Source organism: Streptomyces sp. NPDC005151 (genome assembly GCF_053599875.1).
Genome location: NZ_JBSFYR010000069.1, coordinates 1 through 41570, shown reverse-complemented (window position 1 = coordinate 41570; position 41570 = coordinate 1). Strand labels below are relative to the sequence as shown.

The 41570-nt window shown below is 69.7% G+C and carries 37 protein-coding genes and 4 pseudogenes; 27 read left to right on the top strand and 14 right to left on the bottom strand.

All coding sequences use genetic code 11. The annotated features are described in order from the left end of the window. Nucleotides 1-160 precede the first annotated feature (160 nt). Entirely contained in the window at nucleotides 161-463 is a 303-nt protein-coding gene (locus ACWD6R_RS29130) for a hypothetical protein (RefSeq protein WP_451821419.1), read from the top strand. A 625-nt stretch (nucleotides 464-1088) separates the two neighbouring features. Here the strand turns inward: ACWD6R_RS29130 and ACWD6R_RS29125 are convergent. From ACWD6R_RS29125 to ACWD6R_RS29110, 4 genes are all read right to left on the bottom strand, one after another. Further along, nucleotides 1089-1988 carry a hypothetical protein gene (locus ACWD6R_RS29125; protein ID WP_451821418.1) on the bottom strand — a complete coding sequence of 300 codons (900 nt, stop codon included), beginning with the start codon at nucleotides 1986-1988 and terminating at the stop codon, nucleotides 1089-1091. After that, nucleotides 1985-2998, bottom strand: coding sequence for an SPFH domain-containing protein (locus ACWD6R_RS29120; RefSeq protein WP_451821417.1), 1014 nt, complete (start codon nucleotides 2996-2998; stop codon nucleotides 1985-1987). Before ACWD6R_RS29120 ends, ACWD6R_RS29125 begins: the two co-directional genes overlap by 4 nt. Before the next feature lie 301 nt (nucleotides 2999-3299). Then, entirely contained in the window at nucleotides 3300-4076 is a 777-nt protein-coding gene (locus ACWD6R_RS29115) for an SDR family oxidoreductase (RefSeq protein ID WP_451821416.1), read from the bottom strand. A 195-nt stretch (nucleotides 4077-4271) separates the two neighbouring features. Beyond that, on the bottom strand, nucleotides 4272-4901 hold the full coding sequence (locus tag ACWD6R_RS29110; RefSeq protein WP_451821415.1) for a TetR/AcrR family transcriptional regulator: 630 nt from the start codon (nucleotides 4899-4901) through the stop codon (nucleotides 4272-4274). A gap of 162 nt (nucleotides 4902-5063) precedes the next feature. Between ACWD6R_RS29110 and ACWD6R_RS29105 the strand changes: the two genes are divergently transcribed. Together ACWD6R_RS29105 and ACWD6R_RS29100 are read left to right on the top strand one after the other, a co-directional pair. Then, a complete protein-coding gene (locus ACWD6R_RS29105; RefSeq protein ID WP_451821414.1) occupies nucleotides 5064-5930 on the top strand; it encodes a phosphatase PAP2 family protein in 867 nt (288 codons plus the stop codon). Further along, a complete protein-coding gene (locus ACWD6R_RS29100; protein ID WP_451821413.1) occupies nucleotides 5927-6892 on the top strand; it encodes a hypothetical protein in 966 nt (321 codons plus the stop codon). Before ACWD6R_RS29105 ends, ACWD6R_RS29100 begins: the two co-directional genes overlap by 4 nt. A gap of 40 nt (nucleotides 6893-6932) precedes the next feature. On the opposite strand, the gene ACWD6R_RS29095 is transcribed toward ACWD6R_RS29100, so the two are convergent. Both ACWD6R_RS29095 and ACWD6R_RS29090 read right to left on the bottom strand, forming a co-directional pair. After that, nucleotides 6933-7487 carry a PadR family transcriptional regulator gene (locus ACWD6R_RS29095; RefSeq protein ID WP_451821412.1) on the bottom strand — a complete coding sequence of 185 codons (555 nt, stop codon included), beginning with the start codon at nucleotides 7485-7487 and terminating at the stop codon, nucleotides 6933-6935. Nucleotides 7488-7515: 28 nt separating this feature from the next. After that, nucleotides 7516-9531 carry an FAD-dependent oxidoreductase gene (locus tag ACWD6R_RS29090; RefSeq protein WP_451821411.1) on the bottom strand — a complete coding sequence of 672 codons (2016 nt, stop codon included), beginning with the start codon at nucleotides 9529-9531 and terminating at the stop codon, nucleotides 7516-7518. Nucleotides 9532-9737: 206 nt separating this feature from the next. Between ACWD6R_RS29090 and ACWD6R_RS29085 the strand changes: the two genes are divergently transcribed. From ACWD6R_RS29085 to ACWD6R_RS29005, 17 genes are all read left to right on the top strand, one after another. Continuing rightward, nucleotides 9738-10262 carry a DoxX family protein gene (locus ACWD6R_RS29085; RefSeq protein WP_451821410.1) on the top strand — a complete coding sequence of 175 codons (525 nt, stop codon included), beginning with the start codon at nucleotides 9738-9740 and terminating at the stop codon, nucleotides 10260-10262. 402 nt (nucleotides 10263-10664) lie between these two features. Further along, a complete protein-coding gene (locus ACWD6R_RS29080; protein WP_451821409.1) occupies nucleotides 10665-12449 on the top strand; it encodes an enoyl-CoA hydratase-related protein in 1785 nt (594 codons plus the stop codon). A 59-nt stretch (nucleotides 12450-12508) separates the two neighbouring features. Next, on the top strand, nucleotides 12509-13594 hold the full coding sequence (locus ACWD6R_RS29075) for an NADH-quinone oxidoreductase subunit B family protein (RefSeq protein WP_451821408.1): 1086 nt from the start codon (nucleotides 12509-12511) through the stop codon (nucleotides 13592-13594). Nucleotides 13595-13705: 111 nt separating this feature from the next. Next, nucleotides 13706-15490 carry a nickel-dependent hydrogenase large subunit gene (locus ACWD6R_RS29070; protein ID WP_451821407.1) on the top strand — a complete coding sequence of 595 codons (1785 nt, stop codon included), beginning with the start codon at nucleotides 13706-13708 and terminating at the stop codon, nucleotides 15488-15490. Further along, complete coding sequence (locus ACWD6R_RS29065) at nucleotides 15487-16101, top strand: hypothetical protein (protein WP_451821406.1); 615 nt, start codon at nucleotides 15487-15489, stop codon at nucleotides 16099-16101. The genes ACWD6R_RS29070 and ACWD6R_RS29065 overlap by 4 nt, the downstream gene beginning before the upstream one ends. After that, nucleotides 16098-16769 (top strand): DUF5947 family protein, encoded by a 672-nt coding sequence (locus ACWD6R_RS29060; protein WP_451821405.1) that lies wholly within the window; start codon nucleotides 16098-16100, stop codon nucleotides 16767-16769. Before ACWD6R_RS29065 ends, ACWD6R_RS29060 begins: the two co-directional genes overlap by 4 nt. Then, nucleotides 16766-17476, top strand: a complete 711-nt coding sequence (locus ACWD6R_RS29055; RefSeq protein WP_451821404.1) for a DUF6084 family protein — start codon at nucleotides 16766-16768, stop codon at nucleotides 17474-17476. The genes ACWD6R_RS29060 and ACWD6R_RS29055 overlap by 4 nt, the downstream gene beginning before the upstream one ends. Beyond that, nucleotides 17473-18921 carry a hypothetical protein gene (locus ACWD6R_RS29050; RefSeq protein ID WP_451821403.1) on the top strand — a complete coding sequence of 483 codons (1449 nt, stop codon included), beginning with the start codon at nucleotides 17473-17475 and terminating at the stop codon, nucleotides 18919-18921. The genes ACWD6R_RS29055 and ACWD6R_RS29050 overlap by 4 nt, the downstream gene beginning before the upstream one ends. After that, a complete protein-coding gene (locus tag ACWD6R_RS29045; RefSeq protein ID WP_451821402.1) occupies nucleotides 18918-19466 on the top strand; it encodes a hydrogenase maturation protease in 549 nt (182 codons plus the stop codon). Before ACWD6R_RS29050 ends, ACWD6R_RS29045 begins: the two co-directional genes overlap by 4 nt. A 19-nt stretch (nucleotides 19467-19485) precedes the next feature. Further along, entirely contained in the window at nucleotides 19486-19590 is a 105-nt protein-coding gene (locus tag ACWD6R_RS29040) for a DUF6893 family small protein (RefSeq protein ID WP_393308664.1), read from the top strand. 129 nt (nucleotides 19591-19719) lie between these two features. Continuing rightward, nucleotides 19720-20112 (top strand): hydrogenase maturation nickel metallochaperone HypA, encoded by a 393-nt coding sequence (gene hypA, locus ACWD6R_RS29035; protein WP_451821401.1) that lies wholly within the window; start codon nucleotides 19720-19722, stop codon nucleotides 20110-20112. Nucleotides 20113-20115: 3 nt separating this feature from the next. Continuing rightward, on the top strand, nucleotides 20116-21054 hold the full coding sequence (hypB, locus tag ACWD6R_RS29030; protein ID WP_451821400.1) for a hydrogenase nickel incorporation protein HypB: 939 nt from the start codon (nucleotides 20116-20118) through the stop codon (nucleotides 21052-21054). Next, nucleotides 21051-23456 (top strand): carbamoyltransferase HypF, encoded by a 2406-nt coding sequence (gene hypF / locus ACWD6R_RS29025; RefSeq protein WP_451821399.1) that lies wholly within the window; start codon nucleotides 21051-21053, stop codon nucleotides 23454-23456. The genes hypB and hypF overlap by 4 nt, the downstream gene beginning before the upstream one ends. 48 nt (nucleotides 23457-23504) lie before the next feature. Further along, nucleotides 23505-23825 carry a HypC/HybG/HupF family hydrogenase formation chaperone gene (locus ACWD6R_RS29020; protein WP_451821398.1) on the top strand — a complete coding sequence of 107 codons (321 nt, stop codon included), beginning with the start codon at nucleotides 23505-23507 and terminating at the stop codon, nucleotides 23823-23825. After that, nucleotides 23822-24946 (top strand): hydrogenase formation protein HypD, encoded by a 1125-nt coding sequence (gene hypD / locus ACWD6R_RS29015; protein WP_451821397.1) that lies wholly within the window; start codon nucleotides 23822-23824, stop codon nucleotides 24944-24946. Before ACWD6R_RS29020 ends, hypD begins: the two co-directional genes overlap by 4 nt. Before the next feature lie 55 nt (nucleotides 24947-25001). Beyond that, nucleotides 25002-26057 carry a hydrogenase expression/formation protein HypE gene (gene hypE, locus ACWD6R_RS29010; RefSeq protein ID WP_451821421.1) on the top strand — a complete coding sequence of 352 codons (1056 nt, stop codon included), beginning with the start codon at nucleotides 25002-25004 and terminating at the stop codon, nucleotides 26055-26057. 91 nt (nucleotides 26058-26148) lie between these two features. Further along, on the top strand, nucleotides 26149-26343 hold the full coding sequence (locus tag ACWD6R_RS29005; protein ID WP_451821396.1) for an antitoxin: 195 nt from the start codon (nucleotides 26149-26151) through the stop codon (nucleotides 26341-26343). Between the two features lie 165 nt (nucleotides 26344-26508). On the opposite strand, the gene ACWD6R_RS29000 is transcribed toward ACWD6R_RS29005, so the two are convergent. Further along, nucleotides 26509-27324, bottom strand: coding sequence for a DUF427 domain-containing protein (locus ACWD6R_RS29000; RefSeq protein WP_451821395.1), 816 nt, complete (start codon nucleotides 27322-27324; stop codon nucleotides 26509-26511). A gap of 462 nt (nucleotides 27325-27786) precedes the next feature. Here ACWD6R_RS29000 and ACWD6R_RS28995 point away from each other — a divergent pair, with 462 nt between their 5' ends. From ACWD6R_RS28995 to ACWD6R_RS28980, 4 genes and pseudogenes are all read left to right on the top strand, one after another. After that, nucleotides 27787-28878 carry a PP2C family protein-serine/threonine phosphatase gene (locus tag ACWD6R_RS28995; RefSeq protein WP_451821394.1) on the top strand — a complete coding sequence of 364 codons (1092 nt, stop codon included), beginning with the start codon at nucleotides 27787-27789 and terminating at the stop codon, nucleotides 28876-28878. A gap of 323 nt (nucleotides 28879-29201) precedes the next feature. Continuing rightward, nucleotides 29202-29408: a DUF5988 family protein gene (locus ACWD6R_RS28990; protein ID WP_393308678.1), complete on the top strand. Its 207-nt coding sequence runs from the start codon at nucleotides 29202-29204 to the stop codon at nucleotides 29406-29408. Nucleotides 29409-29573: 165 nt separating this feature from the next. Then, a pseudogene (locus ACWD6R_RS28985) lies at nucleotides 29574-29885 on the top strand (hypothetical protein); the annotation flags it as partial. Nucleotides 29886-30784: 899 nt separating this feature from the next. Continuing rightward, the gene (locus ACWD6R_RS28980; RefSeq protein ID WP_451821393.1) at nucleotides 30785-31309 is read left to right on the top strand and encodes a hypothetical protein; all 525 of its coding nucleotides are present in this window, start codon (nucleotides 30785-30787) and stop codon (nucleotides 31307-31309) included. On the opposite strand, the gene ACWD6R_RS28975 is transcribed toward ACWD6R_RS28980, so the two are convergent. Continuing rightward, on the bottom strand, nucleotides 31251-31898 hold the full coding sequence (locus ACWD6R_RS28975) for an alcohol dehydrogenase catalytic domain-containing protein (RefSeq protein ID WP_451821392.1): 648 nt from the start codon (nucleotides 31896-31898) through the stop codon (nucleotides 31251-31253). The genes ACWD6R_RS28980 and ACWD6R_RS28975 overlap by 59 nt on opposite strands. Before the next feature lie 210 nt (nucleotides 31899-32108). Beyond that, nucleotides 32109-32285, bottom strand: a complete 177-nt coding sequence (locus ACWD6R_RS28970; RefSeq protein WP_451821391.1) for a hypothetical protein — start codon at nucleotides 32283-32285, stop codon at nucleotides 32109-32111. 799 nt (nucleotides 32286-33084) lie between these two features. On the opposite strand from ACWD6R_RS28970, the gene ACWD6R_RS28965 reads away from it, so the two are divergent. Beyond that, nucleotides 33085-33447: a DUF1330 domain-containing protein gene (locus tag ACWD6R_RS28965; RefSeq protein WP_451821390.1), complete on the top strand. Its 363-nt coding sequence runs from the start codon at nucleotides 33085-33087 to the stop codon at nucleotides 33445-33447. Between the two features lie 168 nt (nucleotides 33448-33615). On the opposite strand, the gene ACWD6R_RS28960 is transcribed toward ACWD6R_RS28965, so the two are convergent. Next, on the bottom strand, nucleotides 33616-33936 hold the full coding sequence (locus tag ACWD6R_RS28960) for a glyoxalase (RefSeq protein WP_451821389.1): 321 nt from the start codon (nucleotides 33934-33936) through the stop codon (nucleotides 33616-33618). Nucleotides 33937-33952: 16 nt separating this feature from the next. Between ACWD6R_RS28960 and ACWD6R_RS28955 the strand changes: the two are divergent. Both ACWD6R_RS28955 and ACWD6R_RS28950 read left to right on the top strand, forming a co-directional pair. After that, nucleotides 33953-34141 (top strand): annotated as a pseudogene (locus tag ACWD6R_RS28955) (short-chain dehydrogenase); the annotation flags it as partial. 918 nt (nucleotides 34142-35059) lie between these two features. Continuing rightward, a pseudogene (locus ACWD6R_RS28950) lies at nucleotides 35060-35435 on the top strand (IS701 family transposase); the annotation flags it as partial. 57 nt (nucleotides 35436-35492) lie between these two features. On the opposite strand, the pseudogene ACWD6R_RS28945 reads toward ACWD6R_RS28950, so the two are convergent. From ACWD6R_RS28945 to ACWD6R_RS28930, 4 genes and pseudogenes are all read right to left on the bottom strand, one after another. Further along, nucleotides 35493-35688: pseudogene (locus ACWD6R_RS28945) on the bottom strand (VOC family protein); the annotation flags it as partial. A gap of 93 nt (nucleotides 35689-35781) precedes the next feature. Next, nucleotides 35782-38166: an ATP-binding cassette domain-containing protein gene (locus ACWD6R_RS28940; protein WP_451821388.1), complete on the bottom strand. Its 2385-nt coding sequence runs from the start codon at nucleotides 38164-38166 to the stop codon at nucleotides 35782-35784. Nucleotides 38167-38270: 104 nt separating this feature from the next. Beyond that, nucleotides 38271-40043 carry a group II intron reverse transcriptase/maturase gene (gene ltrA, locus ACWD6R_RS28935; RefSeq protein ID WP_451821387.1) on the bottom strand — a complete coding sequence of 591 codons (1773 nt, stop codon included), beginning with the start codon at nucleotides 40041-40043 and terminating at the stop codon, nucleotides 38271-38273. A 1023-nt stretch (nucleotides 40044-41066) separates the two neighbouring features. Further along, complete coding sequence (locus ACWD6R_RS28930) at nucleotides 41067-41456, bottom strand: VOC family protein (RefSeq protein WP_451821420.1); 390 nt, start codon at nucleotides 41454-41456, stop codon at nucleotides 41067-41069. Nucleotides 41457-41570: the final 114 nt, after the last annotated feature.

Here is a 41570-nt window from a genome sequence, read left to right as displayed (position 1 = left end):
ACGGCCCGTTCACGGACTTCCTTCGGGTATGGCTTCGACATAACGATCCCGATCCTTCCAAGAGATCGAGCCTCGGTCAAACCCGGAACGATTCACCGCGGCTTGACCACAAGCCCCCCGCCGGGGGAGGGCCGCTGATCGGCTGCCATATGCTTCTGCCATGGCGAACCGGCGGCGGTCTCTGGGCGATGCCTTCTGGACCTGGGATCGAGCCCTGGGTGGGCAGCGGCGGCCGACTCGAATCCAGAAATGGGTGGCCCGACACCCGATCGGCACCGGTCTCTGCGTGGCCGTTCCCTTCACGGTCTTCTTCTTGATGCTGTCGCGTGAGGAGGAACCCGACGACCCTCTGTTCGCTGTGATCTTCGGGCTGGCTCTGGGCCTTGTCTTCGCCCTCACGGCGGTGTCAGAGCGCCTCCGGCAGCGCCGACTCAAGCGTCTGGGGATATGGGACGGATCCTGAGTAGGGCCAGGAGTGGCGCGGGCGGAGACTTGGGAGAGTAGGAGGGGGGTGGGGATGTCACGAAATCCGAGGGACGAGTTCTTCGATGGCCCGGGTGGGATGTGCTTGAGCATCGTGTTCTATGGGTGGACAGCAGCCAGTAGCGGCACTGCCCCCTGGTTGAGGGTTGTCGCGGCGCTCCTTCTGGTGGTCTGGGTGATGTTGCTGGCGAGGCACCTCTTGCGACGGGCCCGTGGCCGCACGTCATCTGAGCACCCGGATGAATCGGTATCTTGAAGAGGGCGTGGCACACGCATCCCGTCCGGGCTGGATCCTGGTCGCCGCCTGCGGACTGTTCCTGTTCCTCGTGGCCCACGCATCGCGGCTGCCACCACGCTCGTGACCCGGCGCCTCACCCGGCGAACGACCCGCCTGCCATCAGTGGTTCTCTGGCCGACCGCCGACCGCCGACCGCCGACCGCCGACCGCCGACCGCCGACCGCCGACCGCCGACCACCGACCGCCGACCGCCGACCGCCGAGCACCGGGAGGAGTTCGAAGGAGCCTCAGCGGGGGCCGCTACTGAACGTAGTCACTGTCAACGGCTCGCGGCGCCATGGGCGGGTGCCGAGTGGATGGTGCGTGCTCAGACCGTCAGCCGCAGCGAGGTCGCCGCGATGCCGAGCCGCACCGTCTGACCGCACGTCAATTCAAGTGCGTCGGACTCCATTCCGTCACCGAAGACCACCATCCGGTCCGACTCGACCGTGAGCCGCAGCCGCTGTTCCCGCCTCAGTTCGCCCGCCACCAGCGAGGTGCCGGTCGTGGGCGAAGGCCACGCTTCACGTACGAACCAAACCAGCCGGGGGTCGGTCGGACGCGGCAGCGACAGTGCGCTCCTGCGCTCCTGCCACAGCGAGCGCAGCCAGCCCGTGGAGCCGGTGCCGGTGCCGACCAGGACCCCGGAGGATGCCTGTGGTTCGGCGGGGGAGTCCGGGGCGTCGGGGCCGAGACGGTATCGCGCCGTCTGGTGGCCGGGCGGGCCCAGGTAGATCTCATTGAGGGCGAGGAGGCGCTGGGTGTCGTCGGCCACGGCCTCGACCATGGTGAGATCGTCCGTTGACCTGCCGGGCGATGCGGCCGCCCGGAACTGGGCGGCCACATCGCCCGGGCGGTGGCGCACCAGTACCCCCGGGTTGCGTCCGGGATCGGTGTCGATGCCCACGACGGGCTGGCCGGAGAGATATTTGGCGACGTTGGCGACCAGCCCGTCCTGTCCGACCACGACCACCACGTCCTCCGGACCGAAGAGGAAGCGGTCGAGATCCGCGCGCTCGACCCGCGACTGGCGCCACTGGAGCGGTACGGCCGCCGCCACATCGGCGAGAGCCTGCTGCGTCCGCTCGTGCCGCCGCGCCACCTCCTCGATGGAGCGGCCGCGGGTGGACAGGAAGAACGCGGCCTGGCCGTGTGTGCCGTGCCGGGCGAGCAACTCCTCGTACTCGGTGGTGCGGTGCACGAGCACCGCGCGCGGGGCGAGGCTCACGCGCGTGTCTCCGGGCCGGGCCGGCCGAGCTTGGCGAGCAGGTCGGTGAGGACATCGGGGGAGAGCGTGAGGCTGTCGATGCGCGGCAGGTTCTCGGCGAGCCGGGTGGCGGCCAGGGCGTGCAGCGTCGAGGCGTTCACTTCGCCGTGCACCCGCAGCCAGGCCGCCTGCGACTCGGCGCGCGCGGCACCGACCTCGCGTGCGGCCTCTGCCTCGGCGCGGGCGAGCCGCACCTTGCGCGCCGCCTCGGCCTCTGCGCGTACCCCGTCGGCTGCCGCGTTCTCCTCCGCCTCGCGCCGGCTGTTGGTACCGCGCTGCTTGACCAACTGCTCCTCACGGCGCACGAGTTCGATCTGGCTGGCCAGTTCGTTCTCCGCGATGGTCCGCTCGCGCTCGACGGCCACCGCCCGGCGTTCGTACGTCGCCCGGTCGGCCTCCTGCTGGATCTGCTCCCGGGCCGGGGTGCGCAGCGCGCGCTCCACCTCTGCCTCGGGGCGGATCGCGACCACGCGCACCGCCACCACATCGATGCCGGTGGCGGGCAGCCGGGGCTCGGCGGCCAGCCCCTCGGCGACCCGTTCCCGTACCGCCGCGACCCCGTCGACCAGCGCGCCGGCCAGCGGGGTGCGGGCCAGCACGTCGAGGGTGTGCTGCTGCGCGGTCTCGGTGAGGAGGGTGGCGATCTGCTCCAACGGCGCACCGCGCCAGACGCCGGTGTCGGGGTCGACGGAGAAGTCGAGCCGGGCGGCAGCATCGGCGGGGTCGCTGATCCGGTACGTCACGGTGGCCTGCACGGTGACGTCCTGGAAGTCGGACGTGCGTGCGTGGAAAGCCATCGCCAACTCGCGGTCGTTGACCGGTACTTCGGAGAGTGCGGCGTGCAGCGACCGGTACCAGAAGCTCAGTCCCGGTCCGTCGTGCGTGAGCCGGCCGCGGTCATGGTGGCGGATGTGGGCGGTGGGTGCGGAGCGCAGATGGCGCCAGCCGAACCGTTTGGTGATGTCGGCCATGTCGAAACCCCCTCATTGTCGTCATGGAGACGATAAGGGGTTCGGTTAATATCGTCAAGGGGACGAGAACGCTCGCCCGCCGGTGGTCGGTGCCGCGCCGCAGTCGTATCGATCTCCTGACGTTCCGTCATCAATGTTGCGTCCGCGTCGTATACACCGTCCGCCTCTGGGGGCTCAGCCACGGCGGCCGCCCGGCGGCTGTCGACGAGCCCCTCTTGAAAGCAGGCGGGATGGAGATCGGGCAACGCGCAGGACGGAGGAGGGGGCGGCCCGGTCGGGGCCACCCCCTGAGCCCCTCCCGCTACCGGCCCTTCGCGGCGAGGAACCGGGCCGGCACCTCGCCGCCGCCGTGCACCGCCAGATCGGCGCCGTTGACATACGCCGCGAGATCGCCGGCCAGGTACAGACAGGCGCGCGCGACATCGTCCGGCACCGCCATCCGCCGCATCGGAATGACATCCGCCACCGCCGCACCCCCGTCCTCGCCGTACGCCGACGCCGCGCTCTCGGTGCGGATCAGTCCGGTCGTGATGTGGTTGACGCGCACCTTCGGTGCCCATTCCAGGGCCAGTGCCCGGGTCAGTGCCAGCAGCCCCGCCTTCGCCGCCGAGTAGGCGGCGGTGCCCGGCTGCGGGGTGTGTGCGGAGACACTGCCGATGTTGATCACCGAGCCGCCGCCGTCCTGTCGCTGCATGACCCGGTTCGCCGCCTGCGCCACATAGAACGGCGCCAGCAGATTCAGCGCGACGACCTTCTCGACGAACCGCGGCGACGCGGTCGCCGCGTCGGCGTCGGGGGAGCCGCCCGCATTGTTGACGAGCACATCCAGCCGTCCGTACCGCTCCACCGCGGCGTCGACGAGTGCGGCGGACGCCGCCGGGTCGCGGACATCGACCGACCGGAAGCGAGCGGTCCGCCCACCGGCAGCCGGCAGCTCCGACGGTTCATTGCGCCCGCAGACCAGCACCTCCGCGCCTGCGGAGAGGAATGCCTCGGCGATCGCGGCGCCGATGCCCTTCGTGCCACCGGTGACGATTGCCGTTCGCCCGGTGAAGTCGATGGGACTGCCGATGTCCATGGTCCGCCTCCGCTGGTGCCGAACTCGTCGCCGAAATGAATCTACCAATCGTTTGTTTTGTGGACTAGCCGGTGAGCGCGGGCGGCCGGTGACTCCCGGAGAAGCCACCGGCCGGCCGGACGGTGCGCCGCCCCCGTCCCCACGGTGCGGCGCAGGCGGGCCCTCGTCATCCGCTCGGACGACGGCCCACGTTCATCAGGACCCGGTGTCGGCCGGATCCAGTCCCAGTGCGGGGAAAATGGCGCTCTCCACGAAGCGGGTGAGATATGCCTCATCCGCGATCTTCGCCTCCAGCAGGGGCCTGGCCCGCACCACGCCCAGCAGCTGCGCGGAGACGAACTCCGCCGCGGGGTTGTCCATGGGGATCTCGCCACGCTCCATGGCCCGCCGGACCATGACGTCGATCGCTGCGATCTCCGGCAGGACCAGTGCCTCGCGCAGCGCGCAGAGCAGCTCCGGGCTCTGCAGTGCGGCATGGCTGAGTGCGTGCAGCAGTGGGGTGTCCCGTCCGGAACCCGCGCTGATGGCCTGGGCCGCCAAACGCAGGTCACCGGCGAGCGAGCCCGTGTCGATGTGCGAGAGCAGCATTCGCTGGGTGCTGTGCAGCGCCGCGACGACCAGCTCCGGCTTGGAGCCCCACTGCCGGTAGAGCGTGGACTTCCCGCACCGGGTGCGGGAGGCGACCCCCTCCATGGTGAGCGATTCGTATCCGCTCTCCCTGAGCATCTCGAGCACGGCCGTGTAGAACTCTTGCGCCCGCTCCGGCGTGATCTTCGAGCGACGCGAGGTGCGGGCCTGTTCCTGCACGGAATCGTGCGACGACATGTGCTTTCCCTCTCTGCGGCTGTGCGACGAGGTCTTCCGATACGCCAGTGTACCGAAACGCGCGTGTACCGATACGCCAACGTATCGGTACACTGGCGTATCGATGCGGCATGGACTGGACCATGCCGCGGTAACACTGCTTCGTCAGCAAAGGGGCACCGGGTGACGTACGCCCGTAGCGAGCCCGCAGATGGGGAGCCGGACACTTCTGCCCGACCGCCTCTCGTCCGCGAGCTCCTTCTCGTCGTAGGGCTCTTCGTGGTCTACAAGTTCGGCCGGCAGGCCGCGAACGGTCACGTCGAGGAGGCGTACCGCAACGCCGGACACGTCTGGGACTTCGAACGCGCGGTGCATCTGCCGAGCGAGGGCGCCGTGCAGGGCGCGCTGCTGCACAGCGAGACGCTGATCCGCGTCGCGAACACCTACTACGCGACCGTGCACTTCCCGGCCACGCTGCTCTTCCTGGCCTGGCTGTACTGGCGCCGCCCGCGCCACTACGTATGGTCGCGCCGGATCCTCGCCGTGCTCACCGGTGCCGCTCTCGCACTCCACCTGCTGTTCCCGCTCGCCCCGCCGCGGATGCTGGACGCCGCCGGACTCGTCGACACCGGCCAGGTGTACGGGCCGACGGTGTACGGAGACACTCCGGCGACCGACTCGATGGCGAACCAGTTCGCCGCGATGCCCTCGCTGCACTTCGGCTGGGCGCTGATGGTCGCCGTCGGACTGATCGTCGCGACGCGTTCGCGGTGGCGCTGGCTGTGGCTGCTGCACCCGCTCGTCACCCTGCTGGTGATAGTCGGCACCGCCAACCACTACTGGCTCGACTCGATCGTCGTCAGCGCGCTGCTCGCCGTAGCGCTCGCGACGCTGCGGCTCCAGCGGACGGAGCCGGTCCGAGGGCATCTGCCGTGGCCTTCCGGTGCAGGGGGCGAGCCCGCGCCCGCCCGTACCGCGCTGCCGGTGTCCCGTGTTCCCGACCCGGCCGCCTCCCAGGCGTACGCCTCGTCGTCCGGGGGCCGGCCATGAACGCCACGCTGATCGCCGTCGCCCTCTCCCTGGTCTCCGCCGCCGCGTACGCCTCGGCGGCGGTGGCTCAGGCCCGGCTCGCCGGACGCACCGATCCGGGCACCGGAGTGCTCCGGATGCTCGGGCGCGGGGCGTGGTGGTCGGCGGTCGGACTCAACGCCGGTGGCGCGCTGCTGCATGTCGTGGCGCTGAAGTACGGGCCCCTCACCCTCGTCCAGCCGCTCGGCGCGCTGACGCTGGTCGCCGCCGTACCGCTGGGTGCGCGCGCCGCCGGGCGCCGGGTGACCGGGACCGAATGGCGCGGCACGGTCCTCACCCTGCTCGGCCTGGGCGCCCTGCTGCTGACGGCGGGCGGCTCCGCACCGCACGAGACGCTGAGCCTGGTCGAGGCGCTTGCGGTCGGTGCGGCGACCATGGCGGTCGTTGCCGGACTCAGCCGGCCGGGGGCCCGCCCCGGACTGAGGCACGCTGCGGCATCCGGCATCACGTCGGGCGTCGCCTCGGCGCTCACCCAGACACTGACGGTGGCGGTCACGGACCACACGGGCCCGCTCTTCAGCTGGCGCCTGGTGACAGTGGCGCTGCTCGTCTCGGCCTTCGCGATGGGGGGCCTGCTGCTCTCGCAGACCGCTTACCAGGGTGGTCTCGGCGCGCCGCTCGCGGTCGTGACCCTCGCCAATCCCGTTGCCGCCGCGGCGATAGGTCTGGCGCTGCTCGGCGAACGCCTCCAGGGTGGGACGATCGCGCTGGTCCCTGCGCTGCTGGGGTCGGCGGCGGCGGTGCGGGGAGTCATTCTGCTCAGCCGGGCGCAGGACGGGACGACGCCGTCGGCGTACCGGGCCAGGATCGAGGCGGAGCCGGCGCCGAGTGTGCCGTCTCGGGTCGTGATCGGCAGCCCCCGCACGACGGACCAGCTGACGCTGCGACCGGAACTCGGCAGGACGCCGGTCGGCGGGCCATAACGGCCTCCCCCATGACCCCAAGGACATGGGCGGAGATCCCCTACCCCGCCGACGGGCCCGACCCGGTGGCCGGGATCCCGTCCAGAGCGCGTGTAAGCCAGCCGATCCAGAAGTTCTCCAGATCGATGCCGCCGCGGAGTACGAGATGCCGCAGCCGGTCCTCCTCCGAGTTCCGCTCCGGCGGGAAGTCCCGCTCCTCGATCGCCAGATACTCGGCCAGCTGCTTCCGGTGCAGCTCCAGGTGGCGGCGTAGTTCCGCGTCCAGGCCCGGTGCGCCGACCACCGCCGCCGCGCGCATCCGCAGCAGCAGCGGATCGCGGATCTGCTTCGGGTCCTCGCGGAGCGCCACCCACGCGGACAGTGCCGCGCGGCCGGAGGGCAGGACCTCGTACTCCTTCTTCTGCCCACGGGCCGGCTGTACCGACGGCAGGGCCCGGATCTGCCCGGCCTGCTCCAGCTTTCCCAGCTCGCGATAGATCTGCTGGTGCGTGGACGACCAGAAGTAGCCGATCGACCGGTCGAACCTGCGGGTCAGCTCCAGCCCCGACGACGGCTTTTCGAGCAGGGCGGTGAGGATCGCGTGCGGGAGTGACATGGAGAGCATCCTAGGGACGGCCCGGGCGTCACAGGGCTGCCGCGAGCTCCGTTCCCTGGCGGATGGCCCGCTTGGCGTCCAGTTCGGCGGCGACGTCGGCGCCGCCGATCAGGTGCGGCGTACGGCCCGCGGCGATCAGCTCCTCGTACAGTTCGCGCCGTGGCTCCTGACCTGCGCAGAGCACCACCGTGTCCACCGGCAGGAGGTGCTGCTCGCCGTCGACCGTCAGGTGCAGACCGTCGTCGTCGATGCGGTCGTACGTGGCGCCCGCGATCATCGTGACGCCTCGGTGCCGCAGTTCCGTGCGGTGGATCCAGCCGGTCGTCCTGCCCAGCCCCGCGCCCACCTTGCTCGTCCTGCGCTGCAGGAGATGTACGGTGCGCGGCGGCTTCGGGCGCTCGGGGAGACGCAGGCCGCCACGCTCCTGGTACGCGGTGTCGACCCCCCAGTGCCGGAAGAACACCGCCGGGTCGAGGCTCGCCGCATCGCCGCCGTCCGTCAGGAATTCGGCGACGTCGAAGCCGATCCCGCCCGCACCGATGATCGCGACCCGCTGTCCGACGGGCGCCCCGTCGCGCAGGACGTCGAGGTAGCTGACCACGCTGGGGTGGTCCAGGCCCGGGATCGCGGGGGAGCGGGGTGTGACGCCGGTGGCGAGGACGATCTCGTCGAAGCCGTCGAGCGTGTCCGGCGTCGCCTTCGTACCGAGCCGGAGCTCGACCTGCTGCTCCGCGAGCCGGGTGCGGAAGTAGCGCAGCGTCTCGTCGAACTCCTCCTTGCCGGGGATCCGGCGCGCCACATTCAGCTGGCCGCCGATCTCGTCGGCCGCGTCGAAGAGCGTCACCTCGTGCCCGCGCTCGGACGCCGATACGGCGCACGCGAGCCCGGCGGGACCCGCGCCGACGACCACGACGCGCTTACGGGTCCGGGTCGGCGACAACGTGAGTTCGGTCTCGTGGCAGGCGCGCGGATTGACCAGACAGGAGGTGATCTTTCCGCTGAACGTGTGGTCGAGGCACGCCTGGTTGCAGCCGATGCAGGTGTTGATCGCGTCGGCACGCCCCGCGCTCGCCTTGGCGACGAAGTCCGGGTCGGCGAGGAACGGCCGGGCCATGGACACCATGTCCGCCCGCCCCGAAGCGAGGATCTCCTCGGCGACCTCGGGGGTGTTGATGCGGTTGCTGGTCACCAGCGGTACGGAGACGGCCCCGCGCACCTTCTCGGTGACCCAGGTGTACGCACCGCGCGGCACGGACGTCGCGATGGTGGGGATGCGGGCCTCGTGCCAGCCGATTCCGGTGTTGATGATCGTGGCCCCGGCCGCCTCGATCTCCCGGGCGAGCTGCACGACCTCCTGCAGCGAGGAGCCGCCAGGCACCAGGTCCAGCATCGAGAGCCGGTAGATCAGGATGAAGTCGCTGCCGACCCGCTCGCGGACCCGTCGCACGATCTCCACGGGGAACCGGATGCGGTTCTCGTACGAGCCGCCCCAGCGGTCGGTGCGGTGGTTGGTCCCGGTGGCTATGAACTCATTGATCAGATAGCCCTCGGAGCCCATGATCTCGACACCGTCGTAGCCTGCCTGCCGTGCCAGCTCGGCGGTCCGCACGAAGTCCTCGATGGTTTCCTCGACCTCGTCGTCCGTCAGGGCGTGCGGGGTGAAGGGGCTGATCGGGGCCTGGATCGCGCTCGGCGCCACCAGATCCGGATGGTGCGCGTACCGGCCGAAGTGGAGGATCTGCATCGCGATCCGGCCGCCCGCCGCATGCACGGCGGCGGTGACCTGGGCGTGCTGCTCGGCCTCCGCCTCGGTGGTCAGCTTGGCGCCGCCGGGATAGGGACGGGCTCGGTCGTTCGGCGCGATGCCCCCGGTGACCATGAGCCCGACTCCGCCGCGGGCGCGGGCGGCGTAGAACGCCGCCATCCGCTCGAAGCCGCGCTCGGCCTCTTCCAGGCCGACATGCATCGACCCCATCAGCACCCGGTTGGGAAGGGTGGTGAACCCGAGGTCGAGCGGGCTCAGCAGATTCGGGTACGGGGTCATCCGGCGGCTCCTCGCGCAGTGTCGTTGCGCCAGTTGTAGACCACCGGAACGCCATTGTGCAACAAGTTGCATAATGGCGTTCGTCGCACCGGGCCGACCACCCGACACCATCCCCCGGACGGAGTAGTACCGGGGTACGTCCACCTGCCGGGGCGCGGAGAGTGGATCCGTAACCCGGATCACACCCACTACCCCGCGGAGCCCCCATGACCTGCGCCAACCGGCGTGACCTCGGCCTTCTTGTCCTGCGCGTCGGCACCGGCGCGGTCCTGGCCGCGCACGGCACCCAGAAGCTGTTCGGCTGGTTCGGCGGCAAGGGCATCGAAGGAACCACCGCGAGCATGGAGGCCATGGGCTTCCACCCGCCCAAGCACAGCGCCGTCGCCGCCGGACTCGGCGAGGCGGGCGGCGGTGCCCTGCTGGCCCTCGGCCTCGCCACCCCCGCCGCCGGTGCGGCGGCGGCGGGCGCCATGGCGGGCGCCGTCGCCGTGCACGCGCCCGCGGGCTTCTTCGCGTATCGCGGCGGGTACGAGTACCCGGCGTTCCTCGGTTTCACTGCCGCAGCGATCGGACTGGCCGGCCCCGGCCGTTACTCCCTCGACCATGTCACCTGGTATGTGTTCAACCAGCCGTGGATGGTCGCGCTCGCCTTCGCGGGCAGCGCCTCCGCGGCCGCCGCAGTGGTCGGAAAGCGGGCCAGGCGGCAGAGCAGGGGCGCTGGCGAGACCTGAGAGCCTGTCGGGTGACCTCTGATCGGGCGGCCACGCCCTGGCACGCACGCTTCCCGCGTTGCCGAAATACCCTAGTAGCTCCTTCCCCAAGCTCTCAGCTTCGTTCGAGCAGGGGAGACCCCATCCGAGGGCCTTCCGGCGCCTTGGAATCGCACGCACCAGACCGCGTCCGCTTTCCGATCGAAGGTCACCCGACAGGCTCTGAGTCGACGGGCCGAGCGGGCCGGCCCCGATGCGCTGTCGCTCCCATGGCCCGTGTTCCGGCCGTCGAGTGGCCGCAGGACGTTCCCTTTCGAGTGACTCCGCCGCCCCGGCGCCCGCGGAGCCCGTTCCGCGTGTCCGAGGCTTGCAGCCGGCCGGACCTGCTCCGGCCGGGAGCCGCAGAACCGCTGGGAGTCCGCCGTGCACATCCTGCTCGTCGCGAGTGCGTTCAACAGCCTCACTCAGCGCGTCCACGCCGAGCTGCGGGACCGCGGCCACAGCGTGGCGGTCGAACTCGCGCTCTCCGACGGCCATCTGCGGGACGCGGTCCGACGGTTCGCACCCGAACTGATGGTGGCTCCGATGCTCAGGACGGCCATCCCGCGGGACGTGTGGTCGGCGCACACGTGCCTCATCGTCCATCCGGGACCTGTCGGCGACCGCGGTCCGTCCTCGCTCGACTGGGCGATCCATGAGGGCGTCACCCGTTGGGGAGTGACGGTTCTGCAGGCCGACGAGGAGATGGACGCCGGAGACGTCTGGGCGTCGGTCGGGTTCTCCGTACCACGCGTCGGCAAGAGCGACCTGTACCGCAACGAGGTCTCCGACGCGGCGCTGGCGGCCGTGCTGCTCGCCGTCGACCGGTTCGCCTCGGGGACGTACAGACCCCGGCCCCAGGACTGCACACGGGCCACGGGCGGCACCCGGCCGTACTTCCGCCAGGAACTCCGGCGGATCGACTGGCGGTCCGACTCCACGGAGACCGTGCTGCGCAAGCTGCGGGCAGCCGACTCGTACCCCGGTGTACTGGACGAACTGCTCGGCGGCGAGTGGTTCCTGCACGGGGGACACCCCGAGGACCGGCTGCGCGGCCGCCCCGGAGAGCTGCTCGCCACGCGGGTCGGCGCGGTCTGCCGGGCGACCCCGGACGGCGCCGTATGGATCCCGGAGCTGCGGGCCAGGCGGCGGCCGGGAGAGCCCGCCCCGCTCAAACTCCCCGCCGTCCTGGCGCTCGGCGACCGATTGCCTCCGCTGCCCGAGGACCCGCTCCCGCCGGGCGCACCCGAGCGCCGCGGAACCTGGACCGACATCCGCTACGGGGAGACCGGCGCCGTCGGACATCTCATGTTCTCGTTCCCCGGCGGGGCGATGAGCACCACGCACTGCACGCGCCTCCTGGACGCCTACCGGACCGCCTGCTCCCGGCCCACCTCGGTCCTGGTGCTGGGCGGCGGCCGGGACTTCTTCTCCAACGGCATCCACCTGGGCGTCATCGAGGCGGCGGCCGACCCCGCCGAGGAGTCCTGGGCCAACATCAACGCCATGAACGACCTGGTGCAGGCCGTGCTGACCACCACCGACCGGCTGGTGATCGCCGCCGTGGGCGGCAACGCCGCCGCCGGAGGAGCAATGCTCGCCCTGGCTGCCGACGAGGTCTGGTGCCGCAAGGGATCGGTCCTCAACCCGCACTACCGGCTGATGGGACTGTCCGGCTCGGAGTACTGGACCCGCACTCTGCCGCGCCGAGTGGGCCCCGACGTCGCCGAACGGCTCGTCCACGAAGCGCTGCCGCTCGGCGCCGAAGCCGCCGAACGGCTCGGCCTGGTGGACCGGACGGTCGCCTGCCCGCCCCAGGACTTCCCGGGCGAGGCCCTCCGACTGGCCGTCCGACTGGCCTCGTCGACCGACGTACAGGCCCGGATCGCCCGGAAGAAGCCGGCGCTGGAGCGCCACGAGACGGTCAAGCCGCTGGCCGTCCACCGGCAGGAGGAACTGGCCGCGATGCGGTCCATCTTCTTCGACCCGGACGCGCCCTACCACTCGCTGCGCCGCGCCTTCGTACGCAAGGAACCCCCGGCCCGGACTCCGCACCACCTCGGCACCGGCGTTCCCGGCACGCGCACGGCGGATCCTTCCGCCGGCCGGGACCGCCATGTCACCGCAACGGCCGCGCTCGCCGTCGCACCCGGACCGGCTGACTGTTAGCTGGACATGAACGCCGAAATGCGGGCATTCATCGCAGAGCTCTCCAAGGAGGCATCCCCATGGGTGCAGCAACAGCGAACACGGTCGGCGCCCAGGCAGACGGTGCGGCCGCCGACGAGGAGTCCCCGATCCACATCCTCTGGATCAATGCGGGGCTGAGCTGTGACGGCGACTCGGTGTCGTTGACCGCGGCGATGCAGCCCAGCATCGAGGAGATCGTGCTCGGTGTGCTGCCCGGGCTGCCCAAGATCCAGGTCCACTGGCCCCTGATCGACTTCGAAAGCGGTCCGGTAGGCGGTGCGGACACCTTCATCGAGTGGTTCTTCAAGGGCGAACGTGGCGAGATCGATCCCTTCGTGCTGGTCGTCGAGGGGTCCGTCCCCAACGAATCGATCAAGCAGGAGGGGTACTGGTGCGGCTTCGGCGACAACCCCGAGACCGGCCAGCCGATCACCACGAGTGAGTGGATCGACCGGCTGGCGCCCAAGGCCCTGGCGGTCGTCGCCATCGGCACCTGCGCCACCTACGGCGGCATCCATGCGATGGCCGGCAACCCGACCGGTGCCATGGGCGTACCCGACTACCTGGGCTGGGACTGGACCTCGAAGGCCGGCATCCCGATCGTGTGCGTGCCCGGCTGCCCGATCCAGCCGGACAACTTCTCGGAGACCCTCACCTACCTGCTCTACCAGGCGGTGGGATCCGCGCCGATGATTCCGCTGGACGACAAGCTGCGCCCGGCCTGGCTCTTCGGAGCCACCGTGCACGAGGGGTGCGACCGGGCCGGCTACTACGAGCAGGGCCAGTTCGCCACCACGTACGACTCGCCCAAATGCCTGGTCAAGCTCGGCTGCTGGGGTCCCGTCGTCAAGTGCAACGTACCCAAGCGCGGCTGGATGAACGGCATCGGCGGCTGCCCGAACGTCGGCGGTATCTGTATCGCCTGCACCATGCCCGGATTCCCCGACAAGTTCATGCCGTTCATGGACGAACCGCCCGGAGGCAAGGTCTCCAGCGCCGCCAGCGGAGCATACGGGGCGGTGATCCGCAGGCTCCGGTCGATCACGGCGAAGACCGTGGACAAGGAACCGAAGTGGCGTCACAAGGGCTCCAAGCTGACCACCGGGTACCGATCGCCCCGGTGACAGGCGCGGCGTCCGCCGGGTGCCCGCACCCCGCGATCGGTGACCGTCCCGTTTCCGCCCCGCTCCCTCCTCCATCAACTCCCACTCCCCAGAAGGGTCATGGCACACACAATGGCACCCACGACGAAGGCGGCCGGCGACGGCAGTGGCCTCGTCGAGATGGCCTGGGATCCGATCACCCGGATCGTAGGCAGTCTCGGCATTCACACGAAGATCGACTTCAAGCAGAAGCGGGTCGCGGAGTGCTACAGCACCTCGTCGGTCTTCCGTGGCTACAGCGTCTTCATGCGGGGCAAGGACCCCCGGGACGCCCACTTCATCACCAGCCGCATCTGCGGGATCTGCGGCGACAACCACGCCACATGTTCCGTGTACACGCAGAACATGGCCTACGGGGTGAAGCCGCCGAACCTCGGTGAGTGGATCATCAACCTGGGCGAGTCGGCGGAGTACATGTTCGACCACAACATCTTCCAGGAGAACCTGGTCGGGGTCGACTACTGCGAGAAGATGGTCCGCGAGACCAACCCCGGAGTCCTGGAGCTCGCCGAGCGCACCGAGGCGCCGCACGCCGGGGAGCACGGCTACCGCACGATCGCCGACATCATGCGCTCCCTCAACCCCATCGAGGGAGAGTTCTACCGCGAGGCTCTTCAAGTGAGCCGCTACACGCGGGAGATGTTCTGCCTGATGGAAGGGCGCCATGTGCACCCCTCCACGCTCTACCCGGGCGGTGTGGGAACGGTCGCGTCCGTCCAGCTCTTCACGGACTACCTCAGCCGTCTCATGCGGTACGTGGAGTTCATGAAGCGGGTCGTTCCCCTGCACGACGACCTGTTCGACTTCTTCTACGAGGCGCTGCCCGGGTACGAGGAGGTCGGCCGCCGACGGGTGCTGCTCGGCTGCTGGGGAGCGCTCAACGACCCCGAACACTGCGACTTCACGTACGCCAACATGACCGACTGGGGACGGAAGATGTTCGTCACCCCCGGCGTGATCGTGGACGGCAAACTGGTCACCAACGACCTCACCGAGATCAACCTCGGCATCCGGATCCTGCTCGGCAGTTCGTACTACGACGACTGGGAGGGCAAGGAACAGTTCGTCACCCACGACCCGCTGGGCAACCCGGTGGACCCCCGCCACCCGTGGAACCAGCACACGATCCCCGCCCCGCAGAAGCGGAACTTCGACGACAAGTACAGCTGGGTGATGTCGCCCCGCTGGTTCGACGGCAAGGACCACCTGGCACTGGACACCGGTGGCGGCCCCATCGCCCGCCTCTGGTCCACCGCGCTGTCCGGGCTCGTCGACGTCGGTTATGTGAAGGCGACCGGTCACAGCGTCGTCATCAACCTGCCGCGCACGATGACCAAGCCCGAGACCACCTTCGAGTGGAAGATCCCGAAGTGGAGCAACGCGCTGGAACGCAACCGCGCCCGCACCTACTTCCAGGCGTACGCCGCCGCGATCGCGCTGCACTGTGCCGAGAAGGGGCTTGAGGAGGTCCGCGCCGGACGCACCCAGACCTGGGAGAAGTTCGACGTGCCGGACGAGAGCATCGGCGTCGGCTTCACGGAGGCCGTACGCGGCGTGCTCTCCCATCACATGGTGATCAGGGACGGCAAGATCGCCAACTACCACCCCTACCCGCCCACCCCGTGGAACGCCAGCACCCGGGACACGTTCGGCACCCCCGGCCCCTACGAGGACGCGGTGCAGAACACACCGATCTTCGAGGAGAACACCCCGGAGAACTTCAAGGGCATCGACATCATGCGGACCGTCCGCAGCTTCGACCCCTGCCTGCCGTGCGGCGTCCACATGTACGTGGGCGGCGGCAAGACCGTCAAGCAGATGCATGTGCCCACCGGGCTGAGCGGACTGGCCGGATGAGCGCCGCAGCGACGGTCGTCGCACCGCCGAGGGCCCTCGACGCCGTGGAGGCCGGGCAGCGGGTCGAGGACCTGATCGATCGCCTGAGCATCATCGGCGACCAGGAAGTGTGCGCCGCAGCAGAGGAGTTGGTGCGGGTCCTGATGGACTTCTACGGCGCCGGCCTGGCCCGGATCGTCGGCCGCCTCGGCGCCCCCGCAGACCGCGGAACCGGCGACGGACCGCTCGCCGCGCTGCTCGACGACGAACTCGTGTCGAGCCTGCTGGCCCTGCACGACCTGCACCCGGACGACATCGGCACGCGTATCGCGCGCGCCCTGGACTCCGTACGCGACCCCGTCGAGGTCGTCGGCTTCGACGAGGAGACCGGCATCCTGCGGCTGCGCTCCTCGGCCGGGGCAAGTGACGGCGGTGGCTGCGGCTGCCCGAGCACGGGCGCGGCGACGCAGCGCAGCGTCGAGGACGCGCTGGCCTGCTTCGTACCGGAAGTGGAGCAGGTGGTGATGGAGTCGGTGACCATCGACCGGGAGCCACCCCTGCTCCAGATCGCCACCCGCCCGCCGGCCGGAACTGCCGGAGCCGGGGCGGCCGTTGCCGCGAAGGCACCGTGAACGCCCCCCCGACCAGGGCCGAGCGTCGCCCGGCGACCGTTGCCCGCGCCCGAGGCCTGCGCAGATTCGCCGCGCCGCCGGAACCCCGGCAGGAGCGGTGCGAGCTGTGCGGCGTGCCCGTGACCGAGGGCGGTCATCGGCATCTCGTGGACACCGAGAACCGTGCGCTGGCCTGTGCGTGCACCCCGTGCGCCCTGCTGTTCGAGCGGCCCGGCGCAGCCCACGGACGCTTCAGAACGGTCCCGGACCGCTATCTGTCCGATGCGGACCACCGTCTCGACGACGGTGCGTGGGAGCTGCTGCAGATCCCGGTCGGCGTCGCGTTCTTCTTCCGCAACGCGGCGCTGGACCGGCTGGTCGCGCTCTACCCGAGTCCGGCCGGAGCGACCGAGAGCGAACTCGACCCGGAGACCTGGCAGACCGTGCTCGGCGCCAGTCGCCTCGCCGCCCTCCTCGAACCCGACGTCGAGGCACTGCTGATGCGTCGCACGGAGGGCCGGGCCGAGTGCTACCTCGTACCGATCGACATCTGTTACGAGCTGGTGGGACGCATGCGCCTGCTGTGGCAGGGCTTCGACGGCGGCGCCGAGGCGAGAGCCGACCTCCAGGCGTTCTTCACACACGTCGAGGCACGCGCCCGGACCCAGGAGAAGGGGCACCCGCGGTGACGGAATTCGCCTTCACCTGCACCGGAGTCCGCGCCGACCCGTACACGGCGGGCCCCACGCTGGTCTTCCGGCTGCGCATCACCGCGTCCGGAGAAGCCCGGGTGCACGCCCTCGCGCTGCGTTGCCAGATCCGTATCGAACCGGCCCGGCGGGGCTACGAGCAGGGCGAGGCGGACGGACTGCACGACCTCTTCGGCGACCGCTCACGCTGGGGAAACACGCTCCAGCCCCTGCAGTTCGCCCAGATCTCCCTCATGGTGCCGTCCTTCACCACGGAGACCGAGGTGGACCTCGTCGTGCCCTGCACCTACGACCTGGACATCGCCGCGACCCGGTACTTCGACGCACTCCAGGACGGCGAGGCGCCACTCCTCCTGCTCTTCTCCGGCACCGCCTTCACCGGGGACGGCGGCTTCCACGTCGAGCCGATTCCCTGGGACCGCGAGGCGCCCTTCCGGATGCCGGTGGCGGTCTGGAAGGACATGATCGAGCAGCACTTCCCGGGCTGCGGCTGGATCCGGCTGCCGCGCGACACCATGAACGCGCTGCTCGCCTTCCGCTCGCGGCAGGCCCTGCCGTCCTGGGAGGCGACCCTCCGGGCCCTGATCGACCTGGCCGGAGCCGCAGGTACTCCACCCGGGCAGTCCCCTGAGCGCCCGGTGCACCGGGCCGTACTGCCCCGCGTCACCGAGAGGACGGCGCCGTGACCTCATCCCTCCTCACGCCCGCACTCGAGTCCCGGTTCGCCACCGCACGGCAGGTGGCCGACACCGTCCTCTTCGAGGGCTATGTGCTCTACCCGTACCGGGCCTCCGCGGCCAAGAACCGGCTCCGCTGGCAGTTCGGGGTGCTCGTGCCGTCCAGCTGGGGCGCCGACCGCGAGGAGCACGACTTCCAGCACACCGAGTGCCTGATGGAGCCCAAGCCCGGCGCGACGCTCGCCGTCGAAGCACGGTTTCTGCACGCCCGGCGGCGCACGGTGCAACAGGCCCGCGACGACGGCACGTTCGAGGACGTGGCTGAACTCGACCTCGCCGACCGGGTGCTGGTCCCCTGGGACGAGGGCGCCGAGGAACGCGTCGAAGTGGTCGTGGACGTCGCCGAACTGGCCGGGGACGGTGTCACCGTCCCCTTCACCAGGCCCGCCCGCGAGGAGACCGAACCCGTCCTGGACGCGGACGGGCGGACGGTGGGACGCCTGGTCCGCCGCTGCGAGGAGATCAGCGGTGTGGTGCGGCTGTCCGCCCGCGAACTCGACGGCCCCTACCGGGTCGTGCGGCTCACCGCCGTGGTCGAGAACACCAGCACCTGGACGCCCGCCTCCGCCGAGGCCGACCGGGACGCCGCGCTCCCACGGTCGCTGGTCGCCGCCCACCTCCTGATGGGGCTCAGCGCGGGCTCGTTCCTGTCGATGACGGACCCGCCCGAGTGGGCGAAGGGCGCGGTCGCGGCCTGCCGCAACCTGCACACCTGGCCGGTGCTCGCAGGGGAACCCGGGCGCGCGGACCTGATGCTGTCGTCCCCGATCATCCTGGAGGACCATCCGGCCATCGCCCCCGAGAGCCCCGGAGCGCTGTACGACGCCACCGAGATCGACGAGATCCTCGCCCTGCGCACGGCAGCCCTGACCGACCAGGAGAAGCGCGAGGCCCGCGGCACCGACGCCCGGGCGGCCGCGGTCGTCGACCTGGCCGAATCGATGCCCCCTGAGGTCCTGGAGCGGCTGCACGGCGCGGTGCGGGCCCTGCGCGAGATCACCGGACCCGACCCGTCCCCGCCCGCCACCCAGGACCCCCTCCCGGACGGCGCCGACCTCATCGACGCCCGCGGCGTGCTCCGCCCCGACACCCCGTGGTGGGACCCCGCGGGCGACGACACCGCCGACCCGGCCCGAGACCGGATCCTGGTGGACGGCCGGTCCGTGGGCGTGGGCAGCCGCGTCCTTCTGCGACCGGGACTGCGGCGCACAGACGCCCAGGACCTGTTCCTCAAGGGCCGCAGCGCACAGGTCGAAGCAGTGCTCCACGACGTCGACGGCGGCGTGCACCTCGCGGTCACCGTCGAAGGCGACCCGGGCGCGGACATCCGCCGTGAGCAGGGGCGCTTCCTGTACTTCCAGCCGGACGAGATCGCCCCCCTGGAGGATGCGTGAACGCCCCCGCGCAGGAACGTCCGAGAACCCTGGTCGCCGGGATCGGGAACATCTTCCTCGGCGACGACGGCTTCGGCGTCGAGGCGGTGCACGCACTGTCCTCGCACCGTCTCCCGGGCCACCTCGAGGTGGTCGACATCGGCGTACGGGGCGTCCACCTCGCCTACCAGCTCCTCGACGGATACGACACGCTCGTCCTGATCGACGCCACCGAGCGCGGCGGCGTCCCCGGAACCCTGTACCTGATCGAGGCCGACGAACCCGGCGCCGTCGAGCCGCAGAACGCACTGCTCGACGGCCACCGGATGTCCCCCGACGCCGTCCTGGCACTGCTCGGCACCCTGTGCGCGGGCACCGGAGCCGTACCGCCGAGGCGCACGCTCGTCGTCGGCTGCGAACCCGACAACGTCGACGAAGGGATCGGGCTGAGCGCTCCCGTGGCCGCAGCAGTGCCACAGGCCGTACGGATGGTCCTGGACCTCGTACAGGAAGAAGACCACGGGGCCGCCGCCCAGCGGACGGCGGCCGGTCCCGCCATGAACTGAGCAGAAGGAACCCACCCCCATGAAGAAGACCCTCATCTGCGGCCTGACCGCCGCCGCTCTCGTCGCCCTCGCCGCGCAGATCCTGCCCGACGTCAAGCGCTATCTGCGGATGCGCTGCATGTGACGGCGCCCGCCGACCGGTCCCGGCCCCTGGCTGCACCGAATGGTGTATGTGCCGTACGGGTACCGGCGAGCCGGTCCGCCGGCCCCCGTCACCCGCCGCTGTAATGACGCACGGCAGGACGGAGATGCAATGCACGAGATGTCGATCGCCATGGCCGTCGTCGACCAGGTGGAGGAGGCGGCTCAGGCAGGCGGAGCCGCCTCGGTCGGGACCGTCCGGCTCCAGGTCGGCGAACTGGCCGGAGTCGTTCCCGACGCCCTGTCCTTCTGCTTCGGACTCGCCTGCGCCGGGACCGTTCTGGAAGGCGCCGAACTCGTCGTCGAACCCGTGGCGGCCCGCGCGCGGTGCGAGCCCTGCGCGGACGAATGGGCGGTCGGCATGCCACCCCGGCTGTGCTGTCCGGCCTGCGGCGAGCCGACCGCCGAACTCCTGTCGGGGCGCGAGCTGCAGATCGTCAGCGTGCACTGGCAGGACGGACCCGAACACGAACACACCCGCGAACCGATCTCTCAGGAGCGCTGAACGATGTGCCGTGAAGTCGACCTGCAGCAGGCGGTACTCGCCAAGAACGACGCGACGGCGCACAGCCTGCGAGCCGGGCTCACGGCGCGCGGCACCACCGTCGTCAACCTGCTCTCCAGCCCCGGCAGCGGCAAGACCGAACTGCTGGAACGCGAACTCGGCCGGGCCCGGGAGAGGGGAGTGCCGGTCGCCGCGCTCACCGCCGACCTCGCCACCGAGAACGACGCGGTCCGCCTGGCCCGGTCCGGAGCCCCGGTCAAACAGGTGCTGACCGACGGACTCTGCCATCTGGAGGCCGGGATGCTGGCCCGTCACATCGACGACTGGCTGCCCGACGGGACCCGGATCCTCTTCGTCGAGAACGTCGGCAACCTGGTCTGCCCCGCCTCGTACGACCTCGGGGAGACGCTCAGGGTCGTCCTCGCCTCCGTGACGGAAGGCGAGGACAAGCCGCTGAAGTACCCCACCGCGTTCGGACTGGCCCAGCTCGTCGTGGTCACCAAGACCGACATCGCGCAGGCCGTCGGATTCGACGAGGCTGCATTCCGTGCCCATGTCCAGCAGGTCAACCCCGGTGTGGACGTGGTGCTCACCGCCGCCCGCCGCGGTGAGGGGGTGGGCACGCTGCTCGACCGGGCCCTGGCCGCCGGGGAAGGCGCCCCGGTCCACACACCGGTGATGGCCCGGCAGCACCCGTACCAACCGCACACGCACACCCACGACGGCGGGCACACCCACGACGGCGGGCACACCCACCACGACCACGGTACGCACGACGGCCAGCACACCCACACCCACACCCATACCGGCGTGCATACGCACACGCATCCGGACCTCGGAACCCACGATCACCCGCACACCGGCCCGCACGCCCACGCGCACCCCGACGAGCCGCTCGTGGTGACGACAGCACCCGCCTCCGCGGCGCAGCAGCGCCCGTGACGACCCCACAGCCCGGGACCGCCGTCGCCGGAGCCGTGCAACGGAGGCGGGTCGTGGTCCGCGGCGTCGTGCAGGGCGTGGGCTTCCGGCCCTACCTGTACGCCCGCGCCACCGGGCTCGGGCTGGCCGGACACGTCACCAACACCACCGAAGGCGTCGTCGCCGAGGTCGAGGGCGCCCCCGCCGCCGTGGCCCTGTTCTGCGACCGGATCGCGGCGGACGCCCCACCGCTCGCCCTGGTGGACTCCGTCGACCACAGGGAAGTCCCCGCCGCCGGCGGATCCCGCTTCAGCATCGAGGACTCCAGGACCGGCGGACCGGCCCGCACACTGGTCTCCCCGGACGTGGCCACCTGCGCCGACTGCCTCACCGAACTGGCCGATCCGGCCGACCGGCGCCACCGCCACCCCTTCATCACCTGTACGCACTGTGGGCCCCGCTTCACCATCGTCACCGGAGTGCCGTACGACCGCGCGCACACGACCATGGCCCGCTTCCCGATGTGCGCCGACTGCGCCCGCGAGTACGCCGACCCCGCTGACCGGCGCTTCCACGCACAGCCGGTCGCCTGCCCCGACTGCGGCCCCCGGCTGCGACTGCTCGTCGGGCAGCCGGACCGCGCACTGCCCGCACAGCCCGCAACCGGACGCGACCCGGTCGCGGAGGCCCGCCGCCTGCTGTCCGACGGCGCTGTCCTCGCGATCAAGGGGCTCGGCGGCTACCACCTCGCGTGCGATGCCGAGAATTCCGCCGCGGTGTGCCTGCTGCGCCGCCGCAAGGCCCGCGGCGACAAGCCGTTCGCCATGATGGCCCGCGGTATCGACGACATCGCGCACCTCGTGCAGGTGGGCGGCGAGGAGCGGGCCCTGCTCATCGGCGCTGTCCGGCCCGTCGTCCTGCTGCGACGCCGCACCGACGCCCGCCCGGGCCCCGGCACCCCGTGGCCTTCCGACGCGGTTGCCCCGGGCAGCCCCGACCTCGGGGTCATGCTCCCGTACACCCCGCTGAACCACCTCCTGCTGGGCCTGCCCGGTGACCCGCCGGGACCGCGCCTTCTGGTCATGACCAGCGGCAACGTGGCCGGTGAACCGATCGTCACGGACGACGACGAGGCGCTGGAGCGACTGGCCCACCTCGCCGACGCCTGGCTCACGCACGACCGCCCGATCCATGTGCCGTGCGACGACTCCGTCGTGCGTGTCTGCGACGGGGAGCGGCTGATCGTACGGCGCTCACGTGGCTACGCCCCGCTGCCGCTCGCCCTGCCGCACCCGGTACCGGCGACCCTCGCCACCGGCGGCGACCTGAAGAACACCTTCTGCCTCGCCGAGGAACACAGGGCCTGGCTGTCCGCCCATGTCGGCGACATGGACGACCTCGCCACCCAGCACGCCTTCGAACGCGCCGAACAGCACGTGGAGACCATCACCGGAGTGCGGCCCGGCATCCTGGCCACCGACCGGCATCCCCGCTATCGCACCGGCCAGTGGGCCCTGCGCCGGGCCGACGGCCGGCCGGTCGTCCGCGTACAGCACCACCACGCGCATATCGCGGCCGCGATGGCCGAGCACGGAAGGGACGGCAGCCGCCGAGTGATCGGCGTCGCGTTCGACGGCACCGGTTACGGGGACGACGGCGCGGTGTGGGGCGGCGAGATCATGCTGGCCGACTACGAGACGTACCACCGCTTCGCGCACCTCGCGTACGTTCCGCTGCCCGGCGGCGACGCTGCCGTGCACCGGCCCTACCGGATGGCGCTCGCTCATCTGTACGCGGCAGGCATCGGCCCGACGGACGACCTGCCCTGCACGGCAGCCTGCCCGCCGGACGAACGACGCGTGCTGCTTCGGCAGTTGGAGCGAAACCTCAACTGCGTCCCCACCTCCAGCATGGGCCGGCTGTTCGACGCCGTCTCCTCGCTGGCGGGCGTCTGCCACCGGGCTGGGTACGAAGCCCAGGCCGCCGTCGAACTGGAGGCCGCCGCGGTCGGCGCCGCCGCGGACCTCGGACCCGGTTACGGCTTCGCGCTGCGCCCGGCGGGCACGGCCGACGGGCAGCGGTTGATCATGGACCCGTCGCCGATACTGGCAGCCGTCGTCGACGACGTGCGCGCCGGTACGGCGCCGACGCTTGTCGCCGCACGCTTCCACGGGGCCGTCGCGGACCTCGTGCTCCAAGTGTGCACCTCGGCCCGCGAACAGCACAGCCTGCACGAAGTCGCCCTGACCGGCGGCGTGTTCGCCAACACCCTTCTCTCCTCCCTGTGTGCCAGGACGCTGAGCGAGAACGACTTCACCGTCCTGCGCCACCGGGAGGTCCCCCCGAACGACGGCGGACTGGCGCTCGGCCAGCTCATGGTGGCCGCCCGCACCGGAGCGGCGCACACGAGCGCCGCCGACTGACGTCCTGCCCGGCAGAGCCGGGCAACGCCCCCACAGCAAGGAGCAGCCATGTGCCTGGCGGTACCCGGCAGAGTGATGGACATCGAGGAACGTGACGGTACCCGGATGGCCACCGTCGACTTCGGTGGTGTGGTCAAGGAAGTGTGCCTGGAATATCTGCCGGACCTCCAGGTCGGTGAGTACGCCATCGTCCATGTGGGGTTCGCCCTGCAGCGACTCGACGAGGAGTCGGCACGGAAGACGCTCGACCTATTCGCCGAACTCGGTCTGCTCCAGGAAGAGTTCGGAGATCCGTGGGAACTGGCCGCGGAGGCCGGCGGGACGTCCCCGACCGGTGGCGCCGAGGCGCCGCAGGAGGTTCGGCAGTGAAGTACATCGAAGAGTTCCAGAACCCGGACCTGGCGCGTCGGCTGCTCGACGACATCCACTCCATCGTGACCCGTCCGTGGGCGCTGATGGAGGTCTGCGGCGGACAGACGCACACCATCATCCGGCACGGCATCGACCAACTCCTGCCGGACCAGGTCGAACTGATCCATGGTCCGGGCTGCCCCGTCTGCGTCACACCGCTGGAGGTCATCGACAAGGCACTGGAGATCGCCTCCCGCCCCGAGGTGATCTTCTGCTCGTTCGGGGACATGCTCCGGGTCCCCGGAACCGGCCGTGACCTGTTCCGGGTCCGCAGCGAGGGCGGCGACGTGCGGATCGTGTACTCGCCGCTCGATGCCCTGAAGGTCGCCCAGCAGAACCCCGACCGTGAGGTGGTCTTCTTCGGGATCGGATTCGAGACCACCGCACCGCCCAATGCCATGACGGTGTATCAGGCGCGCAGGCTCGGCATCCCGAACTTCAGCCTGCTGGTGTCCCATGTGCGGGTCCCCCCGGCCATCGAGGCGATCATGCAGTCGCCGAGCTGCCGGGTGCAGGGGTTCCTCGCCGCCGGCCACGTGTGCAGCGTGATGGGCATGCGGGAGTACCCGGAACTGGCCGAACGGTTCCAGGTCCCCATTGTGGTCACCGGTTTCGAGCCGCTGGACATCCTCGAAGGCGTACGGCGGACCGTCCTGCAGCTGGAGCGCGATGAGCACACCGTGGAAAACGCGTACCCGCGCGCTGTGCACCCGGACGGGAACCCCGCGGCGCTCACCATGCTGGAGGACGTCTTCGAAGTCACCGACCGCGCCTGGCGCGGCATCGGCACCATCCCCGACAGCGGCTGGCGGCTCTCCACCCGCTACCGGGACTACGACGCCGAGTACCGCTTCTCCGTCACCGGCATCGACACCAAGGAGCCCGCCGAATGCCGCAGCGGTGAGGTCCTGCAAGGACTGCTGAAGCCCCACGAGTGCGAGGCGTTCGGCACCACCTGCACCCCGCGCAACCCGCTCGGGGCCACCATGGTCTCCAGCGAGGGCGCCTGCGCCGCGTACTACCTCTACCGGCGCCTGGACATCAGGACCGCACCCAGGGAGACGAGCCCCGTTGCCTGAGACCACCGAAGCACTGAACACCGTCGTCACCGCGACCGCGGGCGTCCCCGGCGAGGTGCCCGTACTCGACCTCACGGCGTGGACCTGCCCCGCCCCGCTGCGCGACCTGCCGCGGGTGGTGATGGGCCACGGCGGTGGCGGCGCACTCTCGGCCGAACTGGTCCAGCACGTCTTCGCGCCCGCCTACGGGGGTGACGTGCTCGCGCAACTGGCCGACTCCGCCGTGGTGTCGCTGGGCGGCGCCCGGCTGGCCTTCTCCACGGACTCGTACGTCGTGCGGCCGCTGTTCTTCCCCGGCGGCAGCATCGGCGACCTCGCGGTCAACGGCACGGTCAACGACCTGGCCATGAGCGGTGCCAGGGCCGCCTACCTCTCCTGCGGTTTCATTCTGGAGGAGGGCGTCGAGCTCTCGGTCGTCGCACGCGTGGCCAACGCGCTGGGCGCAGCCGCGCGCGCGGCGGGCGTCGAGGTGGCGACCGGCGACACCAAGGTCGTGGACGCCGGTCATGGCGACGGCATCTTCATCAACACCGCCGGGATCGGCCTCGTCCCGGCCGACGTCGATCTGCGTCCCCAGCGAGTGGTCCCGGGCGACGTCGTGATCGCGAGCGGTGCGATCGGCGTGCACGGCGTGGCGATCATGAGTGTGCGCGAGGGCCTCGAGTTCGGCGTGGAGATCGAGAGCGACTGCGCGGCCCTGGGCGGGCTGGTGGAGACCATGCTCGCGGTCACCCCCGACCTCCATGTCCTGCGCGATCCCACACGTGGCGGACTGGCCGCGGCACTCAATGAGATCGCGGTGGCATCGGGCACCGGTGTCGTCATTCAGGAGCGCAACGTTCCGGTCCCGCCGGCCGTGGCCAACGCCTGCGCCGTCCTGGGCCTGGACCCGATGTACGTGGCCAACGAGGGCAAACTCGTCGCGTTCGTCCCCCGTGAGCATGCCGAAGCCGTTCTGGAGGCGATGCGGGCGCATCCGCTGGGAGCGGAGGCGACCGTGATCGGCGAGGCCGTGGAGGCGCATCCCGGCATGGTCGTGGCCCGCACCGGGCTCGGCGGGACGCGCGTGGTCGACCTGCCGATCGGGGAGCAGCTGCCCCGGATCTGCTGATCCGACGGTCCTGCGGACCGCTCGCGCGGATGCGGGAGCGGCGCTGTGTGGCGACCCTGGAGAGGTGGGGGTGACTCGCTGAGGAGGACCCATGTCCATGCTGGACAAGATCAAGCACATGCTGAAGGGCCATGAGGATCAGGCGGGAAAGGGCATCGACAAGGCGGGCGACGCCATCGACACCAAGACGCAGGGAAAGTACACCGGCCAGGTCGACACGGCCCAGGACAAGCTCAAGGACGAGTTCGGTTCGGAGCGGGGCCAGGACCGGCCGCCGCAGCCCTGACCACGCCGCCGTGCTCCTGCGGATCGCGCGGACGCCCGACGATCACCACGGTCCCTTGCATTCCCGTGCCCGCTGCCGTTGAGGATGCGTACGAGTCGTGCGCGGGCACCGGCTCCAGGGCGACGACGCCGCAGCGGGCTCGCACGAGCCCGCTGCGGCGCGCCGTCACGCGCCCGGACGCCGAGTGAAGCCGGTGGCCGGGCGTTCCATCCGCTCGCCGTCCACGATGATGTCGACGGCTTCGTTGTAGAACGCGATGAGGTCCTTGATCGCACCCGCGGCCGGGACGGGGTCGGGGTAGCTCCACGCCACATGCGCCGGTGCGTCGCTGTCCGTGTCGGTCAGGGACCAGTACCCGGCCGTCCCCTTGTACGGACATCCCGTACGCAGGCCGGTCGGGGTGAACAGATCGAGGCGGACGTCCTCGCGGGGGATGTAGTAGCGGACAGGCAGGCGTGTCTCGAAGAGAAGCACCGGGCTGCGGGTGTCCGCGACGAGAGTTCCGCCGATCTCGATCTGCACGTGCCGAGAGCTGTGGAGCACGTCCACACGCGAGTACGGGTCGCGGGGATGGACAAAGATCTCTTCGTCCTCCTCGTACCAGTGATCGGGGCCCACGCCGACGCGTCCGAACCACTCGAAGGCGATGTGTCCGGCGAGCTCGGTGCCCGGAAAGGTCCATGCGGCGTTGGGCTCCACGACGCCGTCCACGACGAGGTCGTAGAAGACCGTGGAGCTGGAGTGCGCACCCACGTCGGGGTCGGCCGCCGGGCGGAGCAGATCGGTGCGGACGTCGTCCCGGGGGAAGGCGTAGAGCGGTACGGCATGGCCGGGTTCCCACACGAGGACCGGTCGGCGGCTGTCGACGACGACGGTCGTGCCCTTCTTCCCGCGTACTCGGCGCTCGCTCGGCTCCCAGGTGAGGGCGGCGTCCGGTACCGGGTGACGGCGCTCGACGGCAGGGGCGGGTGGAGTGGTCACGAAGTCCTCCTGCGCGAGAGTGCTGATCGAGGTGCCCGTCGAGGTCTCTGCGGCGGTCCACCGGTCACGGGGCGCGTGAGGCGGCTCCATGCGCCCGGCCGGTCCGGTTCACGGCCGGGGCCGGGGGCGGTGGCGGGCCGTCCCCTTGCACCCGCAGCCCAGCGGGTACGGGACCTGGCTGTCTCAGCGTACGTACGTCCGCATGCGGACGCCTGCGGCGTGAGAATGGTGTCGAAGACGCCGGCGACGATCAGGCGGACGTTCTCGCTCCGGCTCTGGGGGCCGGAGCGACCCCGGCGGACACCCGTCAACCCGCAGATGACCCGGATCGGGAGCGGACCGAGGTGCACGCAGATCCGCCGGTTGGCCGGGCCGTCCAGAGGGGACCATGACCCTCGTGCACGTGACACATTTCGCGTCGCCCGGGATGCGGCGCGCGCGCCTTCCGTGGAACGTGGGGGAGTGGTGCAGCAGAGGAGAGCCCTGTGGATTCCTGTCGGTGTCATCGTGCTGGCCGTGGTGACCGACCTGGCGACACCGACCGATGTGACGTCCGCCCCGCTCCTGATGGCAGCGCCGGTCTCGGCCGCTCCGCTTCTGATGCCCGGGGGCATTGTCGCCGTGGGCCTCGTGTCGATGGCGGTACACGCCGGGCTGGCGAGGGTCGATGGCACCTTCGGCTGGCATCGCGGCGTTGCCAGCCAGGTCACTCTCCTCACTGTCACCGTGCTCGCCGTCCTCATCAACCGCACCCTGCACCGTCAGAACGCCAGAACCAGGCGCGCACTCCGCGTCGCGGCCGTGGCACAGCGCGCCGTTCTGCCCCGCCCACCGTCACGGCTGGACGGTCTGGAGATCGCCGCACGCTATGTGCCCGCCGAGAACGAGGCGTTGATCGGCGGGGATCTGTACGCCGTACAGAGCACCCCGCACGGCACCCGCCTCATGGTCGGGGACGTGCGCGGCAAGGGGCTGGGCGCGGTGAACGCGGTCTGTGCCGACATCGGCGCCTTCCGGTACGCCGCGGACGAGGCCGAGGACCTCGGTCAGCTCGTGCTCGCGCTGGAGCGTGCGCTGGTGCGCGAGGGGGGACGGCGCGGGGGCCGGGAACAGCAGGAGGGCTTCACCACCGCTCTGGTCGCGGAGTTCTCCACCGACCTGAATGTCGTACGAGTGGTGAACCGTGGCCATCCGCCGCCGCTGCTTCTCGACGCGCAGGGGACGACCACAGTCCTCGAACCCTCGCAGGAGGCGCCACCCCTCGGGATGATCACGCTGGGGGACTGGGTCTTCCCCGTCGACAGCTTCTCGTTCCCACCCGGCTCGACCCTGCTCTGCTACACGGACGGAATCACCGAATCCAGGGATGCCGCCGGCACGTTCTACGACGCCGCCACCCGACTGCCCATCCTGCTCCGGCGCGGCGCGCGCGCCGGAACATCCGCCACGCCGTCACAGACCCTCGACGCACTGGTCCGCGACGTACGACGTCATGCGGGCGGCAGACGCCAGGACGACCAGGCGCTTCTGGCCCTGCACCGCCCGTTCGCGTGACGTACGTCTTCGGCGAGCCGCAGAATGGCGACGGGGGCTGCCCAAGCCCCTGCCCGAGGCCGGCCGAATGCTGCCGCGCTCCTGCGGGACGTGGGCGCCTACGGGCGCGTCACGTTACGGCGAATCCGTGGAGGCCGAGGAACCGCCGAGACCGGCGTCCGCCGTCGCCTCGGGATCGGGTGAGCGCCGAAGCCCGTCCTCCGTGCGTCACCGGGTCCCTCCCTGCCATCCTGGGCTGCTGCGGAGATACCGGCAGGGGACGCGGAGCGAGCCTTTCGGCGCGTCACGGAGAAGCCGGACCCCTGTCCGGGGAGACTTTCGCCATGACCAATGCGACGAAGGCAGTCCTTGAGGGCGGCCCCGACGACCTTCCCGAGCGGATCGTTCCCCTGACCACACCCGTGCCGGACCTCAAGATCCCGTTCCGCGGCGGGTACGAGCACTTCAAGGCGACGACGCGTCACCAGGAGACCGCCGAGGGCCAATTGCCCATCTACGAATGGTGGGAACGCACGGAAATCCCGGGGTAGGCGCCACGCCGGTACGGCCTTCCCGCCCGCCCGCCGGATACGTACGCACTGTCCGCCCGACCGACGCGTACGCATGTCCCGGCCGGCTCCCGCACTGTCGAGGGGTACGCCGAGTCTGCCGTTCGGCCGCCTTCCGGTGGCGCGGCCGCACAGGTGGCTGGTTTGCAGGGGGTGCTCGCCGAGCGCCGCTTCACCGGGGCGTATGGCTATCAGGGCCGCGTCATCGGTGCGGTCACCTTCGGCCATGCACGGTGGCTGCAGTTCTACCAGAGGCTGATCGAGACGGCCGCGCCGTTCCCACCGACGTTCCGGACCGTGGACCGCCGTCCCGAGGGCAGGCAGCCCGTCCCGGCCGACTTCCCGGACCCGTCGCTGCCCACCCACGGGCCGACCGTCACCCTCAGCGGCTACTCGCCGGCCGCCACCGGGGGGCCGAAGAGCATGCGCAGATGCGCACGCCTGTCTACGGGGCGATGAGGTGGGCGGTCTGTGCGGTGCCGGGGCGGGCAGGCTGTGGCCGAACACGGCACCCCGGAAGAATGCCGTGCAGCCGCCGGACCTCAGGCGCACCTGGTCTCACGCGCGATGCAGCCGCCCCCAGGGCGCTCCGGGCGCGTACCGCTGGGCCGGCGCCCCGTTTCGCCGCGGAAACCCGGGTTTCCATGGCGTATGGACCATGAGGTGATCCTGCGTGGGCTGGGGGTACCGCCGACCGCTCCGGCGGTGCCTGCTTGCGGTGATGCGGGGTGCCTGTGGACGGCCCGGAGGTTGCCCCGGCGCTGTGTGCCGCAGGTTGCCACGGTTCAGGCCCACGGGGGTGTCCGGCAGGTGACCCGCCGCGTTGCCGTCGCGGGCGTACCGGGAGCCGCTGTACGGGCATTTTGCCGATGGCCCGGACAGGGCTGCGCCGTGAGACAGGGCTGGTGACCGCGGCGTCGGCGGGCAGGGTGGTGAGAGGTTGCGGTGGCCGGAGCCGGCAGGACGTGCTCGACGTGCTGCCGCGGTCTTGGTGCGGGAGGGGATGTGATCGGTCGCCGCAGGAGTCCACGCGGCGCGTGGGTGCTGATGACGGTCGTTCAGGGCGCTGGGGGCGTGGTTTTCGGCGTGCTGGAGTCCAGCGGCATGCTGCCGACAGGGTGAGCGGGCGTCAGTATGTCGCCCGAAAAGCCTAATCAGGTGCCAGATAGGCATTCTGTAGTACGTCTTGACGGACCATCAGATAAGGGATCGGCGTGCGAAAAATGCCGCGCATACACCCGGTCGGCCCCCTGGCGCCACGCCTTCTATATGCCCGATATGACAGCTAATCGGGCTGTAAGTACGTTCGTCACAGGTCGGCTTCCAAGCCGGCGTCTCTGAGAGCAGGGAGAAGTGACATGACCACGCGTACGTTCGCCGTTACCGCCGCTGTGGCGGGCGCAGCGGTCCTCGCCACCACCGGCATCACCTACGCCTCGGCAGCCGGGTCCACCCAGGCCGCCCCTTCTGTCCAACAGGCTGCTCCCGCCGCTGCCCCTCTCGGTGATGGCGACAGCGGGGGCAGGGGGAACGAGGGTCGTGACAACGGCCGTGGCGGCGGTCGCGACAACGGTCGCGGCTACGGCGACAAGGAAGAGGGACGGATCCAATTCAACGAGCGGACGTACTCCGCTCACACGGACGGCTGCATCACCGTGGTCAGCGGTCTGGGCTCGCGGAGCTTCAACGTCCGCAACGACAGCCGGAGGACCGTTGAGGTCTTCAATGGGGCCACCTGCGACAACGGTTCCCCGGTTGCGACGGTCGGTCCCTGGAGCACCAGCAACGGTGTCTTCACCCGCTTCGTCCGCGGCGGCCTGTGGGTCAAGCACGGTGTCGTGGGCAGCTTCCGGGTGGTCCGGGACCACCACGGCGAGTGGTAACAGCGCCACCCGCATCACATGGAAGCCCCGGCCCGTCGGAATCGGGCCGGGGTTTCCGGCATGGGGGACACCCCGAAGACTTCGGCACCCTGGGCACGGGCGATCTGGACGGCGACGTGCCCGGTGCCGCCGGCGCCGCCGTGTACGACACCTTCTGGCCGCTGCGCACGTGTGCCCGGTCCATCAGACCCTCCCACGCGGTGATGCAGCCCAGCGGAAGTGCCGCCGCTTCGCGCATGCTCAGGGACGCCGGCTTGTGGGCCAGCAGCTGGGCGTCTACGACTGCGTACTCCGCAAGTGAGCCCTGGAGCTCACCGACTCCGCCGGTGAGGCCGTACACCTCGTCGCCGGGAACGAAGCCCGCGACGCCGGCCCCGACGGCCTCGACCAATCCGGCCAGATCCAGCCCCAGTACGGCGGGCGGATGGCTGCGGGCATGGGCAGCCTTTCCGGCCCGGATCTTGGTGTCCAGCGGATTCACGCCGCTGGCCTTGACCCGGACCAGTACCTGGCCGGGACCGGCGACGGGCTTGGCGATCTCGCTCAGGACCAGAGGGGCGCCGAACTCTTCCAGGATCATTGCGCGCATGGCTGTGGACGCTTTCGTCTGTCACTCATGAGTGGGGGAGCGTTGGAGCTGGCACCTGGCCGCCGACCGGCTTCACGGGACCGGTTCGGGAAGTCCTGTGGTGGACGGCCGGAGCGAACTCGGGCCTGGAACGGCCGACCGCCCGCACGATGGCGCATGGCGCGGGTCCGGGATGCCTGGCAGACGAGAGCTCTCGGGGCGGCGGCTCAGTCACAGGCACATGCGAACCAGCCACTCGTCGTAGTTGTACGCATCCCTCGCCGGATCCGGCACCGTGGCGGTGTGCCCTTCTGCCGTGTCCTCCAGGCGGATTCGCTCCGGCAGTGTGCCGAACCGGGCGTGGCGGGCCGCCTCGACGGCGCTCGGGACCTTCTCTGTACGAGACATTGGTCGTCTCCTTCGCTTTGTTGTGCCGAAGCGTGCATCGTCTCCGGTTCCCGCAGATGCGGCATCGGCAAAGGTGCCGGGCTGCGCGATCACGTCCCCGACGTCGACGAGGATGCGCCGCAGCGTGCGCGACGGACGCCGCAGGCCGGATCGGCCCGGAGTTCGGCCGGCCTGCGGCCGTCGGCCCGGCGAGCGACGCAGCCCGGTCGCGTGGACCCGGTTCGGCGCGGCGTGATATTGGCGGGTGTGCGCCACGGTCGGGCACTCCCTTCATGATGCAGGTGCGACGCGCCCATAAATGCATCACTGGTTAAACTGGTGACGCTACTTGCGTGCGGGGCGTCACCCGTCAAGCCAGTGACACTGGATACGCCTTCCCCTGCTGCGCGCGGCGCTCGACTACGTCGGAACATCGCGCGCACGGCGCAATGCAGTGCCCCTGGAGATGTTCACATCGCCGGAGAGTCCCGAATCGTGGCTCCGCGAAGGCCGTCGCCTTCCCACGGGGCAGGGCGCTTCGACGGCAATCCTGTCTTCGCGCGGCAGAGCGTTCGAACCCGGCAACGGCTACGTGGGATACAGCGCGCAGAAGCCGCACGGCGGAGGCCCCGTAATCGGTGCGGTCCGCCATTCGTATGCTCGCGGTGTCGTACGGATCGGCTGGTCCTTCTGATCGTCGTCCGTGCGTTGCAATGACGGCCTTGCCGCGGAGGGGGGTTCACGCCTGGACCGGTCGGGGCGCGATGCTGTTGGCATCCGGCGCCTCCGGTGTTGAGCATCGCCACGAGGAGAGGTACCCATGTCGACGTATCTGGTCAATCACCTGCGCATCCCCGGCGTGCCGCAGGAGGAGAACCTGGCCTATCTGGAGCAGGTCGAGGCCACCACGGCGCTCTACGGAGGCAAGTGGCTCGCGATTGACGGCGAGGTGCAGGTCATCGAGGGCGCCTGGCCGGGCTCGGTGGTGCTGATCGAGTTCCCTGACATGGAGACGGCGCAGGCGTGGTACAACTCGCCGGAGTATCAGAAGATCATTCACCTGCGCACGGATCGGACCATCAATGATCTGGTCCTGGTCGACGGCGTCGGCTCGGACTTCACGGCTGCCGGCTACGCGCAGCAGCTCCGTGCGACGATTGCGGCCGCCGAGTGCGGCAGCTGATCCGGCCGGTGCCGTACTGAGTTGAGAGACGGGCGGGTCCACCTGCGGTACCCCGGCCTCACGCCGATCTCGATCGTCTCGGCACGTGTGCGTCGACGGTCCGGTGCGGCTCTGTGCCGGGCGGGCCCGTCGGTCCGGGGCGACACGTCAGTCCAGGCGGACGTCGCGTCACCGCCCGGGCGCTCTGGTCTTGACTTCCTGCATCAGCCAGCCGTTGCCATCCGGGTCGCTGAAGGCGGCGAACGACGCGTAGCTGCCACGTTCTGGATCCGGGCCGCTCACGCGTCCCTTCTCACCGGCGTGGTGGAACACTCCACCCGCGTCGTGGAATACCTTTCCCACGTCGATTTTGCGGTCGACGAGTTCGGCATGGGCGGCCTCGATGTCGGAAACGACCAGATACAGACCTTGTGCCGAACCAGGCGCTGCGGAAGTGACTCCCGTGCCGAAGATGATCGAGCACTCGGAGTCAGGCGGCGTGAACTGCACCGCGAGAAACTCGGCCCGCGGGATCCAGGTGACTGCCCTGCACGTTGGCTACATGGGCACCGACATGGCCGAGTACGTCGGCTCGGCACAGAAGGTGGACCCGGCCAGAGTGGCCGCACAGGCATCGGACGCTGTTGAGAAGGGGCTGCCGGAGGTGCTGGCTGACGAGGTCATTCGCCAGGTCCGGCAGGGTCTCGGGACAGCCCTGAGGGCCCGTCCGGCGGGTCGCGTGACGGGGCGGCCATCGGTGGATCGTTCCGCTCGGTGTGGGGCGGGGCGATCTTATGGGTGCGAGTGGGCTCGGCCGGAGCTGCACCTTCCGCGGAACGCTGGATTCCACTGGAGCTGGATGTTGCTCTGCCGGACGGCTCGTCAGCGAAACGTGGACCCACGGCGATTCCCGTCTGAATTGACGACATCCCTGCCTGCGGGGTGCGCTGCATTTGGAGCGCGAAATATGGCGACTCGAGTGCGACGATGGACATGTGGTGCCGGATTTCAAGGTCCCGCGTAGCTCGCCGCCTGCTGCGCAACCGCACCGGCCTGCGGGCTTACCGGTTGCTTGGAAGGTGCGCCGCTTCACCGCTGTAGCGATCCGTGACGCGCCGATGAGGTGAGCAGCGATCCCCGGTGAGGAGTAGGTGAAATGACGACCCTGCTGGAGTGCTTTCTCGCAATCTACGGTAGGCATGATCGCTGGAGCAGCAATTTCCGTATGCGAAATTCCAGGGCGACTCAAGCAGATGGAGTGGGTGAGATTTTCTCCGGAGCGGAGCATCGGTGGCGGACCGGTGGGGGAGGGGCTTATTGGGGATTTGCTCGAGCCGCCTATGCCGGCAGTCATGAAACCTGGGGCTACTTGGCTGAGCCATATCTCTTCGCGTGGCCCGGCATCATTTTTTCCGTTCCTCTGCCTCAAGGTTTTGGGATTCCGGACGAACGTCACCTTGCCGGTTCGCCAGAGTGTTCCGGAAGAGTCCATCTGCCTGGTCCGCGGCGCGGACGGGAGGGCCGGCGTTAACGGCCTCCCCCGCGACAGGGAGTGGGCTCCCGACGCCCTGCGACTTCGCTTGCGGCGTTGTCGTCAGTCACCGATGCTCCGCGTCGACTCCGTCCTCCGCCTTGCCATCGAAGCCGCATGACGCCGCTCGCTGATCCACTCCCTGTCGTGGGGGAGGCCGTAAGGGATGTCCAGTCCGGCCAGGGCCTGGCCGGACTGGACGAGCACCAGGTCCGCCGCTGGACCTCCTGGCACCGTTGGGCCACCCTTGCGATGCTCGCCCACGCCTTCCTGTCCGTCGCCGCCGCCACCGAGCTCCGCGCCTCCCGCCCCCGACGACCCGGCGCCGCTCACCTGCAACGAGATCCGGCACCTGTTCACCACACTGATCGCGCGCCCGGCCCATGACGCGCTCCACAGCCTTCGCTGGTCGCAATGGCGACGCCGACACCAAGCCCGGGCCCGCAATTGCCACTACCGACGGCAGGCGGCTGCGCAGTTGTGGTCGTGCTTCAGTTCGCTTGCAGGGTGGCGCCCCGGTTCGCGGGACCGGAGCTCACTTCCTGGGAGGCTGGCTGAAGCGCAGCATGTTGCCGGAGGGATCGCGGAAGACGCAGTCGCGGACGCCGTACGGGGTCGATCGGCTCCTGCAGCACCTCGCCACCCCCGGCGCGGATGCGCTCGAAGGTGGCGCCGCAGTCGTCGGTCCTGAAGATGACACCGCGCAGCAGGCCCTTCGCCAGCAGTTCCGCTCGACTGTCCGGAAAGGATCGTTATCGGGCACCAAGTGGGGCGAGTTCAAACAGATGAGAGAACTCGTCTCACGGTGTCCGCGAGGGCCTCGGTCAGGTGCCGACGTAGGCCGCGAGGTGCTCGCCGGTGAGGGTGGAGCGGTCGGCGACGAGGTCGGCGGGTGTGCCCTCGAAGACGATCCGGCCGCCGTCGTGGCCGGCGCCGGGGCCGAGGTCGATGATCCAGTCGGCGTGCGCCATGACCGCCTGGTGGTGCTCGACGACGATGACCGACTTGCCGGAGTCGACGAGCCGGTCGAGCAGGCCGAGCAGGTGCTCGACGTCGGCGAGGTGCAGGCCGGTGGTCGGCTCGTCGAGGATGTAGACGCCGCCCTTCTCGGCCATGTGGGTGGCCAGCTTGAGCCGCTGCCGCTCGCCGCCGGACAGCGTAGTGAGCGGCTGGCCGAGGCTGAGGTAGCCGAGCCCGACGTCGGCGAGCCGGCCGAGGATGCGGTGCGCGGCCGGCGTGTGCGCCTCGCCGGCGCCGAAGAACTCCTCGGCCTCGGTCACCGACATCGCCAGCACCTCGCTGATGTCGCGGCCGCCGAGGTGGTAGTCCAGCACCGATGCCTGGTACCGCTTCCCCTCGCACTCTTCGCAGGTGGTGGCGACGCCGGCCATCATCGCCAGGTCGGTGTAGATGACGCCGGCGCCGTTGCAGTTGGGGCAGGCGCCCTCGGAGTTGGCGCTGAACAGCGCCGGCTTCACGCCGTTGGCCTTCGCGAACGCCTTGCGGATCGGGTCGAGCAGTCCGGTGTACGTCGCCGGGTTGCTCCGTCGCGAGCCGCGGATCGCCCTTTGGTCGATCGACACCACACCCGCGCCGGCGGGGATCGACCCGTGCACGAGCGAGCTCTTTCCGGAACCGGCGACGCCGGTGACGACGGCGAGCACCCCGAGCGGGATGTCGACGTCGACGTCGCGCAGGTTGTGCGCTGTCGCGCCGCGGATCTCCAGCGTGCCGGTGGGCGTCCGCACCGTGTCCTTGAGGGCGGCCCGGTCGTCGAGATGGCGGCCGGTGATGGTGTCGCCGGCCCGCAGCCCCTCGACGGTGCCCTCGAAACAGACGGTGCCGCCCCCAGTACCGGCGCCGGGGCCGAGGTCGACGACGTGGTCGGCGATCGCGATCGTCTCCGGCTTGTGCTCCACGACGAGCACCGTGTTGCCCTTGTCCCGCAGCCGCAGCAGCAGGCCGTTCATCCGCTGGATGTCATGGGGGTGCAGGCCAATGGTGGGCTCGTCGAAGACGTAGGTGACGTCGGTGAGCGAGGAGCCGAGGTGGCGGATCATCTTGACGCGCTGCGCCTCGCCGCCCGACAGCGTGCCCGACGGCCGGTCGAGCGAGAGGTAGCCGAGGCCGATCTCCACGAACGAGTCGAGAGTGTGCCGCAGCGCGGCGAGCAGCGGCGCCACCGACGGCTCGTCGAGGTCGCTGACCCATTCGGCCAGGTCGCTGATCTGCATCGCGCAGGCATCGGCGATGTTGATCCGCTTGATCTTCGACGACCGGGCCCCCTCGCTGAGCCGGGTGCCGTCGCACTCGGGACAGGTGGTGAAAGTGACCGCGCGCTCCACGAACGCCCGGATGTGCGGCTGCAGAGCCTCCTTGTCCTTGGACAGGAACGACTTCTGGATCTTGGGGATCAGCCCCTCGTAGGTGAGGTTCACGCCCTCGACCTTCACCTTGGTCGGCTCCCGGTAGAGGAAGTCCTGCAGCTCCTTCTTGGTGTACTTGCAGATCGGCTTGTTCGGGTCGAGGAGGCCCGACTCGGCATAGACCCGCACGGTCCAGAAGCTGTCCGACTTCCAGCCGGGGATGGTGAACGCGCCCTCGGCGATCGACTTGGAGTCGTCGTAGAGCTGGGTGAGGTCGATGTCGGAGACCGTGCCCCGGCCTTCGCAGCGCGTGCACATGCCGCCGGTGCGGGTGAAGGTCGCTTTCACCGCCGTCTTGGCACCGCGCTCGACGGTGATCGCACCGCTCGCCCGGACCGAGGGGACGTTGAAGGCGTACGCGCTGGGTGGGCCGATGTGCGGTTTGCCGAGTCGGCTGAAGAGGATGCGCAGCATCGCGTTGGCGTCGGTGGCGGTGCCGACCGTGGAGCGGGGGTCGGCACTCATCCGCTGCTGGTCGACGATGATCGCGGTCGTCAGCCCTTCGAGTACGTCGACTTCGGGCCGCGCCAGCGTCGGCATGAAGCCCTGCACGAACGCGCTGTATGTCTCGTTGATCAGCCGCTGCGACTCCGCGGCGATCGTGTCGAACACCAGAGAACTCTTGCCCGAGCCGGAGACGCCGGTGAACACCGTCAACCGGCGCTTCGGGATCTCGATGCTGACGTCCTTGAGGTTGTTCTCGCGCGCGCCGTGCACGCGGATCAGATCGTGGCTGTCCGCACCGTGCAGCGCAGTCGACCGCGTGTCCGTCCTCTTGGCCATGCTTAGTCGGGTAGGACCGGCCGGTTGCCCGGACCGGTCCCCCCTCAGAACCGGACGTGCGCCTCTCGGCGCATCCGGCTCAAGCGGGCCATCGGCGTGCTCAGTCATGGCTGTTGCTCCAGTCTCTGGGTTTTGCGGCCTCCAGCGGCGTGGTGCCTCCGGTGACATTCCGCGTGGATGAGTTCAAGGTTCTTCTTGTCGTCCGAGCCGCCTTGGCTCCGGTGAATGACGTGGTGGACATGTGTCCCTCGCGTCGATGCCGTGAACCACCGCACCCACTCGTGGGCGTTCTGGGGTTCGTAGCTGTCACCGTCAACCAAGTCGTGACCGCAGCGTGGGCACAGGCCCTTCTGTCGCACCGCCAAGAGGACGCGATTCTTGCCGTCCGCCTGCGGGTGCGGGCGACTTCGTCGCCTGTCGGCCCAATACGTGGTCAGGGTCGGATCGTCTTTTGACGCCCGGCCCTTGACGATCACGTGTCTGACGATCTTGGTCTCGGTGAACCGGTGAAGTCTGGCCCCGGTGTCCCGGTCGCCGAATATCCACCGATTCCGACTGCCCGGGAGGAAGGTCCCCCAGTATCGGGCGGCAATCCATCTGCCGCTCTTGTTGCGGTGCCTTCCCACGGCCCAACGCCACAGCAATTTCCACATGTAGTCGTCGAGCTTCCCGAATGTCTCCTTGGAGACGACGCCGCGATAGTAAGTCGACCATCCTCGGATGATTGGGTTCAGCCGATGTATGAGAACTCTCACCGGAGCACCTGCCATCCTTCGGACGAGCTCCTTGATCTCGCGTTGCCGTCGTCTCACGGCATCCCGACTCGGCTTAATGATCATCTTGTCGCTGTACCGGCGAAGGTTGAAACCGAGGAAGTCGAAGCCTCCTTCGAGGTGGACCACATTGGTCTTCTCCTCGTTGAAGGCCAGCCCCCTGGGCCTGAACCATTCCTCCAGCCGCGACTTAACGTCTTCCGCCTCCTGCTTCGTCACGCAGAGCGCGACGAAGTCATCGGCGTACCTCACCAGGACTGGAGCCGTACGGCCCACTACGGTGTTCCGGTTCTCTACGGCTCCTGCCGCCTCTTCCATCCCGTGGAGGGCGATATTGAGGAGGAGCGGGCTGATGACTCCCCCCTGCGGAGTACCTTCCTCCGTCGGGGCGAACCTTCCACCCTCCATGACCCCCGCCTTGAGCCATCGCAGGACCATCCCCCTGCCGGGGAACCCCCCGATCGCCCTCATCAGGTGTCGATGGTCGATCCGGTCGAAAGCCGCTGACAGATCCGCATCGAGGACCCATAACCTCCTTGCACGCTTCTGCGAGGAGACGCTAAAGATCATGCCGATGGCATCGTGGCAACTCCGTCCCGGGCGGAAGCCGTAGCTCCGCGCCTCGAAACGGGCCTCCCACTCAGGCTCCAGTGCGTTCTTCGCCCTGGCCTGGTGGACTCGGTCCCTGATCGTGGGGATACCGAGCGGCCGTTCCTTCCCATTCGCCTTCGGGATGTACACACGTCTGACCGGATTGACCTTGAGCCCGGACTCGGAAGATATCTCCGTGACCAGTTTTGCTCTACCCCGGTGGGTCAGAGCCCTCTCGCCGTCAACGCCGGCCGTCGCTTTCCCCGTGCTGCGTTGGGTCACTCTACGCACGCTGCACAGCGTGTTTGAGTGCGAACGCAGCATGAGCTTCTGGAGGTTCCTGACCTGCTTGAGGTCCCCCTCCTGAGACGCCTTGAAGATCCTCTGTCGCAGACGCATGACGTTCCGTTCGGTTTCAGGCCAGTCGATCCCGGCCCAGTACCGTTCGAACTCGTCCGAGGTTCCGTTCCCTGGTTCGCGAACGGCCACTCCGTCATTTTCCAGCGTTTCCATTCCACCCCCAGTATCTAACTTGCGCCCCGGTTAATGCTTCCAGCAGTTCCACTTCTTCGGCCTACCTGTTCCGCGTCAGCTCCCTTTTGGGCCCGGCACGCGCCGGTATCTGCCGAGTTATGGGAGGCGGAGGAGTCTCCGCGATCCACCCGTTTCCTCTCGACTTTCGCCTGGCAGCATTCGCTTCTCGAAACATCCTGTCCCGCAAGAGAGTTGGGCCTTCGTTGCCTCCGGCTTACCGGCTTAAGCCGGACCCTTACGGGGTTTCCACGTTCCACCGCAACAAGATGCGGCCGGTTAGGAAGCCCCCTTTACACCGAGGTCAGCGGTGATCCAACACCGGGCCACCAATTCCCGATGCCCGCTTCGCGCCTCTCAACGCGGGACTTTCCGCCGCCGATTGCGAGCCATGACGCGACGTATGGATGACGATGCGTAAATACAGGGGTTCACTTTCGTTCTTCCTTCCGGCCTTCCCCTTGCCTGTGGCTCACGATGGCCCGCGAGCCCTTGGGCGTGAATCCCCGTGCTCAGAACCCCGCCGTTGCCAGCGACGCACCCGGGGATGGGGACCGGCCCTGATCACTAGCCGGAGGTCATACCTGACTCCTTCTCTGACCTACTTGTTGCGGCGACCTCGTGTCGCACTCGTGTCTCCATCTGTTGGGTGGGGCCGCCTTCGCGGTCTCCGTCGGCGTCGCCTGGCTCGATCTGACCAGCTTCGAGGAGTACCCCTGGTTTCTCCTCCGTCGGCGCGGTTGCGGCAACGGTCCGCTGTCTACCAGATCGGAGGTGTCGGCCGGGGTCGCGCTCGGCGCAAGAACCAAGGCATCCACGCCGCTTCGGCCCGTGGCACCTCTGGGCCCAGGCCACGTGGCGCGCCCGGCCGAGGCGTCAGACCAACCAGCGGCCGTCGCGCATCGCCTTGCGTTCGGGCATCTGCCTATCGTGGGGGAGGCCGTAAGCCTGGATGCGGCGCGGGGTTCGCCTGCAGGGTAGCGCCTCGGTTCGCGGGACCGGAGCTCACTTCCTGCGAGGCTGGCTGAAGCGCAGCATGTTGCCGGAGGGGTCGCGGAAGGCGCAGTCGCGGACGCCGTACGGCTGGTCGATCGGCTCCTGCAGCACCTGGCCACCCCCGGCGCGGATGCGCTCGAAGGTGGCGTCGCAGTCGTCGGTCCTGAAGATGACACCGCGCAGCAGGCCCTTCGCCAGCAGCTCCGCCATGGCCTCCTTGTCGGCGGGCGAGGCGTTCGGGTCCGCGAGCGGCGGCTCGAGGACGATCTCCACGTCCGGCTGCGACGGCGCGCCGACGGTCACCCAGCGCATCCCCTCGAACCCGACGTCGTTGCGCACCTCCAGGCCGAGAACGTCCCGGTAGAAGGCAAGTGCCTTGTCGTGGTCGTCGACGGCGATGAGTAAGCATTCAGTAGGTCGGTGGCGGGCTTCGCGTCTGATGATGTGACAGGTAGTGGGTGGGTGCGGCAGGATCTGTGGTCATGTCGTCCGGGTTGGAGTCTGCGTCGAGCG

Bases quoted from the DNA above. Each gene is read 5' to 3' on its own strand.
- ACWD6R_RS29130 (WP_451821419.1), top strand. From the start codon at position 161: ATGGCGAACCGGCGGCGGTCTCTGGGCGATGCCTTCTGGACCTGGGAT.
- ACWD6R_RS29120 (WP_451821417.1), bottom strand. From the start codon at position 2,998: ATGGCCGACATCACCAAACGGTTCGGCTGGCGCCATCTGCGCTCCGCA.
- ACWD6R_RS29115 (WP_451821416.1), bottom strand. From the start codon at position 4,076: ATGGACATCGGCAGTCCCATCGACTTCACCGGGCGAACGGCAATCGTC.
- ACWD6R_RS29110 (WP_451821415.1), bottom strand. From the start codon at position 4,901: ATGTCGTCGCACGATTCCGTGCAGGAACAGGCCCGCACCTCGCGTCGC.
- ACWD6R_RS29100 (WP_451821413.1), top strand. From the start codon at position 5,927: ATGAACGCCACGCTGATCGCCGTCGCCCTCTCCCTGGTCTCCGCCGCC.
- ACWD6R_RS29095 (WP_451821412.1), bottom strand. From the start codon at position 7,487: ATGTCACTCCCGCACGCGATCCTCACCGCCCTGCTCGAAAAGCCGTCG.
- ACWD6R_RS29090 (WP_451821411.1), bottom strand. From the start codon at position 9,531: ATGACCCCGTACCCGAATCTGCTGAGCCCGCTCGACCTCGGGTTCACC.
- ACWD6R_RS29085 (WP_451821410.1), top strand. From the start codon at position 9,738: ATGACCTGCGCCAACCGGCGTGACCTCGGCCTTCTTGTCCTGCGCGTC.
- ACWD6R_RS29075 (WP_451821408.1), top strand. From the start codon at position 12,509: ATGGGTGCAGCAACAGCGAACACGGTCGGCGCCCAGGCAGACGGTGCG.
- ACWD6R_RS29070 (WP_451821407.1), top strand. From the start codon at position 13,706: ATGGCACCCACGACGAAGGCGGCCGGCGACGGCAGTGGCCTCGTCGAG.
- ACWD6R_RS29065 (WP_451821406.1), top strand. From the start codon at position 15,487: ATGAGCGCCGCAGCGACGGTCGTCGCACCGCCGAGGGCCCTCGACGCC.
- ACWD6R_RS29040 (WP_393308664.1), top strand. From the start codon at position 19,486: ATGAAGAAGACCCTCATCTGCGGCCTGACCGCCGCCGCTCTCGTCGCC.
- hypA (WP_451821401.1), top strand. From the start codon at position 19,720: ATGCACGAGATGTCGATCGCCATGGCCGTCGTCGACCAGGTGGAGGAG.
- hypB (WP_451821400.1), top strand. From the start codon at position 20,116: ATGTGCCGTGAAGTCGACCTGCAGCAGGCGGTACTCGCCAAGAACGAC.
- ACWD6R_RS29020 (WP_451821398.1), top strand. From the start codon at position 23,505: ATGTGCCTGGCGGTACCCGGCAGAGTGATGGACATCGAGGAACGTGAC.
- ACWD6R_RS29005 (WP_451821396.1), top strand. From the start codon at position 26,149: ATGTCCATGCTGGACAAGATCAAGCACATGCTGAAGGGCCATGAGGAT.
- ACWD6R_RS28990 (WP_393308678.1), top strand. From the start codon at position 29,202: ATGACCAATGCGACGAAGGCAGTCCTTGAGGGCGGCCCCGACGACCTT.
- ACWD6R_RS28980 (WP_451821393.1), top strand. From the start codon at position 30,785: ATGACCACGCGTACGTTCGCCGTTACCGCCGCTGTGGCGGGCGCAGCG.
- ACWD6R_RS28975 (WP_451821392.1), bottom strand. From the start codon at position 31,898: ATGCGCGCAATGATCCTGGAAGAGTTCGGCGCCCCTCTGGTCCTGAGC.
- ACWD6R_RS28970 (WP_451821391.1), bottom strand. From the start codon at position 32,285: ATGTCTCGTACAGAGAAGGTCCCGAGCGCCGTCGAGGCGGCCCGCCAC.
- ACWD6R_RS28965 (WP_451821390.1), top strand. From the start codon at position 33,085: ATGTCGACGTATCTGGTCAATCACCTGCGCATCCCCGGCGTGCCGCAG.
- ACWD6R_RS28940 (WP_451821388.1), bottom strand. From the start codon at position 38,166: ATGGCCAAGAGGACGGACACGCGGTCGACTGCGCTGCACGGTGCGGAC.
- ltrA (WP_451821387.1), bottom strand. From the start codon at position 40,043: ATGGAAACGCTGGAAAATGACGGAGTGGCCGTTCGCGAACCAGGGAAC.